Here is a 56,477-nt window from a genome sequence, read left to right on the forward strand (position 1 = left end):
ATGTCACCGAGCTCATCGGCCAGGGTGTCAACATGGTGACGGGCGAATATAGTCGCGGCGCCTCCGGCTTCTGGATTGAAAACGGCGAAATCCTCTATCCTGTTTCCGAGGTGACGATCGCCTCCAATCTCAAGCAGATGTTCATGGCGCTGACGCCGGCCGACGACATCGACAGGAAGTTCGGCATCGCCGCTCCGACGCTTGCGATCGAAGGCATGACGATCGCCGGAACTTGAATGTGGGCGGTGCGTTGCACTACAGCGCCGCGTGTAAGGATTTGCATGTCAGAAACAGCCCTTTCGATCCGCCCGGCCTGGGACGAGGACCTCGAACTCATTCTTACCGCTGCAGTCGCGGCGGGCGACACTGCGCTCGGCTATTTCCGCAAGACGCTGGACGTCCGCTGGAAAAATGAGGGCCGTTCCCCCGTAAGCGAGGCCGACCTCGCCGCCAACGACATCCTCAAGGGGCGGCTGCTCGCCGCACGGCCGGACTATGGCTGGCTTTCGGAGGAGACCGACGACGACGAAAGCCGTCTCGTCCGCGAGATCGTCTTTGTCGTCGATCCCATCGACGGCACCCGGGCCTTCATCGCCGGCAAGGATCTCTGGTGCGTCAGCGTCGCCGTCGTCCACCGTGGCCAGCCTGTGGCCGGCGTTCTCTATGCGCCCGCCCTCGACGAGATATTCCAGGCGACCCGCGATGGCGAAGCGCGGAAGAACGGCAAGGCGATTGCCGTGCGGGAGGCGGCATCCGGCGCGGTGCTGAAGGTGGCGGCGGCCGAGGATGTCATGGGCAGGCTGGCATTGCCCTATCGCAACAGGATGATGCGTGTGTCGCACGTGCCGTCGCTCGCCTATCGCCTTGCGATGATCGCGGATGGACGCATCGATGGAACGATAGTCAAGCGGAATTCGCACGATTGGGATTTGGCGGCCGCCGACCTCATCCTTTCGCGCGCCGGGGGGGCGCTTTGCAGTCTCGATGGCGAGCCCTTGTCCTACAACCGCCCGACTGTCACCCACGGCGTTCTGGGAGCGGCCTCGGGAACCGCGCTGCCGGCGTTGCTCGCCGCCTCCAGGCCGCTTGAGCCCCATTGACCTTTAGGGGCGAATGCCGCAAACCACCCCAACACCAATAAGAACACAGATGGAATTTCGATGGCTCACGACTCCGAGAAAAAACAACGGCTGCACCTCGTCTTCGGCGGCGAATTGGCAACGCTCACCGACGTGCAGTTTCGCGATCTGGAAAATCTGGATATCGTCGGCATCTTCCCGGACTACGAGAGCGCGCATGTCGCCTGGAAAGCCAAGGCTCAGATGACCGTCGACAATGCGCATATGCGCTATTTCATCGTCCACATGCATCGCCTGCTCGATCCGGAAGTGAAGTAATGCCGTCGGCGTCGGACGCGGCGGAGGGCAAGCGTTCATGAGCAGCCTGCGCGCAAGGCTGGCACTTTCCGGCTATCGCTGGCTCGGAACGGCCGTCTATCCCTTCTTCTGGTCCTATCTTGCGCTCCGCGCGGCGAAGGGCAAGGAGGACCCGGCACGCCGGCGCGAACGCTATGGCTATGCTAGTGCGCCGCGGCCCCAGGGCCCTCTCGTCTGGTTCCACGCCGCCAGTGTCGGAGAGACGAATGCAGTCACTCCGCTGATCAAGGAAATCCGCCGCCGGGGCATCGCCGTGGTGCTGACCACCGGTACGACGACCTCGGCGCGGGTCGCCGCGGAGCGATTGGGCTCGGCCGTCGTGCACCAGTATGTGCCGCTCGATTTCAAGCCGGCGGTGAGCCGTTTTCTGGAATATTGGCAGCCGGATCTGGCGATCATCGCCGAATCGGAGATCTGGCCGATGACGATCATGGAGCTCGGCAGGCGCCATATTCCGCAGGTTCTGGTCAATGGCCGTCTTTCCGACCGCACCTTCGCCCGATGGAGGCGCCGGCCGTCGCTTGCCGATGCTCTCTTTGAAAATCTCGCGCTCGTCATCGCTCAGTCCGATGTCGATGCGGAGCGTTTCCGCACGCTGGGTGCGCTCCCGGTTACGGTCTCCGGCAACCTCAAGGTGGACAACGACGCGCCGCCGCACGATCCCCGGGACCTGCGCGAATACCGCCAGCAGATCGGTGCACGAAAGACCTGGGCTGCGATCTCGACCTTCGAGGGGGAGGAGAATGCGGCCGGGACCGTTCACCAGGCGCTGAAGGAGAGAACCGGGCTTCTGACGATCATCGTTCCTCGCCATCCGGAGCGTTGCGACGCGATCGAGGCTGCCCTGGTCGCGAAGGGGTTGACCGTCGCGCGCCGCACGCGCGGCGATCCGGTCACACCGGAAGTCGACATTCTACTCGGCGATACGATCGGCGAAATGGGGCTCTATCTGAGGCTGACGGAAGTCGCTTTCGTCGGACGTTCGCTTTTCGCCGAGGGCGGTCAGAACCCGCTCGAGCCGGCCATGCTCGGCTGCGCTGTGCTCTCCGGCGGGAATGTGCAGAATTTCCGCGAGACCTACCAGATGCTCGCGAAGAACGGCAGCGCCAAGATCGTGCGCGATACGGAGATGCTCGCCAAGGGGGTCAACTACCTGCTCGCCAACGACGACATGCGTCGCTCGATGATCGATGCCGGACTCGAAACCGTGCAACAGATGCGGGGCGCGCTGACGGCGACGATGAAGGGCCTCGACCCCTACATCAACCCGCTTGTGGTGAAGGCGCGGCTGGAGCCGCGCCCTGAAGCCTGAAACGTGAAGCCTCGATTGGAAGGGACCATGCCCGCAACGAAACCGATCGCCGGCATATTGTTCGACAAGGACGGCACCCTTCTCGACTACGTGAAGAGCTGGGTGCCGGTGAATTACGAGCTGGCGCGGATCGCCGCCAAGGGCAATGAGAGCCTTGCGCGTGTCCTCCTTCAGGCGGGCGGGATGGATCCGGAGACCGGATATGTCGTTCCCGACAGCCTGCTTGCGGCCGGGAATACCGTGGAGATTGCCATCGGCATGGTCGGCGCCGGCGCGCCGTTTACCGTGGAAGAATTGACGGCGCTGTTCGACGGGCTCTTTGCACAATCCGCGCATTATGCCGTGCCGGTGACCGATCTCGCATCCTTTTTTGCCGGGCTGCACGCGAAAGGCTACCGGCTCGGCGTCGCCTCCAGCGACAACGAGCGATCGATCCGGGAAACCGCCAAACGCTTCGGTTTCGAGGACTACCTCCATTACGTCGCCGGCTACGATAGCGGCTATGGAACAAAGCCGGAGCCCGGCATGGTGCTCGGGTTTTGCGCCGCAACGGGGCTTGCACCCGACGAGGTGGCCGTAGTCGGCGACAACAATCACGACATGCATATGGGCCGCAGTGCCGGCGTCGGCATGACGGTTGCCGTTTTGACCGGCACCGGATCGCGCCAGTCGCTTGCCGCGTCTTGCGACCACTGCCTCGCCGATATTACCGAGCTGGAAGCGGTGCTCACGAACTGATCGGCTTGCCTTTTTCTCCGTTCTGACGTTCTTTGTCGCCGGTCACACCGCTCACGGCCGATGCCCGCGGCGGAAAGTTCTGGATTTGCCCTTCCTGCCCTCCAGGTGCAGGAGCGGCCGCACGGATATTTACGGGTAAAGATGGTTTCAGAAGCGCCCCCGTTCTGGTGGACCAAGGCCGACTGGCGCGCCTATGCTCTTTGGCCCTTTTCCTGGGTTTACGGTCGGATCGCCGGGATGCGCATGGACCGGGCGCGCCGGGCGACCTCCGCCGTGCCGCTGATCTGCATAGGCAACTTCACCGTCGGCGGAGCCGGAAAGACCCCGACGGCGATCGCGATTGCACGTGCCGCAAGGGCACGGGGCCTGAAGCCCGCTTTCCTGAGCCGCGGCTATGGCGGGTCGCTGGACGTCACGACGGTGGTCGACCCCGAGCACCATCGCGCGCGCGACGTCGGCGACGAGCCGCTGCTGCTTGCCCGCGAGGCCCTCACCGTGATCTGCCGACGCAGGGTGGATGGCGCACGCAAGCTTGCTGCGGAAGGCGCCGATATCATCATCATGGATGATGGCTTCCAGAGTGCCCGGCTCGTCTTCGATTTCGCCCTTCTGGTGGTCGATTCCGGCCGCGGTATCGGCAATGGCCATCTCGTGCCTTCCGGCCCGGTTCGGGCGCCGATCGGCAATCAGCTGCGCCATGCCAACGCTCTCCTGAAACTCGGCCACGGCTCCGCCGCCGATACTCTCGTCCGCCAGGCGGCACGGGCCGGCAAGCCCGTCTATGTGGCCGAAACGGTGCGCACGGATACAGGGCCGCTCGACGGCGTCAAGGTCCTTGCCTGGGCCGGGATCGCCGATCCGGAGAAGTTCTTCAAGACCGTTCGCGAGACTGGCGCGGTGATCGAAGAGACCCGGACCTTCCCGGATCACCACCATTTCTCCGAGGACGAGATTGCCGATCTGATCGACCGTGCCGCAAGCCGGGGCTATACGCTGGTGACCACGGCCAAGGACATGGTTCGCCTGGAGCCCGGACACGGACGGGCAGGGGAACTGGCGGCGAAAAGCCGCGTGATCGAGATCGAGGTGCGCTTCGACGATCCGGCGGCGCCGGGTGCAATCATCGACGCGACACTTGCCGCCGCCCGCGCCCGCCGATTGCGCGAGCGCAAGACAGGTTAGTCAAGCCTGACCCGCCAGGCCGCCGGCGCGTCGTTCCGCTTCGAGCGAGGCATCCGCGTCGGCGTAAGCCTCCTGGCGCGCGACGCTCCAGTACCTGAGTTCATCGACCGGAACGGGCTTGCCCGTAACGGCACAGATCACGTGCGAGCCGGCAAGTACGACTTGGAAGTCTCCGTCGAGATAGCGGATCTTCGCCTCCCGGGAGGAGCTTCCTTCAAAACGGTTCATCATGCCTGAACGGGCCTCGTCTAATCGTGGACGTCCTGATCTATCGCGGCGCTCTGCAAAAAACCAGTGGTTTCGGAAGATGGTTCCAGCAGGGTCTCAGCTCCGCCCGAAAAGCCGCTCGATGTCGGCCAGCTTCAGCTCGATATAGGTCGGCCGGCCGTGATTGCATTGCCCGGAGCCGGGCGTGGCCTCCATCTGGCGAAGCAGAGCGTTCATCTCTTCGGTGCGCAACCGGCGGCCCGAGCGAACCGAGCCGTGGCAGGCCATGGTGGCGGCGAGATATTCGAGCCGGCCGGCGAGCCCACCGGCCGTATCCCATTCCGCGAGCTCGTCGGCAAGCTGGCGAACCAGTCCGGCGGCGTCCATTTCGCCGAGCATCGCCGGCGTTTCGCGGACGGCGATCGCCGCGGGGCCGAAACGCTCGATGGCCAGTCCCAGGCGCGTGAACTCCTGCGCATGCGCAATCAGCCGGTCGCAATCGTCTTCCGGCAGGTCGACGATCTCGGGGATCAGCAGCGCCTGCGCCGGTACCGGGCGGGCGTGGAGCGCCGTCCGCATCGTCTCGAAGACGAGACGCTCATGGGCGGCGTGCTGGTCGACGATCACGAGCCCGTCATCGGTCTGGGCGACGATATAGTTTTCATGAAGCTGGGCGCGGGCGGCACCAAGCGGGAAGGAAACCGCCCGCCCATCGGCGGCCCGCGTCGCCTCGACGGCGGCGGCAGCGCTGCGCGCCGATGGCTGGGCGAAATCGGAGAAGGCCGCCTGGGGTGCTTCTGCAAAACCCCGCGCGGTCTCGTCGAAGCGCAGCGGCCGATAGGGCGAGACGGCGGCCGTCCAGGGTTCCTGCGGCCGGTCTGCCCGGTGGAACTCGGGACGGAAGGCGCGCATCAGCCCATGCGCCCCGGTCGTCGCTGCCCGGTCTCCCTCACGCGCCAGTGCCTCGCGGATGGCGCCGATGATCAAGCCGCGGATCAGTCCGGGATCGCGGAAGCGCACGTCCGATTTTGCCGGATGGACATTGACGTCGACGAGAGCCGGGTCGAGCGTGATCGACAGCACCGCGATCGGGTAGCGCCCCTGCGGAATGGTCTCGGCATAGGCGGCGCGGATCGCGGACATGATCAGCTTGTCCTGGACCGGCCGGCCGTTGACGAAGGCATATTGCTGAAGCGAATTGCCGCGGTTGAAGGTCGGCACGCCGGCAAAGCCAGTCAGCCGCGCATCCTCGCGCTCGGCGTCGATCTCGATGGCATTGTCGCGGAAATCGCGGCCGAGCACTTGCGCCATCCGCGCCAGCCGGTCGTCGCCTGTTGCGGAGAATTCGAGCGTCGTGCGATCGGAGCCGGAAAGCACGAAACGCACTCTCGGAAAGGCGATCGCCATACGCCGGACGACTTCCGAGATCGCCGCCGCCTCGGCCTTTTCCGACTTCATGAATTTCAGCCGCGCCGGGGTCGCGAAGAAGAGGTCGCGCACCTCGACCACGGTGCCTACGATAGCGGCCGACGGCCGGGCGGGCTCGCTCCTGCCGCCGGTGACCGTGATCGCCGCGCCTTCCCGGGCCTCCGCCGTCCTCGTGGTGATCGACAGGCGCGCCACCGATCCGATCGAGGGCAGGGCTTCGCCGCGGAAACCGAGCGTCCGGATATCGGCGAGGCTGTCGTCGAGCTTGGAGGTGCAATGGCGGCGGATCGCCAGTTCGAGATCGGCCGGCGACATGCCGATGCCGTTGTCGGTGACCCTGAGGAGCGTCTTGCCGCCACCGGCGGTCGCGATCTCGATCCTCGTCGCGCCCGCATCGAGCGCGTTCTCGATCAGTTCCTTCGCGGCGCTCGCCGGTCGTTCGATGACTTCGCCGGCGGCGATCTGATTGATGAGCGTTTCGGAAAGTTGTTTGATGGCCATGCCCTATTTTCCAGGATTCGGAGAGGGAGGGAAAGCCCCGCGCTCACACTTCTCCAAGGCTTCCGGCCGGACCTGCAAAAAGCGGTATTGCGACTTAATCGGGCTTTAACGTTCTGCTGCAATTTTCCACAGCAACCTGAATGATCGTCGGGTTTTTGCCTCTGGAGCACCGCGGCGTTGCTGGACGCCGCCCGCATCCCTTCGAAGGATGCCTCAAAGGCGGCCAGCATGTCCCGAAATGAAACCGCTGCTGATCGGTTGGCCGGACCGTAGCCGGGCCGGGAAGGCCGTTCAGCGGACAGAGTGCTACAGCACCCGTTATGCGTCCAAGGACGGCTGGCGCTGTAGCGGGAACGAGGGCAGCGCGATGAATGATGTGGCGTCGGGCGGCGCAGACATCAGCAGGATCATTCTGGAGGCAAGCGGCGAAACGCTTGGCGCCGCCTTGCTCGTTTTCGGCCGGGACGACACCATCACCTTCGCGAGCGCCTCGATACTGCAATTTTTCCCCGTGCCCGCCGGCATGCTGGTTCCCGGGACGCGGCTGCGCGATTTTCTGGGGGCGGTATACGATACCGGCGTGCGCCCCGGAACCTTGCCGGAGTCCAGCCGGCACAGGCCGAACCGCGAAGACTGGATCGCCGAGCAGATGGCGCTCCACTGGCGGGAACGCTACGAGAATGTCGAGAGGGCCGGCCGGACGCGCTGGCTCTCTCTGCGTCAGCGGCGGCTGTCGAGCGGTATCGGCCTTCTCGCCGTCAGCGACGTCTCCGAACAGAAGAAGCGCGACGAGCAGGCCCGGACCGATCTCCAGCGGATCGCCCTGACGGAAGAGATCCTCAACGCTCAGCCCAATCCCATCTGCGTCAAGGACAGCAATCTCCGCTACATCGCCGTAAACACGGCCTTCTGCGTCATCCACGATCTCGCGCCGGACGCCATGCTCGGACGTTCCGCCTCGGACCTCGTAGAAACGGAGCTTGCGGAGCACTTCGAACGGTCGGACCGCCACGTCCTGGAGACAGGCATGCCGCATTCGGAGGCGGAGCATATCGTTCGCGCCGACGGCAGCGACCTTTGGGTCGTGACGCGCAAATATTGTATCGGCCTGCCCGGCCGCCATTTCGTCGTCACCTGCATGACCGACGTCACCGATATCGCCGTCTGGTATGACGGCTCGGAAAAAGGCGGCGACACCGGTCTGCAGATCCGGGACTATAGCATCTTCACGCCTGCGCAGAATTTCTACGATCCCTTCCGGTCGCTCGACTTGCAGCAACTCGCCCACGCCGGATCGAAGATCGACATGCTGCCGGCGCGGGAATTGCGCGTGCTTCTGGCGACCGCCGACCGGGACATGGAAGAGCGATTCGTGGCGCGGCTGCGCGGCTTCGGGCTCGACGCCTGTGCGGTCCGCAATGGCGAGGAACTCGACGCCTTCGCGATGACCGCCGGGGCCCGCGGATTGGAGATCGACCTTCTTCTGCTCGACACCGCCTTTCCGGAGAAGCATCGCGTTCTCGCCTCCTGGCGCGCCTGTACATGGGTCGAGGTATCGGGCGATATGGATGCGACGATGCTGCTTGGGGAGATCTTCGCTGTCCGCGCCCGCGGCGCGCGTTCGCCCTTGCTGCAGCCCGAATGGGGGATTGCGCTCGACCGCGATCTCGCGCCCGCGACGCAGGCGCCGACGGTGGAAGTCCTCGTCGCGGAGGACAACCAGGTCAACCAGTTCGTCTTCGCGCAGATCCTGGAGGGGCTCGGGATTTCCCACCGGATCGCCGCGGATGGAAGAGAAGCGGTGGACCTCTGGCACGAACTCCAGCCCGCCCTGGTTCTGATGGACGTCTCCATGCCGGTGATGAACGGCTTTGAAGCCGCCATTGCCATTCGACAGGCCGAGAAGGGCACGGGCCGTCGCACGCCGATCGTGGCCGTGACCGCCCAGGCGCTCGATATCGACCTCGAGCGCTGCAGGACTTCGGGAATGGACGACCACATCATGAAGCCGGTCAGCCCGGACATGATCGAGATGCTGCTGCGGAAACACCTGCCGGCGGCCGAAAGGCACGTTTCGGGTTCTGGTCGGAGCGGATCGCAATGACATTGCAGGAGCTCGGTATCGATCGGGCGAAGCGGGACAGGCCGTATAGTGCCTCCTTCGTCGATCCATTGACCGAGCTCGGCAATGCACGCCACCTCAAGCAAACCGTCTGCGCCCTCGCGGCCGAACGGGCAAGCGATCCCGCACCCTTTACCATCGCCCTTGCAAATCTGGACGGGTTCAAGCCGATCAACGACCTCTTCGGCCCTGAGGCCGGCGATCAGATCCTGCGCCAGGTGGCGCACCGGCTGAAGGCCTGCGTTCCCGAGGGCGCGACGGTGACGCGTACCGCGGATGACGAATTCGCCATCGTCCTGCCGCTGGTCTTTGAACGAAGGAGTGCGGAGAAGCGCGGCCAGATGCTAAAGGAAGTGCTCTCTTCGCCCTTCGCACTCGGCGACCGGAACGTTCGGCTCTCGGCCTCGTTCGGCTTTGCTGTCTATCCCTTTGCCGGAGATACGTTCGACGACCTGCTGAAGAGCGCCGATACCGCGCTCTACCGCTCCAAACGGCGCGGCCGCGGACAGATCACCGTCTATTCGCAAGAGATCGCACAGGAGATGAAGCACGCGACGCAGCTTGAGCAGGCACTGCGCAATGCGATCATCGCCGGTGGGATCGATGTCCACTTTCAACCGATCGTCGATCTGCGCAGCGACCGTCCGGTGGGTTTCGAGGCGCTGGCGCGGTGGTGCGACGCCGACCTCGGCTATGTCTCGCCGGCCGTCTTCGTGCCTTTCGCGGAAGAGCGCGGATTCATCGACGCGCTTTCCGAAATGCTTCTGCGCAAGGCGGCGCGGGCTGCCCTGTCCTGGCCGGAGGACCTCTTCCTGTCCTTCAACCTGTCCTCGGTCCAGCTGATGGATCCGGCGACGAGCGCTCGGCTCCTGGCAATCACAGCTCAGGTGGGCCTCGACCCCCGGCGCCTCGAACTCGAGATCACCGAGACCGCTGCGATGGCCGACGCCGGTACTGCCCAGAGGATCGTCACCGAATTGAGAGCGGCCGGTGTGCGCGTGTCGCTGGACGATTTCGGAACGGGCCAGTCGAGCCTCGGGCGGCTCAGGGATTTTTCCCTCGACAAGGTGAAGATAGACCGGACCTTCGTTTCGGGGATTTCCACCGACCGGACTTCAGAACATATCGTCAAGGCGATCGTTTCGATGTGCGAGGGGCTGGAACTCGCCGTGGTCGCCGAAGGCATCGAGCATTCATCCGAGGCGCTGAAGCTCAAGGCGCTCGGCTGCGGCCTGGGACAGGGCTATTTCTACGGCAAGCCCGCCGATGCCGATGCCACCTTGCGTTACCTTTCCGAGCATTACCCGGATATGGCGGCGGTGCGCTGAAGCGCCTCATGCCCGCTTGCGGTTTCGGCCCCCGAACGATCGCGGAGGCCCTCCTCCAAAAGCCAGTCGCGGATGCGGCGCGCCTGACTGTTGAGTTCGCGTGACCGCGGCCAGACGACGTAGAAGGCCTGGCCCGTCCTCAGCACATGCCCCCCGACCGGCACCAGCGCGCCGGAGCGCACCTGTCGGGCGGTCAGATGCTCCCAGCCGAGCGCAATGCCCTCTCCCGCCAGCACGGCCTGGATCACGAGCACGTAATCGTTGATCGCGAGCCTTTTGCCTTGCGCCGGATAGGCAAGGCCCGCGCTCGCGAACCATTCGGTCCAGTCGCAGGCACGCCTTACGGGCTCTTCGAGGTGGATAAGATTGTGCCTGATGAGGTCCGCGGGCGTTGCCGGCAGCCCATGCGTCTCGATATAGGCGGGTGTCGCCACGGCCTGGATGACTTCATCGGCCAGCACCGCCGCGTGATAGCGCGGCCAATGGCTGGGGTCCCCGCCACGAATTCCGAGCGGGATCGGCTCCTCATCCAGATCGAGGTCGCGCACGCTTGTCTGGATGCGAAGGTCGATCTCCGGCAGGTCTTCGCGCAGCCGGGCTAGCCGCGGCAGCATCCACATGGAGGTGAAGGCCGTCGAGGCCGCCAGCGTCACATTGGTCTCGCGCCCTTTGGCGCGGATGCCTTCGGCCGACTTCTGGATCCGCGCGAGGCCGACCGAGACATCCGCGTGAAACTTTTCTCCCGCCTCCGTCAGTTCGACGGCCCGGTGCACACGGTGGAACAGCGGCACGCCCAGCTGGTTCTCGAGTCCTCGAATGGCGTAGGACACCGCTGCCTGAGTCATTCCGAGCTCACCGGCAGCGCGTGTGAAGTTCTGATGCCGGCCGGCTGCCTCGAAGACGATGAGGCTCGCGGCAGACGGTAGGAGACGGCGCAGGTTTTCCATAAGTACCACTTATATCAAGCGTCGAATTTTTCCTGCGTTACAATAGCCTTTCTCGTCAATACCATCATTGCAAATGATGGGAGATCGACCATGGAAGTGTTGGAAGCAACCGGCGAGGCGCCGAAACGGACCCGGAGCGGGCGACCGCAGCGACGCGAGGGCAGCAAGAATCTCGGCGTCCCCTACATCGCCCGCAATATACCGACCTATGACATCCTCGGCGAGGAGAACCTGGAGCGGATCGAAGGGGTAGCCGACCGCATTCTCGCCGAAGTCGGCATCGAGTTTCGCGACGACCCGGTGGCGCTCGACCACTGGCGGCGCGCCGGGGCGAAGATCGAGGGCCTTCGCGTCACCTTCGAGCCGGGGATGCTGAAAGAGATCGTCCGCTCGGCGCCGGCGCAATTCACGCAGCACGCCCGCAATCCCGCCCGCAGCGTCGAGATCGGCGGCCGCAACGTGGTGTTCTCTCCGGCATACGGTTCTCCCTTCGTCATGGATCTGGACAAGGGCAGGCGCTACGGCACCATCGAGGACTTCCGCAATCTGGTGAAGCTCGCCCAGTCGAGCCCCTGGCTGCACCACTCCGGCGGTACCATCTGCGAACCGTGCGACGTGCCGGTGAACAAACGTCATCTCGACATGGTCTACAGCCACATAAAATACTCCGATCGCGCCTTCATGGGATCGATTACCTCGGAGGAACGTGCCGAGGATTCGATCGAAATGGCCCGCATTCTTTTCGGTGCCGAATTCGTCGACGGCAACTGCGTCATTCTCGGCAATGTCAACGTCAACTCGCCGCTCGTCTGGGACGGCACGATGACGAAGTCGCTGCGGGCCTATGCGCGCGCCAACCAGGCCGCGGTGATCGTGCCGTTCATCCTCGGCGGCGCGATGGGGCCGGTCACCAATGCCGGGGCGATTGCGCAATCCTATGCCGAAACGCTTGCCGGCTGTGCGCTGACGCAGCTCGAACGCAAGGGCGCGCCCGTCATCTTCGGAAACTTCCTTTCCTCGATGTCGCTCCGCTCGGGCTCGCCGACCTTCGGCACGCCGGAGCCGGCGATCGGCAGCATGGTCATCGGCCAGCTCGCACGCCGGCTCGGCCTGCCGTTGCGCTGCGCCGGAAACTTCTCCAACTCGAAGCGCCCGGATGCACAGGCGATGCAGGAAGGCGTCATGTCGATGCTGTCGGCCGTACATTGCGGCGCCAATTTCGTCCTGCACTCGGCAGGCTTTGCCGACGGGCTGCTGGCCATGTCCTACGAAAAATTCATGATGGACATGGATTTCTGCGGGGCACTGCATTCCTATCTTGCCGGCGTCGTGGTCGACGACAATACGCTCGCCATGGACGCCTTCCTGGAGGTGGGTCCGGGCAGCCACTTCCTTGGCTCCGGCCACACGATGCGCAATTATCAGACCGCCTTCTGGGACAGCGCCCTTTCCGATAACGAGCCCTTCGAGAAATGGGTGGAACAGGGCGAAACCGACATGGCGCTGCGGGCGAACAGGAGCTGGAAAAAGGCTCTCGCCGAATATGAGGCGCCGCCCTTGGATGCGGCAATCGACGAAGCGCTGAACGACTATGTCGACAGACGCAAAAGCGGCATGGCCGACGCGTGGTACTGAGCATCTCCAACGCGTTGCCACCAGACGACGAAAAGCGGCGCCATGGGCGCCGCTTCTGTTGTTCGTTTTAGAGCCTGCGGCTTACTGCTGCGGGGCAGGTTCCGCAGGCGCCGGTGCCGGGGTCGTACCCGTTGCCGAAGTCGTCGACGTATCTACCGGCTGGTCGGCGTTGCGCTCGGCCATTACCTGCGATTTCGTCTTGAACTCCGGAGCACCCTTCAGCGAATCCGCCGTTTCGGTCGTGGTCAGCTTGATCTCGTCCGAATCGGGCTGGTCGGCAATCGCGATCTTGTCGAACGGAACCGCGACGTTCTTTTCCCCGATGCCGAGGAAGCCGCCAACTCCGACGATGGCAGCAGCGATACCGCCTTCCTTCTCGATGATCAGGTCGTTGATCTCGCCGATGCTTTCATCGCTGGCATTGTAGACGGACTGGCCGATATAAGTATTCGCGGACACTTGGTTTTCCGCTTGCTCTGTCAGGTAGCTGGCGTCACCAGCCGCCATATCGGTCGTCGTGTCTGCCGTATCCGGTGTCTGCGCCTGCTCGTCGGCGGCCGGCGGGGTAGCCGGAGCCGGGGCGGGTTCCATGGTCTGGGTTTCAGGTGCCGTAGCCGGAGGCGTCGTGGTTTGCTGTGCGAAGCTCATCGGGGCAACGGCAACGCCCACGAGAAGCGCGCCAGCGGCAACGGAAGATATAAGTCTCTCTTTCATGTCAGACTGCCTTTCGTTGACGTTGTCGGCTAGAGGGCACTACGTGCGCTTTTCGCCCGCATTCCCTTCCAGCCCTTTGGCATCGATCACGATGTCATCACCGTGATCCAGGCGCAGCCTCAAGTTGGGCCAGGGATGCTGCGCCGATGACACTCAAGCAACGCCCGGCAACGCAAACTGTTCCGGAAAAAGTGAACGCCGAGCTGGCTGGAACGAGGCTTCCATTGGTGTGCGCTCGATGCGGCTGCGCCGCATGCTCGGTGAACATGCGGCGCAGAAGCTCGCATTCCGGTTGTCTTTCGAAGGGGACGCCTTCATGGCTCCAGGGTCCGGGGCGAAGGCTCGATCAGTGACTTTCTCGGAGGACCTCGCTGCCGCTCTTGCCGACGAGGAAATCGAGGTCCGCGCCCCTGTCGGCCTGCAGCACCGTGTCGTGATAGAGTTTGTAGTAGCCGCGATGCCATTTCTGTTCGGGCGGCTGCCAGGCCGCCATCCGGGCCGCCAGTTCTTCCTCGCTGACGAGCAGGTTCAGCTCGCCTTTCAGGGCGTCCAGGCGGATCCGGTCGCCGGTCCTGACGATCGCCAGGGGCCCGCCGGCATTGGCTTCTGGGCTCACATGAAGAACGACGGTGCCGAAGGCGGTGCCGGACATGCGCGCATCGGAGATGCGCACCATATCGCGCACGCCCTTTTCGACGAGCCGGCGTGGAATCGGCATGTTGCCGACTTCCGCCATGCCGGGATAGCCCTTCGGTCCGCAACCCTTGAGCACGAGGATCGTGTCTTCGGTGACCGGCAGGTCGGGATCGTCGATCTTGGCCCTGAGGTCTTCGATCGTGTCGAAGACATAGGCCGGCCCCTCGTGGGCGAGCAGATGTTCGCTTGCCGCAGACGGCTTGATCACCGCACCGTTGGGCGCAAGATTACCCTTCAGCACGCGAATGCCCGCCGCCGCACGCAACGGGTTGTCTAGCGGGCGGATGACATCGTCGTTATAGACCTCCGCGCCCTCCCAATATTTGCTGATCGGAACGCCGAAGACCGTCGGTGCGTCGGCGTGCAGCAGGTGCTGGATTCGATTCATCACGGCCGGCAGGCCGCCCGCATAGGCGAGATCCTCGATCAGATACTTGCCCGACGGCATGCAGTTGACGATGCAGGGCACCTGACCGCCCACCCGATCGAAATCCTCGAGACAGAGGTCGATACCCGCGCGCCCGGCGATCGCCAGCATGTGGACCACGGCATTGGTCGACCCGCCGACAGCGGCGTTGGCGATGATGCCGTTCTCGAAGTTCTCCCTTGTCAGGATTTTCGACAGCCTGAGGTCCTCGTGGACCATCTCGACGATGCGCTTGCCGGTCATGTGCGAGAGCGCCATGCGGCGGGCGTCGACCGCGGGCAGGGCGGCGTTCGTCGGAAGCGACAGGCCCATGGCTTCCACGATCGACGCCATCGTCGTCGCCGTGCCCATGGTCATGCAGACGCCCGGCGAGCGCGACATGCCGCTTTCGGCGGCCATGAATTCCTGCAGGCTCATTTCGCCGGCGCGTACCGCCTCCGAAAACTTCCAGACGTCCGTGCCCGACCCGATATCCTTGCCCTTCCACTTGCCGTTCAGCATGGGGCCGGAGGAAACGACGATCGTCGGGAGGTCGACCGAGGCCGCTCCCATCAGCTGGCCCGGAGTGGTCTTGTCGCAGCCGCCGAGAAGCACGACGCCGTCGATGCCATAGGCGCGGATGGCCTCTTCGACATCCATTGCAAGCAGGTTGCGGAAGAGCATGGCGGTCGGACGCATCTGCGTCTCCCCGAGCGACGACACCGGAAATTCGACCGGAAAGCCCCCCGCTTCCCAGACGCCGCGCTTCACCCCTTCGGCGAGGATACGCAGATGGCTGTTGCAGGGCGTGAGCTCCGACCAGGTGTTGCATATGCCGATGATCGGCCGGCCGTCGAAAACATGGTCGGGAAACCCCTGATTCTTCATCCAGGACCGATGAATGAAGCCGTCCTTGTGCGTGCCGCCGTACCAGTGACGGCTTCTCAGTTCTTTTTTCTTGTCGCTCATCCGAGCACTCCTTCCACCGCGATTCAGCGCAATGGAGCAATTGTATGATTTTTCGCCGGCGCGACGCCAGTCTTTGTTGTTTGGGGGATTTAAAGTCGGAATGCGGGCTCGAAGCGCCCTTTGACCTCGATCCCGAGGTCGAAGGTTTTCCCGCCCTGCGGGTCGGCTGCCCGCGCGGCGTCGTCCATGCCCTGCCAGGCCGAGGTCACCAGCAGACGTTCGGCCCTGGCGCCGACGAAAGCCGGGCAGCTCGGCTGCGTCGCCGGCACGGCGTAACGGGCGACCTTCCGGCCGTCGGGTTTATAGACCTCCACGGCGCTTGCGCCCCAGCGGGCGTTCCAGATCAGCCCGTCGGCATCGCAGACGGCGCCGTCGACGCCGCCCGGGCTCGTGCTTTCGTCCGAAAGCAGCACCGGATCGCCGGTCGGGAGCGCCGTCGCCGGATCTATGTCGACGCGCATCAGCTGGTTGACGTCGGTGTCGGTGAAATAGGCGGTAGCCCCGTCCGGGGAAAAGCAGATCGCGTTGGGAATGGTGATGTTGCCATAGAGCCTCGTGACGCGGCTGCCGGCCACATGGTAGATCGCACCCGCATGTTTCTCGGCGCTGCGCCCCATGGTGCCGACCCAAAGCGCGCCGCAGGGATGGACGCGTCCGTCGTTGGAGCGGTTGCCCGGCTTTTCCTCGAGCGTCGCGAAATGGCGTAGCTTCGAGCTTTCGGTGTCGCGCACGAAAAGGCCCTGATCCGAGGCGATCAACTGCCGTAGCGGATCGATCGCCGCAAGCACGCTGCCGAGGAAGGGCAGGGGATGGATCGCCTTCCGTCCGCTTTCGAGATGAAGCTCATGCAACTCGCGGCCCGTTATATTGAACCACCAGGCCGTTCCGGTGTCGGGGTCGAAGGTGGGGCCTTCGCCGAGTTCGCACGCGGCTTCCGAAAGGGTTCGGCCGGAAAAGGGAACGAGATCGGTCACTGCTGGCCTCCATAGACGGCATCATAGGCTGCGAGCGTGGCAATGGCCCGCTGCCGCACTTCCCCGGCGCTCATCCCGGCCTTGTAAAGGCTCGAACCGAGCCCGAAGCTGCGGATCCCGATCGCTGCATAGTCGGCGAAATTGACCTCCGACACGCCGCCGACCGCCGCGATCTCGAGATCGCCCGGCAGCACCGCGCGGATCGCCGCGATGCCGGAGGGGCCGAGCACGCTTGCCGGAAAGAACTTGAGGCCGCTGGCTCCGGCGGCGGCCGCCGCCAATGCCTCCGTCGGCGTGAAAACGCCTGGCATCGTCACCATGTCTTTCGTCGCAGCAAGCCGGATGACTGCCGGCTCGACATTGGGGCTCACCATCAGCCGCCCGCCGACATCGGCGAGGCGTTCCACCTGGGCCGTCGTCAGCACCGTACCGGCGCCGATAAGGCACCCGGCCGGAGCCATTTTGACGGCCGTCTCGATGGAGCGAAACGGGTCGGGCGAATTCAGCGGGATTTCGATCGCCGTGAAGCCTGTTTCGATGAGGGCGCCGACCACGCCTTCCGCCTCCTCCGGCTTCAGGCCGCGCAGGATCGCGATCAGCGGGCGTTTCATCGGAGGCAGGGGGATTCTTTCCATGTTCTTTCTTTCTATCACAAAGGCCAAATCGCACGGGCGGCTGAGGAAAGACCGGCCCGCACCGCCTCATCGGCGTCGACGGCCCGGACGTTGAGGCCCTGGCTTTCGAGGGCAGTACGATAAAGCGTGCCGAGCCCACCGGAGCCGACGAGGCATACGCCGTCCACCGTGCCCGAGGCCGCGAGCGCTCCGGCGATCTCCAGGCCTATCAGGGTCCCGGACAATTGCGCTCTCGCATCGGCGGCGCCGGTGCCGTGCAGAAGCTGCCCGGCACGAACGGAGAAGAGCAGATTGGTTGCGAGCGCCGGGTTCTCCCTCGTGCGGCTTACTGCATCCGTAAAGGCTGCGCTCCCGGTCGCGAAGGTTTCCGCTTCTGCCACCGCGTGGCTGAGGATGGTGTGGCGCGCGATGGTGTCGAAGAGCTCGCCGGTCATGAAGGTGGAAAAGCCCTCGACCCTGTCGTCGGCAAGACGGACCCATTTGCTGTGCGTGCCGGGCATGCAGACGAGATGGCTGCCGGCGCCGAGATGCCCGGCAGCGCCGAGGAGCTGCGTCTCCTCGCCGCGCATGACGTCCGGATGCCGTTGGTCGCGCTGGGCGAGGCCGGGGAGAATGCGGATGTCGCGGTCGACATCGGGAATGGCCGTGGCACGGCCGGCAATCTCGGCGAGTGCTGCGGGAGTTTCGATATACCCGGCCTCCTTCCAGCCCTGACGGGCGCCAGCCATGCCGCAGATGATGATCGGCAGATGCGCAGGCGCGGCGACCGCGGCGAGATGGCCGTCGAGAATCGTGTGAAAACCGGTCTTTGCGGCCGTCGTCATGCCCTCGGCGCTGCGGCGTTCGGCCAGCACCGCACCGTCCTCGCCGATGATCCACAGTCGGAAGCTGGATGTTCCCCAATCCACTGCGGCATAATAGCCTGCCGTCGTCAAAACACGCCTCCATCGATGATCATGGTCTGTGCGGTCATCGCCGCCGAACCGTCCGACGCCAGAAAGAGGCATGGGCCGACGAGATCGTCGGCGACGAGCATGCGCTTGAGGCACTGCCTTTCCTGCATCCGCGCGATCGATTCTTCCGTGAGCCACAAGCGCCGCTGCCGCTCCGTAACGATCATGCCGGGCAGGATCGCGTTGACGCGGATGTTATCCGGTCCGAGCTTGCCGGCGAGCGATTTGGTGAGGCCTATGATCCCGGCTTTGGCTGCAGAGTAGGCGGGGATTTCCGGCATATTGAGCATGAAGGCGATCGAGGAGAAATTGATGATCGATCCGCCGCCTTGCTGCTGCATGTGGGGCGCGACCGCCTGGCACATGAAGAAGATATGCCTGAGGTTGACGGAAAGGCTTTCGTCCCAGCTCTGCTCAGTGACCGCTTCGAGCGCCTGCCGGTCGTCGCGCGCGGCGTTGTTGACGAGGACACGGACGGAGCCGAGTTTGGCGGCCGCCTCGTCGGCTGCGGCCCGCACGGCCCCGACATTGCGGAGGTCTGCCTGGATGAAATGCGGCGCCTGCCCGGTCTGGGCCGCGACCTTCTCGCAGAGCGCCAGGCTCGCTTCCGCTGCAATGTCCACGAAGGCGACGTGGGCGCCTTGCCGGGCGAACGCCTCCACCAGTGCGGCTCCTATGCCGGAGCCGCCGCCGGTGACCAGAACTCCGCGATCGCGCAGATCAGGAAACTGGCTGCTCGGCAAGGTCATGGCTTCTCCCTGATACCGCGGCTGCGGGATTGGTTGTTCCAATATCCGGAACTGTGTTTTATTATATGGAATTATCGCGCCAATGCTTTTACCCTGTCAAGATAGCGCAGCGGAAAGCGGATAAGAAATGAAGCGGAAGAAAGAAGACGACATGGAAGGTGACCTCGTCGGCACCGGCACGCTTGGCAAGGCAATGGCCGTGCTGGAGGCAGTAGCCATGGCCGACCGCCCTCAGCGCTTCACGGATATATTGCAGACCGTCCGTCAGCCCCGCGGAACCCTGCACCGGCTGCTTGGCCATCTCGTCGAAGAGGGCTTGCTGGTGCAGCGCCGGGACTTGTCCTATGAGCCCGGGCTTCGCCTGTTGAAATTCGCTTATCGCTCCTGGTCGGGGAACCGGTTTCGCGAGATCGCCGCCCCCTATCTCCTGCACCTGCACCAATTGACCGGCGAGACGGTGCATCTGGGCGTGCTGCGGGAGACCGAGATCATCTATGTCGACAAGGTGGAAAGCCGGCAGACCGTCCGTATGAGTTCGCAGATCGGCAAGGCGTCGCCGGCCTATTGTACGGGTATCGGCAAGGCGGCTCTGTCGGTTCTTCCCGCAGGCGAGTTGCAGCGGATATCGACCGGAATGGAGTTTCACCCGTTCACGGCGCAAACGCATCGTTCGATAGAATCGCTCCTTGCCGAGATCGAGGAAGTCCGGCACGACGGCCATGCCTTCGACCGGGAGGAGCACGAGGCGGAGATCTGCTGCGTGGCTGCCCCGATCAGCGTTCCGGAACACGACCTGGTCGGAGGGATCTCCGTGACCGGTCCATCCTATCGGGTCAGCCTGCAGCAGCTGACCGCCTGGGCGCAGGACGTGCGCGAGGTGGCGGCAGAGATCGAGGAAGAGGTCCGGATCCGGCTTGGCCCCGGGCGGGAAACGGGGGCTGCGGCGCCGCGTGTCCTGCCGGACGAGCAAAGGTCTCCGTAACGGTTAAGGATTACAGCATGTTTTCCACGAAAAAGTGCGCGGGACCGCTTTACGGTAAATTAGAAGTTTCGACTGGACGAAAAGGTTCAAGATAAGTAGCTTCAATGCCGGTCTGCTGCCACGGCTGGTTGCATCGGGCGGAATTCTGGTGGAAGCGATAGCGTGGGTATGACAGCGCGAGCGTCATGCTCCAGCTGGAACGCGGATGTGAGAGGCGGGCGGAAGATGATCGATTTCAGCGTGGATATATCCTCATTGGTCCTCCCTGACGGTCACGCTATCAGCGGGTCGATCGACAGCGAGGATGATGTGCGGAGCGCGCTCGGCCGAGTGTCGGAAGGTTTCGGTTTTCGAGGCTTCATGGTCCTCGCCATTCCCGAGTCGGGGTCCCACAGTCTCACTGCGCAGGCGCTCATGACGACCTGGCCGATGGATTTCCTGAGGCGCTACGACAGTGCCCGCCTGATCGACGGCAGTCCCGTGATCCAGCGGTTGCGGCGCAGCACAATTCCCTTCACCTATGATGCTCATCTGCTCGCGCGCGGGCGCGTGGACGGAAAGGGCGAAGCTGCCATATGCGTTTTCGAACAGGCGAACATGCCGCGCGGGGTGTATCTGCCGGTCCATGATGCCGCGGGTCACCGCGCCGCCATCGCCTTCGGCGGTGACAGGTCCGCCGTGTCCGACGACGAGATGCAGGCTCTGAACCTCTGGGCCGGCCTTCTATACAGCCGGCTGAGCGAAGTCCGAACGCGCGACCGACGCGGCCCGGGCAGCCTTTCCCGGCGCGAGATCGAGTGTTTGCGCTGGGCCGCGGCTGGCAAGACGACGGTGGAGATGGCCCGCATAATGGCACTGTCGGAATATACGGTGAACCACTATCTCAACCGTGCGACGCGCAAGCTCGATTCGGTCAATCGCGTCCAAACTGTCGCCAAGGCGATACGCGCGGGCTTGATCAATTGATCGACGCAGGCGGGACATGAATAGAGCCCTTTACTCTCTCATCCCTGTGACAAGCACGGGAAATGGAGGCACGCGAACGCGACGCGGCCGTCTTTCGGCGCGAGCGGCTGAAGGCGGAGTCGGCGCTCATCGGCACGGTCGAAATGCACAGGGTTTTGCGCATCAGAGGTGATGATCGTCAATCACCTGTTGGCATTGCTCGGCCGCTCGGGCTATTTGATAGTCGATGACTGCGATGGAACCGCACCGATGCAAGAGATGATCACGAGGGGGACGACTGATATCGATCTGCCCCGGGGCGGCGATTTCGCGCCTGAGATAGCAAGGCTCGAGACCCAGTTCGACATTATTCGCTACATGCGGCGGATTACGCCGATTTTCGGCTTCAAGACGTTTCTCATCTGTTCGATCCCTGCAGTCGAGGTAGAGCGGCTCTCCGCCACCACGGTGATCTCGAACATGCCGGCCGAGCTCCTCAACAAATATGACAGCCTTTCGATGCTGCGCTTCAGCACCGGGGTGCGACGGTTGAGAGAGACGACGACGCCGTTTCAGATCAAGCTTGAAGACTGGGAGAGGGAGGGAGGCAAGCCCGACTCTGCCGCGGATTACATCGCCATGTTGCGCGATAACGGCATATTCCAAGCCAATTACTTCCCGGTCCACGATGCCGAAGGTGGCCGCGGCGCGGTCATCCTCATGGGCCCGGAAGCGGAATTACCGATGACGGCGGCGATGGAACTGCAGATGATCGCAATTCACGTCTATAACCGGCTTGCCGAGATCGGCTCTGTCTGGAAGAACACCAATACGGTTCTTTCCGAACGGGAGATCCAGTGCCTGAGCTGGACGGCCGCCGGCAAGACCAGCTCGGAAATCGCCGGTATCCTCGGCCTGTCGGAACACACGGTGAATCATTACCTCAACCACGTCACGAAGAAGCTCGACGCGGTGAACCGCACGCAGGCGGTCGTGAAGGCGATGAAAAAAGGCTATATCAGCTAGGGCCTGTTGAGAGTCATCCTCCGCCCCCATCTCTGTGCTTGTCACAGGAATGAGGGCAGCGCCGCGTCTGCGGCGCGGGAAGCGTTCTTTCAGCCCAAGGACTTGGTCTGGCTGGATTCCTGTGACAAGCACAGGAATGAGGAAATCAAACAAGCCGCAGCGGTTATTCGATCTCAACAGCTTTAGCCGGCAGCCCCATCGGCCGGAGCAAGTGGCCGGCGCATCTGCGAGCATTTCGTGTCCAAATGGCGCGCCTGCTCAGGAAATGAGCAGCGCAGTCTCTTGCGTATCCTCGATAGATGAAGAGCAATTTATTGGAAACTCTGGTTTTTTCCGGAAAGCTCCAACTGGCACGCATTGTGCATATTCAATTCCGTGTCCAGAGGGGACCATAATAAGACAGCGCCCAGGAAGGTCGCGACAAGGGCCGCCGCCGATCGCCCGTGATCCCGGATGTACGGACACGATGATCGGTTGGCGGCCCTCTCATTTTCCCACCTGTCGCATTGGCGAAGTGCCCCGGCTCGACTATCTAATACCCAGTTCCTTAAATCGGGTGCGATTTGGGCTAGCGATAGAGCAGTCGAAAGCGTTGCGCGCCAACGAAAGAGCAAGAGGCCGACATGCCGGATGTCACCCGGGAAATGGTTTTGGAGAAGCTACGGACCGTCCGCGGTCCGGATATGGAAGGAAACATCGTCGACCTCGGCCTTGTGTCCGATGTGTTCATTTCCGACGGCAAGGCCTACTTCTCGATCACCGTGCCGGCGGATCGGGCGAAGGAGCTCGAACCGATGCGGGCGGCCGCCGAACGGGTCGTGCGCGAGATTCCCGGCGTGAAGGCCGCCATGGTGGCATTGACTGCCGACCGCAAGGCCGCTCCGCAGAAGGGCCCGGTGGAGCGGCCCCGGCCGGCTCCGACGGGCCATGCGCCGGCGCAGCGGGCGGGCGGCGGGGCTGCACCAAAGGCCGGCATCCCCGGCGTCGGTGCCATTATCGCCGTCGCCTCGGGCAAAGGCGGAGTCGGCAAGTCCACCACCTCCGTCAATCTGGCGTTGGCGCTTCAGGCAAACGGGCTGAAGGTCGGGCTCCTCGATGCGGATATCTACGGCCCTTCGATGCCGCGGCTTTTGAAGATTTCCGGCCGCCCGCAACAGATCGAGGGGCGGCTTATCCGCCCGATGGAAAACTACGGCCTGAAAGTCATGTCGATGGGCTTCCTCGTGGACGAGGAGGTCGCGATGATCTGGCGCGGCCCGATGATCCAGTCGGCGCTCCTGCAGATGTTGCGCGAGGTGGCGTGGGGGGACCTCGACGTCCTGGTCGTGGACATGCCGCCGGGCACCGGTGACGCACAGCTGACGATGGCTCAGCAGGTGCCGCTCGCAGGCGCCGTCATCGTGTCGACGCCGCAGGACCTGGCGCTCGTGGATGCCCGCAAGGGTCTCGCCATGTTCCGCAAGGTCGAGGTTCCGGTTCTCGGGATCGTCGAAAACATGAGCTATTTCGTGGCGCCCGATACGGGCAGGCGCTACGACATCTTCGGTCATGGCGGCGCGCGCAAGGAAGCCGAGCGCATCGGCGTACCGTTCCTTGGAGAGGTGCCTTTGACCATGGGCATCCGGGAGACCTCCGATGCGGGAACCCCTCTCGTGGCGTCCGAGCCCGATGGCGAGGTCGCGCGCGTCTATCGCGACATCGCGGCGCGGGTCTGGGGAGAGGTCACCGCTGCCCGGCAGGACAACAGCCGTGCGATGCCGAACATCGTCTTCGAATAGCGCTTCGCCGCGGTCATGCCCAAGCGACCTGCCGGGGGATTCAGTGCGGCGCGACCGAGACATCCGACAGGGAAGCACCGGATCCCCGATGGCCATTGATTTTGCGTCGGGGTTGAGTCATATCCCCTTGGCTCGCATAGGCAAGTCAAAGCGAGCCACTGCCATCGCCGGAGACTTTGGTCGCCCGACTGCCGTCAACCGGCGTCGAAACGGCTGAAAGCCTTCATCGGATGAATCTGCTTTGTGGAAAATCGTGTGGCGGCTGATCCTGCGAAATCATCAAGGTTCATCGTCGTCGGCTGCATGAAAAAGGCGGCCGCATGATCACAGGCTATTGTATCAACGGTGAAGCGGTCGCTCTCTCCACGGCCGAGCCGCCGTCGGCCCTGCGTCCCGATCTCGTCTGGATTGACCTTGTCGAGCCAACCAAGGCGGAAGACCTGATGATCGAGGGACTGCTCGGAATTCCCATTCCGACGCGGGACGATCTGAGGGACATCGAACCTTCGAGCAGGCTTTATACGGACGACGGTGCCGTCTTCATGACCGCTTCGCTCGTCTATCGAAGCGACACGGAAATGCCGGGGTTGACGGATGTCGGCTTCATTCTGGCAGGCAAGCGCCTTGTCACCGTCCGCTATGCCGAGCCGAGGGCCTTCGGCCTGTTCAAGGCCGGCATGCATCGTATCCCCGGCGGCTGCCGCAACGGCGCGGTGATTCTGACGCGCCTGCTCGAGACGATTGTGGACAGGACGGCGGAAATTCTCGAGCAGGCTGTCGACAGGATCGACGACCTGGCGCTCCAGGTCTTCGGCGACAAGGCGTCTGGCCGGCGGCACCGGCCACCGCACTTTCTCGAAGCACGCCTGCGCGACGTCGCGGGCCATCATCGGCTTGTTGCGAAAACGCGCGACAGCCTCGCTTCGCTCTCCAGGCTGCTGACCTTCGTCTATACGGTTCCCGACGTTCAAGCAGACAAGGAAAGCCGGGAACTTTGCCGTACGGTATCGCGGGACATCCAGTCGCTCTCGGAACACACGGCTTTCATCTCTGGAAATATCACCTTCCTGCTCGATGCCTCGCTCGGCCTGATCAATGTCGAGCAGAATGCGATCATCAAGATCTTCTCGATCGCTTCGGTCGTTCTGTTGCCGCCGACGCTGGTCGCTTCTGTCTACGGCATGAACTTTCGCATCATGCCTGAGCTTGAATGGCAGTTCGGCTATCCGTGGGCGCTTGCGGCCATGGTACTTTCGGCCGTGATCCCCTTTTTCTTCTTCCGCTGGAAAGGCTGGCTCTAAGGGCCTGTTGAGCAACATGTCTCAATTGTCTGCTCCCGCGACACCCGGCGTGGAGAATATCCGTCGCCTGCTGGTTCTGGCGCTTGGCTCCGTGGGCGTCGTGTATGGCGATATCGGCACCAGCCCCCTCTATGCCTTCCGCGAGGCGTTGCGCCCCGTCGCGCACGACGGTGTGACGGACGTCGAGATCATCGGTCTGATCTCGCTGATGATCTGGGCGCTGACGATCATTGTCACGATAAAATACGTGCTTTTCCTGCTGCGGGCGGACAACCAGGGCGAGGGCGGCACGCTCTCCCTGCTTGCGCTGCTCATGAAGACCGCCAATGGTCACACGGCGATACTGTTCTTCATGGGCATTGCCGGCGCCGCACTCTTCATCGGCGACGCTATGATAACACCGGCACTGTCGGTGCTCTCGGCCGTCGAGGGTTTGAAGTTGGTGACCCCGGCCCTTTCGGACTACGTCGTTCCGATCGCCGTGGTCATCCTCCTGCTCCTCTTCGCCGTTCAGTCCAAAGGTACTGCCGCGGTTTCCAATTTCTTCGGCCCGATAACGCTCATCTGGTTCGTCGTCATGGGCGCGATCGGCTTCGTGCATATTTCCGACGACCTGTCGATCTTCAGAGCCTTCAACCCGTATTATTCCGTCACCTTTCTTTTCAACGAAGGCTATGTCGGTATCGTCGTACTCGGCGCCGTCTTCCTGACGGTCACGGGTGCCGAGGCGCTTTACGCCGATCTCGGCCATTTCGGCAGGCGGCCGATCCAATGGGCCTGGTTCACCGTGGTCTTCCCGGCGCTCACGCTGAACTATCTGGGGCAGGGCGCCTTCGTGCTGAAGAACCCGGAGGCGATGTCCGATCCGTTCTTCCTGATGTTTCCGAAATGGGCGCTGCTGCCCGCCGTCATTCTTGCGACCGCGGCCACCATCATCGCCAGTCAGGCGGTCATAACCGGCGCCTTTTCGCTGACGCGCCAGGCCATCCACCTTGGTTTCCTGCCGCGCATGGCGATCTTCCATACGTCCGAGACCCATACGGGCCAGATTTACCTGCCGAACGTCAACACGCTTTTGATGTTCGGCGTCATGGCGCTCGTCTTCCTCTTCGGCTCCTCGGAGGCGCTCGCGACCGCCTATGGCATCTCCGTCACCGGTGCGATGGTGGTCACCACGGTGCTTTCCTTCGAATTCCTGCGTATGCGGTGGAACTGGCCGAGCTGGTGGGCGGCGGGTGCGCTGCTGCCGTTGTTCGCGCTGGAATTCGTCTTCCTGGGCGCCAACATGCTGAAGATCCACGACGGGGGCTACGTGCCGATCCTGATTGCGGCGACCTTCATCGTCATCATGTGGACCTGGAAGCGCGGCACAGCAATCCTGCACGCCAAGACCCGCCATATCGACATTCCGCTGGCAAGCTTCATCAAATCGGTCGAGCGCCAGAGCGAGCACGCGCCGGTGTCGGTGACCGGCACGGCGATATTCCTGACCAGCGATCCGGAATCGACTCCTGCCGCCCTGTTGCACAACATCAAACACAACCACGTTCTGCATCAGCAGAACTTCATTCTGACGATCCGGACGGCAAACACGCCGAAGGTGCCGAGGGAAGAGCGGGTCAGCGCGCGGCGGTTGTCGGAGCGTTTCACTCTGCTGGAAATGAAGTTCGGCTTCATGGAGACGCAGAATGTCTCCCAGGCGCTGGGCCTCTTCAGAAAATCGGGCCTGAAATTCGACATCATGTCCACCTCTTTCTATCTCGGCCGCCGCAAACTCGTGCCCGACGCCCAGTCCGGCATGCCGCATTGGCAGGACCGTCTGTTCATCGCACTCGCCAATGCTGCGATCGATCCCTCCGATTATTTCCGCCTGCCGACGAACCGGGTGGTCGAACTCGGCTCTCACGTAATCATCTGATCCGTTTCACTGCGTCCGCATTAACCAAACATCAAGGTTAATGCCGCATTTTCAAGGCTCACGCGAAGCGGTCCCGGCGAGCCGGCCGGCCGCTTCCAAACCCTAGCGTCCTGCATGGAATCTTGTCGCTGGCTCATCGCCGGCTTGCGAGAGCGCGTGCTTGAGAAAGAGTTCCTGGAGCCGACCGGTGCGTAAGAGTTGGAAGTTGCGTGACAAGTTTCGGTTTTCGTTCTCGGCCTGGCGGGCCCCGGCGATCCTAGGCCTTGCCGTATTCCTCGGCTTCCCCTCGGCGGTCGCCTATTCGGACATTGCGACTTTTCTGTCCGGCATCAACCGCGGCGGCGAGCGTTGGCGCACCTATCTCACTCCGTCGCCGGCCGGCTCTCTCCACGAAGTCGAGATGGTCTTCACGGACCCGATCACCACCGGTGCGCTCGATGGCGGCGCCGGCATGACCCTGCCGGAAGGCGGCCGCGTGGCGCTGACCGCCGAATCCAAACACCAGGGGACGCCGGACGAGGATCGCGTGACGCGGAAGCTGAAGAAGGGGCGAATCGTCGCGGTAACGCCGGTGACCCCGCCCAAGGACTTCAGCGCCGGGTCCATCCTTCAGCGCACGAGCTCGCTTATCGGTCCGGCCGTCGACGGCCCCGAAAAGATGGTCTTTGCCAAGCCGAAGATCAAAGGCAAGGAAATAGAGATCGCCACGGTCTTTTACCGCAAGTCGCCGCCGAAGCCGGAACCGGGCCTCTCGCCGATGCTGGCCAAGCTCGTCACCAACGACAAGCCCGACATTCTTGCGACTGCCTATATCCGGCCCGAGCCGGACTATGCGCGTGAATCACCCTTCGATTCGATCCTGCGGAACGACGAAAATGCAGGGCGCTTCATTCCGGATATCGCGCCCGACGATCATGCCTGGGCGGCAACGCCGCTGCCGCCAACCGTCTTCAGCAAGGAAGAGCAGACCTGTCTGGCCGAGGGAATCTATTTCGAGGCACGCAGCGAGTCCGTCAAGGGCCAGGCCGCGGTGGCGCAGGTCATTCTCAATCGCGTCCGCAATCCGACCTACCCGAAGACGATCTGCGGCGTCGTCTACCAGAACAAGGCCTGGCGCAACCGCTGCCAGTTCTCTTTCGCCTGCGACATGATCCGCGACCTTATCTATTCGCGATCGCACTGGAAGACGGCCAAGGAAGTCGCGCTGGCGGTCACCTCCGGAAGGATATGGCTGTCGGAAGTCGGCTCGGCGACCCATTATCACGCCACCTATGTGAATCCCGCCTGGGCCAAGACGATGAAGCGGGTCGGCAAGATCGGGCTGCACATCTTCTACAGAACCTATGGCGGCGGCTGGAGCTGACGGCGTAGCCGCCTCAGCGTCCCTGTCGGCCGCCGGAGCCGCGGGTGTGACCCCGCCGCTGGCTGCGATTCCCTCTGCACCTTTGTCGCAGCTTGCCGGATTTATTGCTAAGCCTCTGAATTAAAATAAGAATATTGTCCACGTCGAAGGTGCCCGCATGCCTTGACTATGCGGGTGCCTAAAACTATGTTGCGCGCGACTTCAAATGGGGCCGAAGCGTGGCTTGAACAGCGGCCGTTTGTATGACCGAGATCGCGTTCGACCGCGTGGGGGTGCAAAGGGGAGCCATGTGACGGAGAAGCCGGAAGAAAGTCTGGAAGCGCGGCTCAAGCGCCTCGGCGACGACATCAAGTCCAAGAAGCGGGCGGATGTCTCGGAAGGGGCGGATGGGCGCGCCGATGAAAGCCGCAAGGGGTACGCGGCGGCGATGAAGCTTTCGAGCGAATTCATCGCCGGCATCCTGGTCGGGGCGTTTCTGGGCTATCTTTTGGACCACTTTGCGGGTACAGGGCCGTGGGGCATGATCGTCCTCCTGCTACTCGGCTTCTGTGCCGGCGTGTTGAACGTGCTGCGTTCCGCCGGTGTGGTGGCGAAGCCCGACGAGCGGAAGGGTGAGCCGGGCACGGACAAAGAGGACGGCGGCGTCTGATACGTCGCCGGGAAGAACAGGATTTCCGCTCGCGGGCGGGCAAAACGAAAGAGAAGCGCGGTGTCAAACGATCCGACCCACCAGTTCCTGGTCAACAAGATTGTCCCGATCGAGATTGGCGGAATTGACTTTTCCTTCACCAATGCGTCGCTGTTCATGGTCGCGACAGTGGGTGCGGCCGCGGGCTTCCTCTATCTGACGACGTCGCAGCGTGGGCTGATCCCGACGCGCATGCAGTCGGTTTCGGAAATGTCCTACGAATTCATCGCCTCGATGCTTCGCGAGGGCGCCGGCAGTCACGGGATGAAGTTCTTCCCGATGGTCTTCTCGCTGTTCATGTTCATTCTGACGGCGAACCTGCTCGGCATGGTCCCCTATTTCTTCACCGTCACCAGCCAGATCATCGTCACCTTCGCGCTTGCGGTCTTCGTGATCGGCACCGTCCTTCTCTACGGCTTCTACAAGCACGGTTTCGGCTTCCTCAAGCTGTTCGTGCCGCAAGGCGTGCCGGGCGCGCTTCTGCCGCTTGTCGTCTCGATCGAAATCATCTCGTTCCTTTCCCGTCCGATCAGCCTCTCGGTCCGTCTTTTCGCCAACATGCTGGCGGGCCACATCACGCTGAAGGTCTTCGCAGGCTTCGTCGCATCGCTCAGCGCTTTTGGGGCGCTCGGCATCGGCGGCGCGATCCTGCCGCTCATCATGACCGTCGCCCTTACCGGTCTTGAATTCCTTGTCGCCTTCCTCCAGGCCTATGTCTTTGCGGTGCTGACCTGCATGTACCTCAACGATGCGGTCCACCCCGGAGGCCACTAAGGAATAAACAGTCGCTGGTTTCCGGTCGGCTTGCCGCCGGAAGCGCAAATCCTAAGCCGCAACACCATTTCGAAGGAGTCAATCATGGAAGCGGAAGCAGCAAAGTACATCGGTGCAGGTCTTGCATGCCTTGGTATGGCCGGCACGGCTCTCGGCCTCGGCAACATCTTCGGCAGCTACCTGTCCGGCGCTCTGCGCAATCCGTCGGCAGCTGACGGCCAGTTCGGCCGCCTCGTCTTCGGCTTCGCCGTTACGGAAGCTCTGGGCATCTTCTCGCTGCTCATTGCACTCCTCCTCCTCTTCGCCGTCTGATATCGGCAGAAGTTTTGGCCGCGGCCGAAAGGCCGCGGCCGCGCATATTCTTGAGTGCACCTGGAGGTGAGCATGTTTGTGACCGCGGCATACGCCCAGTCATCCACCACCGAAGGCGCCGAAGCACACGATGCCGCTGCGGCCGGTGAGGTGCACACCGAAACGGGTGTGGCCCACGAAGGCGAGCATGGCTCCGGCGTGTTCCCGCCCTTCGATTCGACCCATTTCGCTTCGCAGCTTCTTTGGCTTGCGATTACGTTCGGGCTTTTCTATCTCCTGATGTCGAAAGTCATCATCCCCCGCATTGGCGGTATCCTCGAGACGCGCCATGACCGGATCGCTCAGGACCTCGACGAGGCATCTCGTCTGAAGGGCGAGGCCGATGCGGCCATCGCCGCCTACGAGCAGGAACTGGCAGGCGCAAGGGCAAAAGGCCATTCGATTGCGGACACCGCACGCGAAGCTGCCAAGACGAAGGCCAAGGCCGATCGCGACGGTGTCGAAGCCGAGCTCGCGAAGAAGATTGCCGCCGCAGAGGCGCGCATCGGCGACATCAAGTCAAAAGCGCTTGCCGATGTCGGCGCCATCGCCGAGGAAACTGCTACGGCCGTGGTCAAGCAATTGATCGGCGGAACCGTCACCAAGTCCGAGATCGCTGCGGCGTTCAAGGCTTCGGCCGGCAACTGAGGATAAGAGAACAATGGCTCTTGATGCGACTTTCTATGCCCTCGTAGGCCTTATTCTCTTCTTTGCCCTCATCGCCTATCTCAAGGTTCCGGGCATGGTCGGCAAGGCACTCGACGCCCGCGCCGACAAGATCAGCAACGAACTGGCGGAAGCGAAGCGTCTGCGCGAGGAAGCGCAGAGCCTCGTTGCCGAATATCAGCGCAAGCGCAAGGATGCCGAGGCGGAAGCCGCGAGCATCGTCGCCGCTGCCCAGCGCGAAGCAGAGATGCTGACGGCGGAAGCAAGGCAGAAAACCGAAGAATATGTCGCGCGCCGCACGGCACTTTCCGAACAGAAGATCAAGCAGGCCGAAAGCGATGCGATCAATGCGGTTCGTGCTGCTGCCGTAGACCTGGCAATCAGCGCAGCCGAGAAAGTGATCGCGAGCAAGGCCGACGCAGGCGCTCAGGAGTCGCTCTTCAAGAAGGCGCTCGGCGAGGTCAAGTCACGCCTGAACTGAGAGTCGGTTCGACCGAGATTCAAGGCCCCGCTTCGGCGGGGTTTTTTCGTTGGGCGCATGGGAGGTTGTCTCCGACAGTCCCCGGGTTTCGGCTTCAGCGGTTTTGATCGTGTCGACCAAGCCCTTGCCGGGACGGACGCTCATGCCTACAGCCTGGATGAAGGCCGCGGAGCCGCTTTGCGCGGCGCGGAAGAAAGCTTCCGGTTTACGCCCCCGATCAAAGCCAGGGCCGGGGTCGACTACAGTTGTCGGAACGGGCGGAAGCTCATGCGGTGCAGGGAGCAGGGGCCGTGGCTTTCGATCGCGCTGCGATGCTTCACCGTCGCATAGCCCGCGTGATGGGCAAAGCCGTAGAGGGGAAAGGTTGCATCGGCCCGGGCCATCATCCGGTCGCGGGTGACTTTGGCAACGATCGATGCGGCGGCGATCGACACCGAGCGGCTGTCGCCTTTGACGATGGCCTTGGCGTGACAGGTAAGCCCGGGAGGGACGTCGCGGCCGTCGACGAGAACGATGCGGGCCGCCAGCTCCAGGCCATGAACGGCGCGGCGCATCGCATCGAGGCTGGCTTTCAGTATGTCGGTCGTGTCGATGCGGGCCGACGAGGACGAGGCGATCGAGACCGTCGCCGTCGCCAGAATCTCCTCGAACAATGCCTCGCGCTGCTCCGCGCTCAAGAGCTTGCTATCGTTGAGGCCCGCCGGGATCGCCTCCGGATTGAGGATGACAGCCGCAGCGACGACAGGGCCCGCGAGCGGGCCACGTCCGGCCTCGTCGGCGCCCGCCACCGGCCAGAGACCGTCGCGCTGCGCCGCGCGTTCGAACGTGAAATCCGGAACGGCCGGCGGAAGAGGGAAAAGAGGGGAATCGGGCTGTTTGCTGCGTGTCATGCGGGCGACATTGGCATACTCGCCCGATTCCCTTCAAGTCCCCGGCTCGGTTTGCGGCGGTTGCCGGGGAAGACCAGCACCGCCCCCGAGGCAAGGGGCGGACACTGGAAGTTTTAAGGCACATCGGCGGTCGAGATCGCGACGTTTGTTCAATCTCCGGTGCGATAGCCTGTCGAAACGGTCTGCATCAAAGCAGCGACAGTTGAACCCCCATCCCGAGGGGCGGCACGAAGAGATCGCTGCGCAATTGCCGGCGCGTCAGATTGAGGCCGAGCCGCTTGGCCGCCAGCTCGAATCGACGGCCGATCTGCCAGGCGTAAGGTCCACTGCCCTTCATTCGTTTACCGAACTCGGCATCGTAATCCTTGCCGCCGCGCATGGAACGGATGAGCGACATGACGTGCCGGTAGCGGTCCGGATAGTTTCTGAGAAGCCAATCACGGAACAGGGGGCTCACCTCCAGCGGAAGCCGGAGGAGGACGTAGCTCGCATCCGAGGCGCCGGCCGTCTTCGCCGAATCGAGCACGCGCTCGATCTCGTGGTCGTTCAGCGCCGGAATGATCGGCGCGACCAGAACGCCAGCGGGAATGCCGGCCTCGGAAATTGCGCGTAGCGCCTCCAGCCGCTTGGTGGGCGTCGACGCCCGCGGCTCCATGCTGCGCGCCAGTTTCCGGTCGAGCGTGGTCACGGAAATCCCGACCCGGGCAAGCCCCTTTTCCGCCATCGGTGCCAGCAGGTCGATGTCGCGCGTCACCATGGCCGATTTGGTAACGATCATGACCGGATGATTGGCGTCCTTGAGCACCTCCAGGATCTGGCGCATGATCCGCCATTCCTTTTCGATCGGCTGATAGGGATCGGTATTTGTGCCGATCGCGATCGGACGGAGCTTATAGTCCGGCTTCGCCAGTTCGCGCTCGAGAAGACGTGGCGCGTCCGGCTTGGCGAAGAGCTTGGCTTCGAAATCGAGCCCTGCCGAGAGCCCCATATAGGCGTGCGTAGGGCGCGCGAAGCAGTAGATGCAGCCGTGCTCGCAGCCACGATAGGGGTTGATCGATCGGTCGAAAGATATATCGGGAGAATCGTTGCGCGTGATCGCGGTCTTCGGCTTTTCTATCTGGACCTCGGTCTTGAACGGCGGCAGCTCCTCGAGCGTTTGCCACCCGTCATCGAAGACTTCGCGCGTCATCGGCTCGAAGCGTCCGGAGATGTTGAGGGCGGCACCGCGGCCGCGCCGACGATCGACGTCGATTCTAATGCCGGTTCCGGCGACGAGGGCCTCCGCCACATCCGCGCTGTTGCCGGGCGCATAGACGCCCTGCTTGAGTTGAGACAGATCGCTCATCGAAATCTCCCGGAACCATGCTCGGTTCGCTTGGTGCTGATTATTTTCCTAGCGCAGAAAAGGGAACAAAGCAAGAACAAATATTCAGCGCAGGTCCGGGGAAGCTCCGTGATCATCCCGCACCCTGCGCGGAACGGCGCTTGTAGCAATCTGCGCTGCGATGCGGTAGGAACGCCTATGCTGACGGTCATCATGGAAACGAAGGACAACGAAGCGGAGCTCGCGCAGACGCTCTCGGCGCTCGTTGCCGGTGCGGTGGAAGGGCTCGTCAGCGATGTCATAATCCTGGACCACGGATCGACCGACGGCTGTCCCAGGATCGCGGATGCTGCTGGCTGCCGCTTCTGCCTCGACTGGGATCTCGGCGATGTCCTTCGTTCGGCCCGCGGCGAGTGGCTGATGCTGCTGGAGCCTGGTGCCCGCCCCATCGGTCGCTGGGTGGATGAATTGGCCGAATACGTCTCTCTGAACAGGAGCCCGGCGCAGTTTTCTCCCTCGCGAATGCATAAGCGCCCGCTTCTCAAGCGCCTGGCGCACAGGTCGCCGCCGCTGGAGTCCGGATTTCTGATGCCGAAGGGTGATGCGGTCGCGGCTGCGCGCGGCAAGATGCCGCTCAGCCGCCTTACGAGCGGACGAGCTGCCCGCAAACTTGCGACCGAGCTCGTCCCAGCCTGGGTCGCAATGGAGAACCGGGCGACCGGTGAACGGCATCGGACGCCTGATTCCAAGATGTGAGCTTGCGATAGGTTGTCCATTCGGGCCCGACCGAGGTGTCGGGGGACCCAAATGGCATCGTTGTTGTCAGAGCGAGCGGACTGCAAGCGAGTTCAATTGCCAGGCCGAGTCGATCGAAATGTCGATGCTGACGTCATTGAGGAGTGCCCAGATGCGATCGGCCACGCCGACATAGATCCAGAGCTCGCGGCCAGCGGGGAAGGCCATCTCGGTGAAGAGGTTGATGATTCTTCGTTCCCCAGGAACGGCCTGGATTGAGGTGCCGGGGAAGCTCTCGCCATCGCCGCTGCAGTCGAGGCCCGAGGCGAACCACTGGTCGCTCACCTCGTTCGCCGGTTCGACATCCTCCCAGTTCCAGAACACAGCCAACACGAGGCGGCCGCGCGTCGTCGCGTGAAAGTCGGACCACCCGAACTCGTCGTAGGTCGAGATGTGATGGCGGCAGATGAGGGCCGACAGGTCGGCCTTGACTTGCAGTATCCCGGTGCGAAGCGTCTTGAACGGCACGAGATAGCCGTTCTCCCGATAGGCACAGAGAAGATCCACGTCGGAGGCATCGCTGTTGCGGGCGATCAGTTTCGATCCAAACCGGCCGGCACAGTCCAGATAGGAACTGTTCTCCACGATTGCCCCGTCGCCGGTTGCCTGATTCTGATCGAGTCTGTCCCAGCAGCCTCCAAAGGGCGGGAGAAACAGCTTTTCCTTGTCCGGGTCGGGCGCGACATACACGATCGGTGGCTGTTTGAAGATGTCGGTCACGCTGCCGACCACCGTTTCGTGGCGGTGGAAGGCTTCAGGGCTCTTCACCAACGCGCCGACTTCGCCATAGGCGCGCTTATGAAGCCGTTTGAGCGCGTTCAGATCAAGGTCGGCATTCCTGGCCTCCACGAACGACCTGTATCGAAGACCGGGGCCGCGCGGATCGTCCCGCAAGCCCGACCTTGCAACATTCTTGATCCTGTCGCGCAGTTCAGGTGCAATGATATGCCGTCGCTGCTCCGCGAAGGACTGGCGCAATGCGTCCAGCTTGTCCACCGTTGCCTGCCATTCTTCTTTGCGCCGACTTTCGTAGAGCGCCCGCAGCCCCAGCGGAATCTCGGCCGCAGGCCAATCCGTTTTCGAATATGTATGCTCTGCCGTTCCCATGACCTCCTCCTTACCCTCGCGGGGTCGCGGCGCGGAGCCTCGAGCGGCGCGCCTGCGTCGTTAATGAAAACCGGGAAAAGGGGCTCCGAGTCGGTAAACAGGAATGGGCTTTCTCCGGCGATGAGAAGCCATCATATGCCGGTGGTAGCCCCGAGCTGAGCCTCTTCTCCGAAGCAAGAATGGGGCGTACCTTGCGGTACCCCCCAAAGTGGCTCTCAAATGACCTTGTTTATGCAAATATTCGTCTGTGAAAATGTCTTGCCATGCAGGCCCACCGTTGCGAACGGGCAGCACGTCGTAGCATTCTCTCTTTTCCCGATATTGCCCCGGAAAAGAGGCCGGACATTCGCTCGAAGCAATTAAACGGTGCTTGCCTTGCCCGCTCCGAGCCAAGCCGACGGAGGCAAATTAACGGGATTCTGGGCGCTGGGCTGTTCCAAACGGAACATGAATTTCGTCAGCCGCGCTTCAGGTGCTCGTCGAGTCTCGGCATGATCTCGACGAAATTGCACGGCATGTGCCGGTAATCGAGTTGCTGCTTCAGGATTTCGTCCCAGGCATCCTTGCAGGCACCGGGGGATCCGGGCAGGACGAAGATGAACGTCGCGTTGGCGACCCCGCCCGTGGCTCGCGACTGGATCGTCGACGTGCCGATCTTCTCGTAGGAGATCCGGTGGAACACCTCCGAAAAGCCATCCATGCGCTTCTCGAAGAGCGGCTCCAGCGCTTCCGGCGTCACGTCGCGGCCCGTGAAGCCGGTGCCCCCGGTGGTGATGACGACGTCGATCGCGGCATCGAGCGTCCAGGCCTTTACCTGTCCGTAGATCTTCTCGCGCTCGTCGGGAACGATTGTCCGCGCCTCGAGCCGGTGGCCGGCCTCCCGTATTCTCGCTTCGAGCACATCGCCGGACTTGTCGTCCGCGCGTGTGCGCGTGTCCGAGACCGTGAGCACGGCGATGCCGATGGGAATGAAGGGACGTCTTTCATCGAGGCCGGGCATCTGGCGTTATCCTGATTTTCCCGCGGTTCGCGTCGCCTGAACGTACCATCGCGGGTGGTCGGCGGAAATGGTCTCAGCGGCACGCTCGGCGCTTTTCGTCCCCGTGAACAGTCCGAAGCAGGTGGCGCCTGAGCCGGACATCCGCACGAGCGCGGCGCCTGCATCGTGCAGTGCCTTCGAGACGGTTTCGATCATCGGCTCGTGCGCACGTGCCGGCGGCTCCAGATCGTTCCGCATGGCCGCCATGGCCGTCAGCCATTCGGCAGTCGAGCGGGCATCTTCAGGCAAGACCAGCGCAGGATTGGTCTTCCTGACGAGCGATCGGAAGATAACCGGCGTGGAGACCGCGACGAGGGGGTTGACGAGGACGACGTCGAAGGGCGGCAGCTCGGGAAAAGGCGTGATCTCTTCGCCGATGCCTCTCGCGACGAGGGGGCCTCGGTCGAGACACATCGGAACGTCCGCGCCGAGCTGCAGCGCAAGGCTGTCGAGCCTTGCCGCTTCGACGGTCGCGCCCCAGAGCGACAGCAGCCCGCGCAGAGTCGCGGCGGCATCGGCCGAGCCGCCGCCGATCCCCGATGCTATCGGCAGGTTCTTCTCGAGATGCAGATGAACCGGGCCGGCCATTCCACCCTGCGCCGAAAGCTCGCGCCGCAACAGGTCCCGGGCGCGGAGCACGAGATTACCACCATTGCCCTCGGCTGAGAGGTCGGTGGCGAAGCGGCCCGACACCGTGAAACGGTCCCTTTCCGCCGCGGTCAGCCCGACCCGATCGCCACATTCGGCGAAGGTCACGAGGCTTTCCAGCAGATGGTGGCCGTCGGCGCGCTGCCCGACGACGTGCAGCGCGAGATTGATCTTGGCGGGCGCCGCAAAGGTCAGTGCGAAGCCCGGAATGCCGTCTGCCTGCATGTTACGGTCAGGACTTCTTGTCCGGCGCTGCCTCGGTCTTTTTCGGCAGTATTTCCTTGGCATCCGCCGCGGCCGGGACCGGTTCCTTAAGCGGCGGCAGACCGTTTTCGATCTTCGCCTTGATCTTCGGAATTTCCGCTTCCTCGGGCTTCAGTTCCAGCGCCTGATTCCACTGGAACACGGCTTCGAGCTTGCGGCCGACGCGCCAGTAGGCATCGCCGAGGTGGTCGTTGATCGTCGCGTCGCCGGCCATCAGTTCGGCAGCGCGCTCGAGCTCGGTCACCGCCTCGTCGAACCGGTTCATGCGGAAATAGGCCCAGCCGAGCGAGTCGACGATATAGCCGTCGTCGGGCTTGAGCTCGACCGCCTTGCGGATCATCTCAAGCCCGTCCTCGAGGTTGATGTTCATGTCGACCCAGGAATAGCCGAGATAGTTCAGAACCTGCGGCTGATTCGGGTTGAGCTCCAGTGCCTTGCGAAAGTTCGGCTCGGCCTTTTCCCAGAGCTTCTGGCGTTCGTAGGCAATGCCGCGCTGGAAGAAGACGGTCCAGTCGCTCCGCTTCGGCACGGGGCCGATCGCGGCGACCGCACGGTCGTAGAGCTCGCCCATCTCCTTGTAGTCCTTGGCGTCGGAAAGCACGCTGCCATAGGCGAGATAGTTGCGGATGTTCTTGGGATCGACGTCGATCAGCCCTTTGAGATGCTTTTTCGCCTCGTCTACCTTGCCGATGCCGGCGAGGCTGAGACCAAGCTGAAGTTCGGAGAGGCGGCGCATCGGCGAGCTCTCCGGCACGCTCTTGTAAAGCGCTATCGCCTCTTCCGGCTTTTTGAGGTTTTCGGCGATCCCGCCGAGCATCACGAGAATATCGGCGCTGTCCGGGTCGAGCCGACGCGCCGTCTGAAGGTAGAGCGAAACGATGTCTTCCGCGCCCTCGCGGTTGAGCGCGCCGCCGATCGAAAAGAGAACGGCGGCCGCACCCTGCACGGCGTTGCGTACCTGCTGCTCCTGCGGCTTCCCTTCCTCGACACTCTTCCTCAGCGCCTCGAGCGGAGTGTAGTTGTTGACGAGGCTTTCGCCGACGGCGATCGTATCCAACGCCTTCTGCTTGTTGCCTTCGCGCGCTTCGAATCGCGCCAGCGCCTCGACGGCCCGCATGAAAGTGTCCGGCGCAGCGCCGCCGCCTTCTCGGTCAAGAATGGCGTCGTTGAGCCGGGCGCGCGCCGTCGTCTTGTCGCCGGCCGCAAGCGCAATCGCCCCGGCATGATAGTTCCTGAAGATCCGGAACCATTCCGGGCCATCCAAATTCTTGATCTGCGCCAGCGCTTCCTTCGGTCGCCCCTGGCCGAACTTGGCCCAGGCGGAAAGCAGCGAGCTCATCAGCCGGTCGAGATCGTTCGGACCGTCGTAGTTCAAGAGCTTTTGCGCGTTGCGGTATTCTCGCTTGCGGATGGCTTCGATCGCGCGGACCACCGTGGTGATCCTTTCGACGGCGGGATCCGATTTCAGCTCTTCGGCGATCTTGGCGCCTTCATCGAACTTGCCGCTCATCAGCAGCGTGATCATCAGCCGCTGCTTGACATCCTTATTGCCGGGCTCGAACCTGAGTGCGGTGCGATAGAGTTCGGTTGCCGCCGCAAAGTCGCGATCGACGTCTGCCGTGCGCGCCGCAAGGAATGCGCCGGCAAAGGTGTTGACGCTCCTGATGTCGAAAGGCTCGGCGTCTTCGACCGGCGCCTTCTCCTCGGCAAAGGCCTGCTGGTTGCCGGTCACCGTTGCAAGAACCAGCATTGCCGCGCCGCTGAGAAGGCGAAGGAATGTATTCTGCCGCATATCAAACCTTTCATTGCCGGTGGTACGATTCGAGACGCCACCGCTGGTTGGCCCGGAGCCGATTGGAAATCGGGCGCAAGTCTTCAAGAATAGAATGGCTTTTTTGGCGCAGCGCGGCAAGAAAATCCTCCGGAGAGGTCTTCGTCCGCCGCTGCTGCGGCGCCGGGTCCCGTGCCGGAAGCGTAAGCCTCGCGGCAACACTTTGAATTGCTGCATGTTTCTGCCCTTGGATCGGCCGCGATGCAAGGAAACATGAAGTGGCTCAGCTTACCCGATCGATGCAGAAATCGATCACCTCGACGAGCGCCGATTTCCATGGGGAAGCCGGTAGCGGCGCGAGCGCGTCGCGGGCGATCGTACCGTAGTGTTTGGCACGGGCGATCGTATCCGTAAGGCCGCCGTAGCGACGGATGAGACCCAGCGCCTTTTCGAGATTTGCCGCGTCGCTTGCGCCGCCCTCGATCGCCTCGCGCCAGAAGGCCCGGTCTTGCGGCGTGCCGCGGCGATAGGAGAGAATGACCGGCAGCGTGATCTTGCCTTCGCGAAAATCGTCTCCGACATTCTTGCCGAGATCGCTCGACGTTCCGCCATAATCGAGAACGTCGTCGACCAGCTGGAAGGCGAGGCCGAGATTGGTGCCGTAGGACTTCAGCGCGTTGCGGTCGGCTTTGCTTCCGCCTGCGACGATCGGCCCGACCTCGGAGGCGGCGGCGAAGAGGGCCGCGGTCTTGGCGCGGATAACCTGCAGATAGTCGTCCTCGGTCGTCTCCATGTTCTTGGCGACCGAAAGCTGCAGGACCTCGCCCTCCGCGATTACCGATGCGGCGGTCGAAAGGACGTCGAGCGCATCGATCGAACCGACGTCGACCATCATCCGGAAAGCCTGCCCGAGCAGGAAATCGCCCACGAGCACGCTTGCCTGGTTGCCCCAGATCGTCCGCGCCGTCGATTTGCCGCGCCTCAGATCGCTCTCGTCGACCACGTCGTCGTGCAAAAGGGTCGCCGTGTGCATGAACTCGACGCTGGTCGCGAGCTTGATGTGACCATCGCCCTCGTAGCCGAACATCGAAGCGGCTGCGAGCGTCAGCATCGGCCGGAGCCGTTTGCCGCCCGAGGAAATCAGGTGGTTGGCGACTTCCGGGATCATCTGGACGTCGGAACCCGCCTTGGAAAGAATGAGCTGGTTGACCCGCTCCATGTCGGACAGCGTCAGGTCGACAAGCGGCTTCACAGATGCCTGTTTGTTTTTATTGTCTTCCAGCGGTATCACTACGCCCAACGCCCGGACTCCTGTTTCGTTGCGGGTTCGACAATAGAAAGAGGGGCTTCGGGCGGCAAGAGGCGAATTGTCCCGCCCGCAGCTTTAAGACAGGAAAATAGAGCCGGATGAAAGAGCTGATCCGCACCAATGATGCCGTCCTTCTTTCCTTTGCGGAAAGCCTGATGAAGGATGCCGGGATCGGATGCTTCATCGCCGATCAGGACATGAGCATACTCGAAGGATCGCTCGGCCTACTGCCGCGGCGCTTCCTGGTCGCCGAGGACGATGCCAACCGGGCGCGGCGCATTCTGATCGATGCGGGCCTCGAATTGGAATTGCGGCAATGATCGGCTGTGGCCCTTCCGCGAGGCGGAAAGCGGCATGACGGGAATTCCGGAGACGGTGGATGCTTTCCACCGCGGCAGGTTCCACCTGATCCAGCCTCTGGGTCAGGGGCACCGTTCGGGAATGGATGCGATGCTGGTCGCATCCCTCGTTTCCTGCCGCAGGGCGTGCCGCGTCGCCGATCTCGGCGCCGGCGCCGGTGCGGCCGGCATGGCCGTCGCGTCGCGGATCGAGGAGGCCGAAGTGCTGCTGGTCGAGCGTTCGCCGGTCATGGCGGATTTTGCGCGCCGCAGCCTCGCATTGCCTGAGAACGCGCACCTTGCCGGCCGTGTCTCGGTGCTCGAGGCCGATGTCGCGCTGAGCGGCAAGGCGCGCGCGGGCGCGGGTCTTCCGGACGACACATTCGACCACGTGATCATGAACCCACCCTTCAACGACGCCGCGGATCGCAGGACGCCCGACCGGCTGAAGGCGGAGGCCCATGCGATGAGCGGCGACGTGTTCGAAGCGTGGATCAAAACGGCCGGAGCAATCATGAAGCCGGGCGGGCAGCTTTCCCTGATCGCCCGGCCCGAATCGATCGCCGGGATCATCGAGGCCTGCGGCCGCCGCTTCGGCGGCATAGAGATCACCCCGCTTCTGCCGCGGGCAGGCGAAAATGCCGTGCGCATCCTCGTATCCGCGATCAAGCAGAGCCGCAAGCGGCTGGCGCTGCGCGCGCCGCTCGTGATGCACGGGGAGGGACACCGCTTCTCGCCCGAAGTCGACGATCTCAACAATGGTCGCGCGGCCTATCATCGCCGATGATTAACCGTAAGCAGGGCATTGCGTTTGCGACGCCAATGCATACATGCACGACGACGATTTGGATTGTTGCATGTCTTTGTTCTTAAATCGGCTAGGATTTAAGAGGATATGCAGAGATTGCAGCGGGCAGGAGTTGAAATGGCCGGATTCTTCAGAAAGCTGATGCCGAAGCGCTTCCGCAGGGATGGTGTGACGATTCCGGCGATCAGGCTGCATGGCGCAATCATGGCCGGCGGCAGCCCGCTCCGCCCGGCTCTCAATCTTGCGACGGTTGCGCCGCTGCTCGAAAAGGCCTTCTCCGTCAAGGAGGCACCCGCCGTTGCCATCTCCATCAACTCTCCGGGCGGTTCGCCGGTGCAGTCCCGTCTTATCTATCAGCGCATCCGCGATCTCGCGCAGGAGAAGAGGAAGCGCGTGCTGATCTTCGTCGAGGACGTGGCGGCGTCCGGTGGTTACATGATCGCACTGGCCGGCGATGAGATCATCGCCGATCCGACCTCGATCGTCGGCTCGATCGGCGTCGTTTCGGGCGGCTTCGGCTTCCCTGATCTCCTGAAGAAGATCGGCGTCGAGAGACGGGTCTACACGGCGGGCGAAAACAAGGTCGTTCTCGATCCTTTCCAGCCGGAGAAGGAGCGTGACATCGAATTTCTCAAAGGCCTGCAGCTCGAGATCCACGACATCTTCATCCAGATGGTCAAGAGCAGGCGCGGTTCGCTCCTGGCCGACCATCCCGATCTTTTCTCGGGGCTGTTCTGGACGGGGCAACGTGGCCAGGAACTCGGCCTGGTCGACGCTCTCGGCGACATGCGGGGCGAGGTGAAGAAGCGCTATGGAGAAAAAGCGCGGCTCGAGCTGATCCAGCCGGCCCGAAGCCTCTTCGGGCGACGTCAGCCCGGAGCAGCCGTAGCCGGAGCAATCGCGGGGCCGCTCGTCGCAACCGCGGCTGCAGGTCTTGTCGACGCCGTCGAGGAACGGGCGCTTTGGGCGCGTTTCGGTCTTTGAACCGGCCCCGTTTCTTGCGTGAGCGTGTGTTTTTGAAGAACGGTCTCGCGGCAGCATCTGGCCAGTACCGCATGAGCGCGCTAACACTGCGATTTGCTGCATCCCCTCGCGCCATCGTTCCATCGGAGGGATATGCAGAGGAGGAACCATGCCGCAGATCATCCTGCTTCTGATTATCGCCGTCATCGCCTGGATCGGCTATCGCAAGTTCGTCGCAGACGCCGAGAAGCTGACGCGTCAGCGTGAGCGCCTGCGCCGGCAGCGCGAGACTGGCGCAAACGGCACGCTCGTCAAGGACGCCGAGACCGGCGAGTACCGCCTGAAGCGCGACGACGAATGAGGCTGCCTGACGGAATACCGGCGGGTGAAGGCGCTTGACCCTCGCCCTGCGGCATGGCACCTGTCCCCGCAAATCTTGACGAATTCGGACCCGGATCCCATGACGATTGCACCCCTCCCGGACCACATGAACCCGAAGCGCTCCTTTCAGGCTCTGATCCTGACGCTGCACAACTATTGGGCCGACAAGGGTTGCGCCGTGCTTCAGCCCTACGACATGGAGGTCGGCGCAGGCACGTTCCATCCGGCGACGACCCTCAGGGCGCTCGGGCCGAAGCCATGGCGCGCCGCCTATGTGCAGCCGTCGAGGCGCCCGACCGACGGTCGCTACGGCGAAAATCCCAACCGGCTGCAGCACTATTACCAGTATCAGGTGATCTTGAAGCCCAACCCTTCCAATCTGCAGGAGCTTTATCTCGGCTCGCTCGAGGCCATCGGCCTCGATCCGCTGCTGCACGATATCCGTTTTGTCGAGGATGACTGGGAGAGCCCGACGCTCGGCGCCTGGGGCCTCGGCTGGGAATGCTGGTGCGATGGCATGGAAGTGTCGCAGTTCACCTATTTCCAGCAGGTTTGCGGCATCGAATGTTCTCCGGTTTCCGGCGAACTGACCTACGGCCTCGAGCGCCTGGCGATGTATGTCCAGGGCGTCGACAATGTCTACGACCTCAACTTCAACGGCCGCGAGGGCGCCGAGAAGATCAGCTATGGCGATGTCTTTCTGCAGGCGGAGCAGGAATATTCGCGGCACAACTTCGAATACGCCAACACGGCGATGCTGCATCAGCATTTCATCGATGCGGAAAAGGAATGCCTGGCATTGCTGGCCGCCGGTGCGCCTGATGACTCCAGCAACAACCGCCTGCACAAATGCGTCTTCCCCGCCTATGACCAGTGCATCAAGGCGAGCCACGTCTTCAACCTTCTGGATGCCCGGGGCGTGATTTCGGTGACGGAGCGCCAGAGCTACATCCTGCGCGTGCGTACGCTCGCGAAAGCCTGCGGCGAAGCCTTCCTGCTGACCGAGGCCGGCGGCGCCAACTGGAACAGGGAAGCGGCCTGATCAGGAGGTCGCGGAGGTCCTCCGGCATCGGGGGGCAAGCGGGTCCGATTGCTGCGAGCAGAAGTGCTCGCTCCCGTCGAGCCGCCACTTCGGCGCCGGCGCTCTGACGCTCGACAACTCGCCGGCATAGATTTGCAGCGCGCGGCGCACACCGCTCGGCCTTTCGATGGGACCCGCGCTTGCATGGGTCGCGAAAAGGGCGGCAAAGGCGATCACGTTGATGAAGCTCACGGGCGTGTTCATGGCGGCACTAAGCGTTGTGGTTGTTCGATGGATAGACTATCGAGCATCCGCCGACGCGTTGCCGTTACCGGTGGAACAGCCTGAGGCTGCAGGCGTCGGCACCACCCGTTCGGCAGGGGCTGGGGTCGGTCTTGTGATCGGCCGCTGTAGAACTTTGAATTGCTGACCGGTTTGTTCTTGAATCGAATAGAATTTAAGAAAACATGCAGTAGGATCGCCGTGATCCAAAGGAGGGTTTGATGATCGGGCTGGCAATTGGCGTCGCCGTTATTCTTTATCTCGTCTTCGTCTATAACGGTCTCGTCAAGGCGCGGCAGATGGCCGAGGAGGCCTGGTCCGGCATCGACGTGCAGTTGAAGCGGCGCGCCGATCTCATCCCGAATCTGATCGAGACGGTGAAGGGTTACGCCGCTCACGAGAAGTCGACGCTCGAGGAGGTCGTTACGCTGCGCAACCGGGCTCAGGCGGTGCCGGAAGGCGATGTCGCGGCGCGGGCTGCGGCCGAAGGCGCGCTTTCGCAGGCGCTTGGCCGCGTCTTCGCGCTCGCCGAATCCTATCCGGACCTGAAGGCCAACGAGAATTTCGCAGAACTCCAGCGTTCGTTGGAAACGATCGAGGGCGAGATCCAAATGTCCCGGCGCTACTACAACGGCGCAGCGCGCGATCTCAACGTCAAGGTCGAGAGCTTCCCGTCGAACCTGATCGCCAACGCCTTTCGCTTCGTCAAGGCCAGTTATTTCGAGATCACCAACGAGGCGGACCGCGCGGTTCCGTCGGTCAAGTTCTAGATCAATTTCACTGAATCAATAAAACGATCTATCGGTTCGAAACCGCGCACTTCCGGACGGAAAACCGTTAAATACTTATCTGGAAGTGCTCCGGTGGGCCTGAAAAAGGGAATCCCGATGAGGCGGCTTTTCGCGGCGCTTGCGCTCGTCACCTTCGTTCTTGCCGCGCCGCTCGTCGCGGCGGCGGAAGAGTTCATCTCCGCCTACCATTCGGTCATCGAGGTCGCGAAAGACGGCACGCTCACGGTCACCGAGACGATCACGGCGAATGTCGAAGGCAACCGTATCCGGCGCGGCATCTACCGCGACTTTCCGCTGACCTTCGTCGACGAGCGCGGTGGCCGCAGCAAGGTCGACTTCAACCTTCTCTCCGTCGAGCGGGACGGCGACGAAGAGGAATACCGCACGGAGTCGATCAGCGGCGGCATCCGCATCTATACGGGAAGCGCCGACGTGCTCCTGCCGCATGGCGAACACACCTTTCAGATCACCTACGAGACGAGCCGGCAGATCCGCTTCTTCGACGACCACGACGAGCTCTACTGGAACGTGACCGGAACCGAATGGGCATTCCCGATCGAGGAGGCGACCGCCACCGTCACCTTGCCGAAGGGCGTGAAGGCGGAGGCGCTCGACGTCTTTACCGGCGGCTACGGCGCGACCGAAAAGGATGCGCGCGCGGTGGAGGAGGGCGACGAGATCTTCTTCGCGACCACGCGCCGGCTGCGCCCGCAGGAGGGATTGACCGTCGCGATCAAGCTGCCCAAGGGCAGCATCGAACGGCCAACCGCCTCCCAGGAAAATATCTGGTGGCTGCGCGATCACATGACCCTCGTCATCGCCGGGTCCGGCCTCCTCCTCGTCCTGCTCTATTACGGGCGCGCCTGGGTGCGTGTCGGCCGCGACCCAGCCCGCGGCGTCATGGTCCCGCGCTGGGACCCTCCGCACGGCGTCTCGCCCGCGCTCGTCAACTATATCGATAACAAGGGCTTTTCCGGCGAAGGATGGACAGCGCTTTCCGCGGCGGCGCTCAACCTTGCGGTCAAGGGGCATGTCATCCTCGAAGACCTGAAGAAGGCGGTCGTCATCACCGCCACGGGCAAAAGCGGCGAGAAGCTGCCGACCGGCGAAGCGGCCTTGATGAAAGCGGTGGACGCGGCCGGCGGCAAGCTCACCATCGACAGGGCGAACGGCAAGAAGATCCAGGCGGCGGGCTCCGGCTTCCGCAGCGCGATGGAGCGCGAGCATCGCGGCAAGTATTACCGCGCCAATACCGGATACGTGGTTGGCGGCATCGTGCTTTCGGTCGTCACTCTCGCGGCGCTGTTCGTCTTCGGCGACCTGAGCGAGGACAGCGTTCCTTTCGTCATCGTCCCGGTCTTCCTCGCCGTCTTCATTTCCGCCTTCGCCGTTTCGGTCGGTAAATCGCTCCGGCGCGGCTCGAGCCTCGCACGCCGCATTCTGTCGATCGTCGTGCTTGCCTTCATCGGCTTCGTGCTGTTCACGGTTTTCTCGAGCATTCTCGCCGCGCTCGTCTTTTCGGCCAGCGATCCGGGCGACCTGCCGCTGTTCTTCGCCATCGGTGGCATCGTCCTCGTCAACGGGCTTTTCTATTACCTCATGGGCGCGCCGACGCCGCTCGGCACGCGCATGATGGATGGCATCGACGGGCTCAGGCAATATCTTACGCTCGCCGAGAAAGACCGTCTGAACATGCAGGGCGCGCCGGAAATGTCGCCGCGGCATTTCGAGACCCTGCTCCCCTATGCCGTCGCACTCGGTGTGGAAAAGCCCTGGAGCGAGACCTTCGAGCGTTGGCTGCTTGCGGCTTCCGCGGGCGCGGCGGCAGCCGCCTATCAGCCGAGCTGGTATCACGGCGACAGCTTCGGGCCCGGATCCTTCACCGACACGATCGGCGGTTTTGCCGGTTCGATGGCGGATACGATGACGTCTTCCTTGCCGCCACCTGCGAAGAGTTCGTCCTCGGGCTTTTCTTCCGGCGGCGGATTTTCCGGCGGTGGCGGTGGCGGCGGTGGCGGTGGCGGCTGGTGACAGCGGATTTCCTCGCCGGCCGTGATGACATTTTCGCCAGAGCTTGCTAAGTCCGCCGCAACCTTCCGGAACAGAACGAAGTCTCGAATCCATGCCCGATCTCCTTATTGAATTGCGATCCGAAGAAATCCCCGCCCGCATGCAGCGCAAGGCGGCCGGCGATCTGAAGAAGCTCGTGACGGACGCTCTGGTTGAGGCGGGGCTCACCTATGAAGGCGCGCGCGAATACTGGACGCCGAGGCGGCTGGCGCTCGACATCCGCGGACTGACCGCGCGCTCCGCCGACCTGCGCGAGGAGCGCAAGGGTCCGCGCATCGACGCGAACGAGAAGGCGATCGAAGGCTTTCTCCGCGCCGCGGGCCTCTCCTCCATCAGCGAGGCTCATGTCCATAACGACCCGAAGAAGGGCGATTTCTATGTGGCGCACATCGTAAAGCCCGGCCGGGAGGCGGAAGAGATCATCGCCGATGTGATGCCGGCGATCATCCGCGACTTTCCCTGGCCGAAATCCATGCGCTCCGGTGCCGCTTCGGCCAAACCTGGCAGTCTTCGCTGGGTCCGGCCGCTGCAGTCGATCGTCTGCACGTTCGGCGCGGAACACGACGAGACGAAGGTGATCCCCTTCGAAATCGACGGCATCGTCGCCTCGAACGTCACCTACGGCCACCGGTTCCACGCGCCGGAGGCGATCACGGTCCGCCGCTTCGCCGACTACGCCGAGAAGCTTGAAAAGGCGAAGGTCGTGATCGATGCGGAGCGCCGCAAGGAGATCATCTCGGCCGACGCCCACAACATCGCTTTCGCCAACGGCCTCGAGCTCGTTGAAGACGAGGGCCTCCTGGAGGAAGTCGCCGGTCTCGTCGAATGGCCGAGGGTGCTGATGGGCAGCTTCGAGGAAAGCTATCTCGAAATCCCGTCCGAAATCATCCGACTGACGATCAAGACCAACCAGAAATGCTTCGTCACGCGCAAGCCCGGCGCCGAAACGCTGTCCAACCGGTTCATTCTCGTTTCGAACATCGAGGCGAAGGACGGCGGCAGGGAGATCGCCCACGGCAACGGCAAGGTCGTGCGTGCGCGGCTCTCCGACGCGGCGCATTTCTGGAAGCGCGACCAGGGCGATTTGCCGGATCTCGAAACGCTGACGGCGTCTGCCGAGAAGTTCGGCCTCGATCTGAAAAAGCCTCTCGACCAGCGCATGGCGAAGCTCGACGCCCTGAACGTGACTTTCCATGCCAAGCTCGGCACGCAGGGCGATCGTGTCGTCCGAATCCGCTCGCTCGCCGCAGCGCTCGTCAAGCTCACCGGTGCCGATCCCGCCTCCGTCGATCGCGCGGTCGTGCTCGCCAAGGCGGACCTTCGCACCGAGGCAGTCGGCGAATTCCCGGAGCTGCAGGGCATCATGGGCCACAAATATGCCGTTCTGCAGGGTGAAAGCGCGGCCGTCGCCAATGCGATCGAGGATCACTACAAGCCGCAGGGACCATCCGACCGTGTGCCGACCGATCCCGTCTCGGTAACGGTGGCGCTTGCCGACAAGCTCGATACCCTCGTCGGCTTCTGGGCAATCGACGAAAAGCCGACCGGTTCCAAGGACCCCTATGCGCTGCGCCGTGCGGCACTCGGCGTGATCCGGCTCATTCTGGAGGGAAGTGCGCGGCTGCCGCTTCTGCCTTGTTTCGATGTGGCGCTCGCCGCCCTGAAGGCGCAGCGTCCGGATATCGCAGCCGAGATTTCCGCCGATCTGCTCGCCTTCTTCCATGATCGCCTGAAGGTTTACCTGCGCGATCTCGGCGCGCGATACGATCTGATCGATGCGGTGCTCGCGCCGGATGCGGACGATCTGTTGATGATAGCCCGCCGCGTCGAGGCGCTGACCGCCTTCATCACGGCCGAGGAGGGCAGGAACCTGCTCACCGGCACGAAACGTGCGACGCAGATCCTCGCTGCCGAAGAGAAGAAGGGTACGGAAGTCGCCGAGAGCGTCGACGAAGCATTGTTCCGGCTCGATGCCGAGCGGACGCTGCATGCTTCGATCAAGGTCGCGTCGGACGATGCGCGCGACGCGATCGTCAAGGAGGATTTCCGCTCGGCCATGGAGGCGCTCTCGAAACTGCGCGAGCCGGTCGACGATTTCTTCAACGATGTTCTCGTCAATGACGAGGATAAGGCGATCCGTGCCAACCGCCTCGCGCTCCTGGGCCTCATCCGCTCGGCGACGGGTGAGGTGGCGGACTTCTCGAAGATATCGGGGTAACTCGAAGCGCTCTGCACCGCACAGGTTGCCGCGTTGACGACCGGCCGATATGAAAGCCCATGACCGCCAGGATTCTCGTCAGTGCCTGCCTCATGGGACATGCCGTTCGTTACGACGGCGCATCGAAGCCGCTCATTCACCCGGCGATCGATCGCTGGAGGAAGGAAGGGCGGCTCGTCACCATCTGTCCGGAAATGTCGGCCGGCATGCCGGTGCCGCGTCCGCCGGCCGAGATCGAAGGGGGCAGGACGGGCGCCGACGTGCTCGCCGGCAGGACGCGCGTCCTCGAAAAGACGGGCGGCGATGTGACGTCGGAGTTTCGTCGCGCAGCGGAGAATGCGCTTGCGCTGGCACGCGAGACGAATTGCCGGTTTGCCCTGCTGATCGACGGCAGTCCATCCTGCGGCTCCCGCTTCATCCATGACGGCCGGTTCAGCGGCGAGCGTATTGCGGGTGAGGGCGTGACGGCCGCGCTGCTGCGGGCCAACGGCATCGAAATCTATTCCGATCGTGAGATAGAGACCTTGGTCGCAAGGGTCGGCGATGCCGGCAACGAAGTTGGGGTATCGCTCTAAAGATTACGCCCCTGCTTCTCTCAGGGGCGCAACCTCTCGCTTTTGCAGCGAATTTGCCCGTCAGCCTTGAACGTCGACTGACTGGGGCAGGGAACGTTAATAATATGGTATCAATCTAGGCGAAGATCGAAAATAGCCGGATCAATTTTCCGTGAACCGCCGCTGGCCATGGAGGCAGCAACCGCGGCGGTTTTTGCGGTATGGTCGATGGAGATTTCCGCGATTTCGCCGCGGTGGGTGCTTGCCGAGACGTCGGCCACTGCCGGTTCGCCGGTCTGCATTCCCGCGGCCCGGATCGCGACATCCGATGCATCGTTGACGAAAATGACCGGCGAGCCGCCCAGCCACGCTTCCGTGCGGACCGACTTCACCTCTCCATGGATTTCCTTGAGCTCCACGCGATCCGTGCCCGGCGCAAGATCCGGGACGACGTAGGAAGGCTTCCTCTTTGGCTGCAAGGGCGGGCAGGCCGCGCAGGAAACCGTCGCGACGCTCGAATTGACAGCCTCGCCGGAGGTGATGTTGTCGATCGAAGAGGCTGCCGCAGGACCGGCGGTATAGACGAGAGCGGCTGTGATCAGCAGGGAACGCATTGATCTCTCCTCGATTGGTCAAGGTGAGAATAGCGGTCTCCCCTTACCTTCCGGTCAGGAGAAATCATAAAATTTGAACGATACGGCCTTTCCTGCAGCGCCGCTCGCTGAAGCCGTCAGGCAGTCTCGCGCGCGACCGCCCGCCAGCCGATGTCGCTGCGATAGAAGCCGTTCTCCCAGCGAACGCCGCGAACCGCCGCATAGGCTGCGTCCTTCGCCTCACCGACGGTCTTTCCCGTGGCGGTGACGTTCAGCACCCGGCCGCCGGTTGCGACCAGCCCGCCTTCCTTCATTGAGGTTCCGGCATGAAATACCTTGGTCGCGGAGGACGCGTCGGGCAGGGCCTCGATCGGTGTATTTTTTTCGTAGGCGCCCGGATAGCCGCGCGAGGCCATCACCACGGTCAGAGCAACGTCGTCGCGCCACTCCGCTTTCGTCCCCTCGAGCGTTCCGGTGGCCGCCGCGTAGAGCAGCGGCAGGAGGTCGCTCTCGAGCCGCATCATCAGCACCTGGCATTCGGGATCGCCGAAGCGGACATTGTATTCGATGAGTTCCGGGCCCTTTTCCGTGATCATCAGGCCGGCAAAGAACACGCCGGCGAAGGGATGACCGCTTTCGGCCATGCCGCGGACGGTCGGTTCGATTATCTCTTTCATCGTCCGTTCCACCATCTCGGCGGTCATGACCGGCGCGGGCGAATAGGCGCCCATGCCGCCGGTGTTCGGCCCGGTGTCGCCGTCGCCGACACGTTTGTGATCCTGCGCGGAGGCGAGCGGCAGCACGCTCTTGCCGTCGCAAAGGCAGAAGAAGCTGGCTTCCTCGCCGTCGAGATAGGCCTCGACGACCACCTCGGCGCCGGCCGCGCCGAAGGCGCCCGCGAAGCATTCGTCGACTGCGGCAAGGGACTCGTCGAGGCTCATCGCCACCGTCACGCCCTTGCCGGCGGCAAGCCCGTCGGCCTTGATGACAATCGGTGCGCCCTCTTGGCGGACATAGGCCTTGGCGGACGCGGCATCGGTAAAGCGTCTATAGGCCCCGGTCGGGATCCCGTATCTCGCGCAGAGGTCCTTGGTGAAACCCTTGGAGCCTTCAAGCTGGGCCGCTGCGGCCGAAGGGCCGAAGGTGGGAATATCGGCCGCGCGAAGCACGTCGCCAAGACCGGCGACCAGGGGCGCTTCGGGACCGACGACCACGAAATCGATCGCATGGGTCCTGCAGAAATCGACGACGGCCTGGTGGTCTTCCGTGTCGAGGTCTGCGATCGTGGCCTCCTCGGCGATGCCCGGATTACCGGGGGCGGCATAAAGCTTGGTCAGCCTCGGCGACTGCGCGATCTTCCATGCAAGCGCATGTTCGCGGCCGCCCGATCCGATCAGAAGAACCTTCATCGCCATCCTCGCCGTCAGGAATTGTTGCGCTGCGGTTAAGACGGCAGGCGGGACGAGGTCAAGGAAAAAGCGGCCCGCGCTGCAAATTTCCTGGTGCCAGCCAGCGTGCTTCTGTCGGGAGTAACGTCAGCGCCGGCTTGCAGCCACCGGCCAGCCGTCGTCGTCAGCCGGCGTGTCTGCGGCGAGCGCGACCCGGGAGAGCGCCCAGATCGCCAGCTCGGTGAGCGGGAGCGGCTTGCTGATCAGATAGCCCTGAAAGCGGTCGCAGCCCGCCGCCGTCAGCATGGCGAGCTTTTCCGGCGTATCGACGCCTTCGCCGACCACGGTCATCTCCTTCGCGTGGCAGAGCGCGACGACCGCTTTGAGTACCGCCAGCGATCGCGAAGCGGCCAGGTTGGAGACGAGCGCCCGGTCGAGCTTGATGGTATCCGCGGCATAATCGATGATCTGCTGAACCGATGTGTAGCCGGCGCCGAAGTCGTCTATCGAGAGCCGGAAGCCTTTGCTCCTGAGTTCTTCCATGTTCAGGCGCAATTGATCGCTGATCTGGACGGCGAACGTTTCGGTAAGCTCGATGTCGATCGATCGCGCCTCCAGACCGTGGCGCGTGAGGCAGTCCGAAAAATGGTCGTTGATCGACTTCGAGTGCAGTTCGGCCGAGGAGATGTTGATCGCCAGAACCGTATCGGGGCCGAACAGAGCCTTCAGCTGGTGGCAATCCGACATCGCCTTGTCGATGACCCACCAGTCGATTTTCGTGAACAGACCGGAGCTCTCGGCTATCGGAACGAATTCGTCGGGCGTCACATGCCCCAGGACAGGCGAGTGCCAGCGCAACAGAGCCTCGCAGCCGGTGACTTTTCCGCCGGCGTCGACGATCGGCATGTAGACCAGGTGAAACTGCTCGTCGGGATCGAGCGAGCGCAGCTCATCCTGGATCTGCCGCTGACGGGTGCGCTTGTCATTGAGCGCGCGGGAGAAGCGGGCGGACCGGTTCTTGCCGGCACTCTTCGCCTGGTACATGGCAGCGTCGGCATTCGAGATCAGCTCCGCGACCGAGTTCGCATCATCAGGACATGCGGCAACGCCGATGCTTGCCGTGACCGGATAACGCTTGCCGGAAAGCTCGAACCCGTCTGAAAACAGAGCGAGGATCGCGCCGCAAACCTCCCGCACCGCGCCGTCGCCGAGCTGCGAACGCAACAGAACCGCGAATTCGTCGCCGGAGAGCCGCGCGAGGATGGCCGGCTCCTGTCCGCGCCTGCGCGTGATCGCTCCGACATCGCGTGCGATCCGGGCGGCGAGCGTTTTCAAGAGCTCGTCGCCGACATCGTGGCCGTGCTTGTCGTTGACGAACTTGAAGTTGTCGATGTCGATGAAAAGCAGGCTGCATTTCTCGCCGGATGCGACAGCCTCCTGGACGGCCTGCGCGGCAAGCATGTTGAAGCGTCCCCGGTTGCTGATGCCCGTCAACGTGTCGGTCCAGGAACTCCGCTGCACGAGTTGGAGCGACTGGACGGATTGTCGATGCATCTCCCGGATGTTTCGGGTCAGGCGGCCGATTTCGCCGGCCTCGTCCACCTCGGCGATTTCCGCGCGCGCGCCGGCCATCACCGCCATGACATTGGTATCGAGGGTTGCGATCGGGCCCGTGATGAAGCGGCGGATGAGCACGATAATCAGCCAGATCGAAAAGAGGCTCATGGCCAAAGCGCCGAGGGCGAGGAGCACTTTCTGACGCATCATCTGGGCTTCGAAATGCGCATCAGAAACCGTCAGCGTCGCATGCAAGGCGGGCCCGAGAGGAACGCTCGCCGACAGATCGTCGGTCACGGCAAGCGGCCACGGCTGGAGGACGATATCGGCGCCATATTCCCTTTTCAGCGGGGCCAGCAGCCTGAGAAAGCGGTCGGGCTGTACCGCAACCTGCATCAGCAGCGCATTTGCCCTGTTGCTGGGAGCCGGCCGGCCAAAGGTTACCGGATCGACGAACAGCGAATAGACGATCCGCGGCCGGTCGCCGGCGGAGTCGACATAGCTCCAGTCGCCGAGTTTTGATCCGTTGAGCAACTGGCGCGCGAGATCGAGCTGTGCCGGATCGATTTCCGCAAAGGGATCCCAACTGTTCTCGAAGTAGTACTCCGCTTCCAGCTTGCTGTTGAGAACAGCCAGGGAGATAAACCCCGCAGGATCGTCGGACAGCGAGGTCAGGCTCTCCTGCAGCCGCACACCGAGCGCGTTGGCGCGATATTTCTTGTCGGTTTCGGCCACGTATTGCCGCAGCGCGTTGCCGCTCAAAAGCGCGTTGAGGGCACCGCGGCTGCGCCGAACCTCGTTCTGGAAGACGGAGGCGGCATGTTCGAGCCGTTGTGAAAGCTTGGCGTGCTCGAGTGCGCGGATGGAACGGCTCTGGGCGACGTGTACGGAGAGAGCCGCGAGAAGATAACCCGCCAGCACGACCGGAAAGATGAGGATGAGCGCACGCTTGCCGAGGGTCACTGGAAGTTCGCCAACGTGTTGATGATTCGCCGGCGCGCTTCGATCGACCTGACGGACAATTCCTGGTGGTGCTGGTTTTTCGCCGTGATTTCGGACGGCGGGTAGATTTCCGGATCGGAGCGCATGGTCTCCGGAAGGAGCTTGAGCGCCGCGCTGCTTGCGGTCGGCATGTTGAGCGCGATCGCGTTGGCAGCGGCGGCCTCCGGCGATCCGATGAAGTTCAGGAATTCAAGAGCCCTTTGCTTGCGAGGGGATGCGGCCGTGACGGAAAAACAGTCGACCCACGACAACGTGCCCTCTTTCGGGACGGCGTAGCGCCATAGCCCCGCCTTGCCGGCTTTACTGTTGAGCACATGCTGATCGCCGCTATAACCCAGCGCCAGATAAATATTTCCGGCCAAGGCCGGATCCTGGATCGAGGTGACGACGTAGTCGTAGGTCAGCACGGATGGGGCCTGCGTCTTCAGGAGCGCGAATGCGGCCTTCAGCGTTGCCGTGTCGTCGGCATTGACGGAGGCGCCGAGCAGTATCAGCGGTGGCACGAAAATCTCGCTGTGGTCGGCGAACATGGCGATGTGCTTCTGCAGCGCCGGTGCCGGACGCATCATGTCACGCCAGGATGTCGGTGGCGGCGTAACCACATCGGAGCGATAGAGGATGCCGACCGTGCCCCAGAAGTAGGGAAGGCCGTAACCGGCGCAGGATTTGCGCCATTGCGGCGCATAGTCCGCGAGCGCGGGCAGATTGGTCTCGGAGAGCGGCTCGATGATGCCCTTCCGTCCGAAAAGCGTCGCGCCGTTCTCATCGACGATGACCAGATCGATGTTACGGCCCGGATCAGCAAGAATCTCGTCGCGGGCATCGTCGCTGTCGAAATTGATCTGGCGGATGGAAACGCCCGTCTTTTCGGTCCAGCGGTCGATGAGACTCTCGGCGATATAGTCTTCCCAGATAAGCAGGTTGAGCGTTTCGGCGCGGCTCGCGGAAGCGCAAAGCAGTGTCGCCAGAAAGACGGAAATAGCTCTGCGTGCGTTCATTCTCTGCCCCTGCACACCCCCATCGCCGGACGCTATCCGGCAATGATTGAGGAATGCTTACGTCCGGAGCAAGATCGTGCGGGCGCGAGGCGCCCGCACGCCTGTTCATCGCGCCGGCAGCTTCGGCAGAAATACGGTGAGCAGCCCGAGGAGCGGCAGATAGGAGCAGATCTTATAGACGAACTCGATGCCCTGCCGATCGGCGAAGACGCCGAGGACCGCGGCGCCCATGCCGCCGGCGCCGAAGGCGAAACCGAAGAAAACGCCGGCGATGAGCCCCACCCGGCCGGGAACGAGTTCCTGCGCGAAGACGACGATCGCCGAGAAAGCGGACGAGAAGATGAGGCCGATGATGACGCTCAGCACGCCCGTCCAGAACAGGTTCGCATAAGGCAAGAGAAGGGTGAACGGAACGACGCCGAGGATCGAGAACCAGATGACGAAGCGGGCGCCGTATCGATCGCCGATCGGGCCGCCGAGGAAGGTTCCTGCGGCCGCCGAACCGAGGAAGAGGAACAGCATCAGCTGCGCCTGCTGTACGCTGGTGCCGAACCTTTCAATGACGAAGAAGGTGAAATAGCTCGAGATGCTGGTGAGATAGACGTTCTTCGTAGCCGTCAGCAGGACGAGGATCGCGATCGTCCACAGGACCCGCGCCTTCGGCAGGGGCAGCGCGCGGCTGGGGACGGGACGGCTCATGGTCGCGCGGCGGTGGCGGACGTACCACATGCTCACCCAGGAAAGCACGAAGAAACCGGTGATGGCGACGATGGAGAACCAGCCGAGGCTGCCCTGGCCGAAAGGGAGCACGATGAATGCGGCCAGCAGCGGGCCAAGCGCGCTTCCGGCATTGCCGCCGACCTGGAACAGCGACTGGGCCAGCCCGTGGCGGCCGCCCGACGCAAGCCGGGCCACGCGGGAGGATTCGGGGTGGAAGATCGCCGACCCGATGCCGATCAGGCTCGCTGCCAGGAGAAGCATCCAGAAGTGGTCGGCATTGGCGAGAAGCAGGAGGCCCATGCAGGTCGAGAGCATGGCGAACGGCAGCGAATAGGGTAGCGCCCAGCGATCCGTCACGATGCCGATGGCCGGCTGCAGCATCGACGCCGTCACCTGAAACGTGAACGTCAGAAGGCCGATCTGGACGAAATCGAGCGCGTA

At 63.1% G+C, this 56,477-nt stretch carries 53 protein-coding genes (2 of these 53 cut by a window edge); 31 read left to right on the forward strand and 22 right to left on the reverse strand.

Features of this window, described 5'->3' with window-relative positions; all coding sequences use genetic code 11:
* The 6 genes from CN933_RS07275 to lpxK form a co-directional block, all read left to right on the forward strand.
* Positions 1-236 carry the end of a TldD/PmbA family protein gene (locus CN933_RS07275; RefSeq protein WP_018094354.1) on the forward strand. Its footprint begins 1,111 nt before the window's first position, so only the last 236 of its 1,347 coding nucleotides appear in the window; its start codon lies off the left edge, out of view; it ends in the stop codon at positions 234-236.
* A 45-nt stretch (positions 237-281) separates the two neighbouring features.
* The gene (locus CN933_RS07280; RefSeq protein WP_018094355.1) at positions 282-1,100 is read left to right on the forward strand and encodes a 3'(2'),5'-bisphosphate nucleotidase CysQ; all 819 of its coding nucleotides are present in this window, start codon (positions 282-284) and stop codon (positions 1,098-1,100) included.
* A gap of 60 nt (positions 1,101-1,160) precedes the next feature.
* Positions 1,161-1,397: a DUF4170 domain-containing protein gene (locus tag CN933_RS07285; RefSeq protein WP_018094356.1), complete on the forward strand. Its 237-nt coding sequence runs from the start codon at positions 1,161-1,163 to the stop codon at positions 1,395-1,397.
* A 37-nt stretch (positions 1,398-1,434) separates the two neighbouring features.
* Positions 1,435-2,748 carry a lipid IV(A) 3-deoxy-D-manno-octulosonic acid transferase gene (waaA, locus tag CN933_RS07290; RefSeq protein WP_018094357.1) on the forward strand — a complete coding sequence of 438 codons (1,314 nt, stop codon included), beginning with the start codon at positions 1,435-1,437 and terminating at the stop codon, positions 2,746-2,748.
* Positions 2,749-2,775: 27 nt separating this feature from the next.
* A complete protein-coding gene (locus tag CN933_RS07295; RefSeq protein ID WP_102761387.1) occupies positions 2,776-3,486 on the forward strand; it encodes an HAD family hydrolase in 711 nt (236 codons plus the stop codon).
* Positions 3,487-3,627: 141 nt separating this feature from the next.
* On the forward strand, positions 3,628-4,668 hold the full coding sequence (gene lpxK, locus CN933_RS07300) for a tetraacyldisaccharide 4'-kinase (protein ID WP_018094359.1): 1,041 nt from the start codon (positions 3,628-3,630) through the stop codon (positions 4,666-4,668).
* Here the strand turns inward: lpxK and CN933_RS07305 are convergent, their stop codons facing one another.
* The gene (locus tag CN933_RS07305; RefSeq protein ID WP_018094360.1) at positions 4,669-4,899 is read right to left on the reverse strand and encodes a DUF2093 domain-containing protein; all 231 of its coding nucleotides are present in this window, start codon (positions 4,897-4,899) and stop codon (positions 4,669-4,671) included.
* 93 nt (positions 4,900-4,992) lie between these two features.
* The gene (mutL, locus tag CN933_RS07310; RefSeq protein WP_018094361.1) at positions 4,993-6,804 is read right to left on the reverse strand and encodes a DNA mismatch repair endonuclease MutL; all 1,812 of its coding nucleotides are present in this window, start codon (positions 6,802-6,804) and stop codon (positions 4,993-4,995) included.
* A 238-nt stretch (positions 6,805-7,042) separates the two neighbouring features.
* Here mutL and CN933_RS07315 point away from each other — a divergent pair, with 238 nt between their 5' ends.
* Together CN933_RS07315 and CN933_RS07320 are read left to right on the forward strand one after the other, a co-directional pair.
* Positions 7,043-8,908: a response regulator gene (locus CN933_RS07315; protein WP_180980699.1), complete on the forward strand. Its 1,866-nt coding sequence runs from the start codon at positions 7,043-7,045 to the stop codon at positions 8,906-8,908.
* Positions 8,905-10,254, forward strand: a complete 1,350-nt coding sequence (locus CN933_RS07320; RefSeq protein WP_018094363.1) for a putative bifunctional diguanylate cyclase/phosphodiesterase — start codon at positions 8,905-8,907, stop codon at positions 10,252-10,254. Before CN933_RS07315 ends, CN933_RS07320 begins: the two co-directional genes overlap by 4 nt.
* Here the strand turns inward: CN933_RS07320 and CN933_RS07325 are convergent.
* The gene (locus CN933_RS07325; RefSeq protein ID WP_018094364.1) at positions 10,227-11,201 is read right to left on the reverse strand and encodes a LysR substrate-binding domain-containing protein; all 975 of its coding nucleotides are present in this window, start codon (positions 11,199-11,201) and stop codon (positions 10,227-10,229) included. The genes CN933_RS07320 and CN933_RS07325 overlap by 28 nt on opposite strands.
* Before the next feature lie 90 nt (positions 11,202-11,291).
* Between CN933_RS07325 and CN933_RS07330 the strand changes: the two genes are divergently transcribed.
* Entirely contained in the window at positions 11,292-12,836 is a 1,545-nt protein-coding gene (locus CN933_RS07330; protein WP_102761388.1) for a trimethylamine methyltransferase family protein, read from the forward strand.
* Positions 12,837-12,917: 81 nt separating this feature from the next.
* Here the strand turns inward: CN933_RS07330 and CN933_RS07335 are convergent, their stop codons facing one another.
* The 6 genes from CN933_RS07335 to CN933_RS07360 form a co-directional block, all read right to left on the reverse strand.
* Complete coding sequence (locus tag CN933_RS07335) at positions 12,918-13,550, reverse strand: PRC-barrel domain-containing protein (protein ID WP_018094366.1); 633 nt, start codon at positions 13,548-13,550, stop codon at positions 12,918-12,920.
* 346 nt (positions 13,551-13,896) lie between these two features.
* Complete coding sequence (locus CN933_RS07340) at positions 13,897-15,621, reverse strand: IlvD/Edd family dehydratase (RefSeq protein ID WP_018094368.1); 1,725 nt, start codon at positions 15,619-15,621, stop codon at positions 13,897-13,899.
* Between the two features lie 89 nt (positions 15,622-15,710).
* Positions 15,711-16,595, reverse strand: a complete 885-nt coding sequence (locus tag CN933_RS07345) for an SMP-30/gluconolactonase/LRE family protein (RefSeq protein WP_018094369.1) — start codon at positions 16,593-16,595, stop codon at positions 15,711-15,713.
* Positions 16,592-17,230 carry a 2-dehydro-3-deoxy-6-phosphogalactonate aldolase gene (locus tag CN933_RS07350; RefSeq protein WP_018094370.1) on the reverse strand — a complete coding sequence of 213 codons (639 nt, stop codon included), beginning with the start codon at positions 17,228-17,230 and terminating at the stop codon, positions 16,592-16,594. The genes CN933_RS07345 and CN933_RS07350 overlap by 4 nt, the downstream gene beginning before the upstream one ends.
* A 14-nt stretch (positions 17,231-17,244) precedes the next feature.
* Complete coding sequence (locus tag CN933_RS07355; RefSeq protein ID WP_018094371.1) at positions 17,245-18,165, reverse strand: 2-dehydro-3-deoxygalactonokinase; 921 nt, start codon at positions 18,163-18,165, stop codon at positions 17,245-17,247.
* Positions 18,162-18,932: an SDR family NAD(P)-dependent oxidoreductase gene (locus tag CN933_RS07360; protein WP_018094372.1), complete on the reverse strand. Its 771-nt coding sequence runs from the start codon at positions 18,930-18,932 to the stop codon at positions 18,162-18,164. Before CN933_RS07360 ends, CN933_RS07355 begins: the two co-directional genes overlap by 4 nt.
* A gap of 127 nt (positions 18,933-19,059) precedes the next feature.
* On the opposite strand from CN933_RS07360, the gene CN933_RS07365 reads away from it, so the two are divergent.
* From CN933_RS07365 to CN933_RS07420, 12 genes are all read left to right on the forward strand, one after another.
* Positions 19,060-19,914 carry an IclR family transcriptional regulator gene (locus CN933_RS07365; RefSeq protein WP_018094373.1) on the forward strand — a complete coding sequence of 285 codons (855 nt, stop codon included), beginning with the start codon at positions 19,060-19,062 and terminating at the stop codon, positions 19,912-19,914.
* Between the two features lie 225 nt (positions 19,915-20,139).
* Positions 20,140-20,880 (forward strand): helix-turn-helix transcriptional regulator, encoded by a 741-nt coding sequence (locus CN933_RS07370; RefSeq protein ID WP_018094374.1) that lies wholly within the window; start codon positions 20,140-20,142, stop codon positions 20,878-20,880.
* Between the two features lie 171 nt (positions 20,881-21,051).
* Entirely contained in the window at positions 21,052-21,885 is an 834-nt protein-coding gene (gene nurR / locus CN933_RS07375; RefSeq protein WP_018094375.1) for a LuxR family transcriptional regulator NurR, read from the forward strand.
* 623 nt (positions 21,886-22,508) lie between these two features.
* On the forward strand, positions 22,509-23,663 hold the full coding sequence (locus tag CN933_RS07380; RefSeq protein ID WP_018094376.1) for an Mrp/NBP35 family ATP-binding protein: 1,155 nt from the start codon (positions 22,509-22,511) through the stop codon (positions 23,661-23,663).
* A gap of 320 nt (positions 23,664-23,983) precedes the next feature.
* The gene (locus tag CN933_RS07385) at positions 23,984-24,964 is read left to right on the forward strand and encodes a magnesium transporter CorA family protein (protein ID WP_018094378.1); all 981 of its coding nucleotides are present in this window, start codon (positions 23,984-23,986) and stop codon (positions 24,962-24,964) included.
* Positions 24,965-24,980: 16 nt separating this feature from the next.
* Positions 24,981-26,882 carry a potassium transporter Kup gene (locus tag CN933_RS07390; RefSeq protein ID WP_033047212.1) on the forward strand — a complete coding sequence of 634 codons (1,902 nt, stop codon included), beginning with the start codon at positions 24,981-24,983 and terminating at the stop codon, positions 26,880-26,882.
* 205 nt (positions 26,883-27,087) lie between these two features.
* Positions 27,088-28,245: a cell wall hydrolase gene (locus CN933_RS07395; protein WP_080636397.1), complete on the forward strand. Its 1,158-nt coding sequence runs from the start codon at positions 27,088-27,090 to the stop codon at positions 28,243-28,245.
* Between the two features lie 289 nt (positions 28,246-28,534).
* Positions 28,535-28,894, forward strand: a complete 360-nt coding sequence (locus CN933_RS07400; RefSeq protein WP_018094381.1) for an AtpZ/AtpI family protein — start codon at positions 28,535-28,537, stop codon at positions 28,892-28,894.
* 60 nt (positions 28,895-28,954) lie between these two features.
* Positions 28,955-29,707 carry a F0F1 ATP synthase subunit A gene (locus tag CN933_RS07405; RefSeq protein WP_018094382.1) on the forward strand — a complete coding sequence of 251 codons (753 nt, stop codon included), beginning with the start codon at positions 28,955-28,957 and terminating at the stop codon, positions 29,705-29,707.
* An 84-nt stretch (positions 29,708-29,791) separates the two neighbouring features.
* Positions 29,792-30,019, forward strand: coding sequence for a F0F1 ATP synthase subunit C (locus CN933_RS07410; protein ID WP_003533642.1), 228 nt, complete (start codon positions 29,792-29,794; stop codon positions 30,017-30,019).
* A gap of 72 nt (positions 30,020-30,091) precedes the next feature.
* Entirely contained in the window at positions 30,092-30,706 is a 615-nt protein-coding gene (locus tag CN933_RS07415) for a F0F1 ATP synthase subunit B (RefSeq protein WP_018094383.1), read from the forward strand.
* 13 nt (positions 30,707-30,719) lie between these two features.
* Positions 30,720-31,205 carry a F0F1 ATP synthase subunit B gene (locus CN933_RS07420; RefSeq protein WP_018094384.1) on the forward strand — a complete coding sequence of 162 codons (486 nt, stop codon included), beginning with the start codon at positions 30,720-30,722 and terminating at the stop codon, positions 31,203-31,205.
* Positions 31,206-31,444: 239 nt separating this feature from the next.
* On the opposite strand, the gene rnhB is transcribed toward CN933_RS07420, so the two are convergent.
* A complete protein-coding gene (rnhB, locus tag CN933_RS07425) occupies positions 31,445-32,095 on the reverse strand; it encodes a ribonuclease HII (protein ID WP_018094385.1) in 651 nt (216 codons plus the stop codon).
* Positions 32,096-32,282: 187 nt separating this feature from the next.
* Positions 32,283-33,440, reverse strand: coding sequence for a PA0069 family radical SAM protein (locus CN933_RS07430; RefSeq protein WP_018094386.1), 1,158 nt, complete (start codon positions 33,438-33,440; stop codon positions 32,283-32,285).
* 177 nt (positions 33,441-33,617) lie between these two features.
* On the opposite strand from CN933_RS07430, the gene CN933_RS07435 reads away from it, so the two are divergent.
* On the forward strand, positions 33,618-34,175 hold the full coding sequence (locus CN933_RS07435) for a glycosyltransferase family protein (RefSeq protein ID WP_018094387.1): 558 nt from the start codon (positions 33,618-33,620) through the stop codon (positions 34,173-34,175).
* Positions 34,176-34,241: 66 nt separating this feature from the next.
* On the opposite strand, the gene CN933_RS07440 is transcribed toward CN933_RS07435, so the two are convergent.
* The 5 genes from CN933_RS07440 to CN933_RS07460 all read right to left on the reverse strand — a co-directional run bounded on the left by CN933_RS07440 (position 34,242) and on the right by CN933_RS07460 (position 40,343).
* On the reverse strand, positions 34,242-35,321 hold the full coding sequence (locus tag CN933_RS07440; protein WP_102761389.1) for a hypothetical protein: 1,080 nt from the start codon (positions 35,319-35,321) through the stop codon (positions 34,242-34,244).
* Between the two features lie 457 nt (positions 35,322-35,778).
* Positions 35,779-36,321 (reverse strand): molybdenum cofactor biosynthesis protein B, encoded by a 543-nt coding sequence (moaB, locus tag CN933_RS07445; protein ID WP_018094389.1) that lies wholly within the window; start codon positions 36,319-36,321, stop codon positions 35,779-35,781.
* 6 nt (positions 36,322-36,327) lie between these two features.
* On the reverse strand, positions 36,328-37,233 hold the full coding sequence (locus tag CN933_RS07450; RefSeq protein ID WP_102761390.1) for a 4-(cytidine 5'-diphospho)-2-C-methyl-D-erythritol kinase: 906 nt from the start codon (positions 37,231-37,233) through the stop codon (positions 36,328-36,330).
* Positions 37,234-37,240: 7 nt separating this feature from the next.
* Positions 37,241-39,064 carry a tetratricopeptide repeat protein gene (locus tag CN933_RS07455; RefSeq protein WP_018094391.1) on the reverse strand — a complete coding sequence of 608 codons (1,824 nt, stop codon included), beginning with the start codon at positions 39,062-39,064 and terminating at the stop codon, positions 37,241-37,243.
* A gap of 262 nt (positions 39,065-39,326) precedes the next feature.
* Positions 39,327-40,343, reverse strand: a complete 1,017-nt coding sequence (locus tag CN933_RS07460) for a polyprenyl synthetase family protein (protein ID WP_010968861.1) — start codon at positions 40,341-40,343, stop codon at positions 39,327-39,329.
* Positions 40,344-40,450: 107 nt separating this feature from the next.
* On the opposite strand from CN933_RS07460, the gene CN933_RS07465 reads away from it, so the two are divergent.
* From CN933_RS07465 to CN933_RS07485, 5 genes are all read left to right on the forward strand, one after another.
* On the forward strand, positions 40,451-40,672 hold the full coding sequence (locus CN933_RS07465; RefSeq protein WP_018094392.1) for a putative signal transducing protein: 222 nt from the start codon (positions 40,451-40,453) through the stop codon (positions 40,670-40,672).
* Positions 40,673-40,706: 34 nt separating this feature from the next.
* Entirely contained in the window at positions 40,707-41,477 is a 771-nt protein-coding gene (locus tag CN933_RS07470) for a tRNA1(Val) (adenine(37)-N6)-methyltransferase (protein ID WP_018094393.1), read from the forward strand.
* 138 nt (positions 41,478-41,615) lie between these two features.
* On the forward strand, positions 41,616-42,482 hold the full coding sequence (locus CN933_RS07475; RefSeq protein ID WP_102761391.1) for a S49 family peptidase: 867 nt from the start codon (positions 41,616-41,618) through the stop codon (positions 42,480-42,482).
* A 148-nt stretch (positions 42,483-42,630) separates the two neighbouring features.
* Positions 42,631-42,822 carry a hypothetical protein gene (locus tag CN933_RS07480; RefSeq protein ID WP_018094395.1) on the forward strand — a complete coding sequence of 64 codons (192 nt, stop codon included), beginning with the start codon at positions 42,631-42,633 and terminating at the stop codon, positions 42,820-42,822.
* A 99-nt stretch (positions 42,823-42,921) separates the two neighbouring features.
* Positions 42,922-43,884: a glycine--tRNA ligase subunit alpha gene (locus CN933_RS07485; protein ID WP_018094396.1), complete on the forward strand. Its 963-nt coding sequence runs from the start codon at positions 42,922-42,924 to the stop codon at positions 43,882-43,884.
* On the opposite strand, the gene CN933_RS07490 is transcribed toward CN933_RS07485, so the two are convergent.
* Positions 43,885-44,127 (reverse strand): hypothetical protein, encoded by a 243-nt coding sequence (locus tag CN933_RS07490; protein ID WP_018094397.1) that lies wholly within the window; start codon positions 44,125-44,127, stop codon positions 43,885-43,887. It abuts the gene before it with no gap.
* A gap of 239 nt (positions 44,128-44,366) precedes the next feature.
* Between CN933_RS07490 and CN933_RS07495 the strand changes: the two genes are divergently transcribed.
* The 4 genes from CN933_RS07495 (at position 44,367) to CN933_RS07510 (ending at position 49,799) form a co-directional block, all read left to right on the forward strand.
* Positions 44,367-44,915, forward strand: coding sequence for a LemA family protein (locus CN933_RS07495; protein WP_018094398.1), 549 nt, complete (start codon positions 44,367-44,369; stop codon positions 44,913-44,915).
* Positions 44,916-45,032: 117 nt separating this feature from the next.
* Entirely contained in the window at positions 45,033-46,967 is a 1,935-nt protein-coding gene (locus CN933_RS07500; RefSeq protein ID WP_026168544.1) for a DUF2207 domain-containing protein, read from the forward strand.
* Between the two features lie 91 nt (positions 46,968-47,058).
* A complete protein-coding gene (glyS, locus tag CN933_RS07505) occupies positions 47,059-49,224 on the forward strand; it encodes a glycine--tRNA ligase subunit beta (protein WP_018094400.1) in 2,166 nt (721 codons plus the stop codon).
* 59 nt (positions 49,225-49,283) lie between these two features.
* A complete protein-coding gene (locus CN933_RS07510; protein ID WP_018094401.1) occupies positions 49,284-49,799 on the forward strand; it encodes a 2-thiouracil desulfurase family protein in 516 nt (171 codons plus the stop codon).
* A gap of 110 nt (positions 49,800-49,909) precedes the next feature.
* On the opposite strand, the gene CN933_RS07515 is transcribed toward CN933_RS07510, so the two are convergent.
* From CN933_RS07515 to CN933_RS07535, 5 genes are all read right to left on the reverse strand, one after another.
* A complete protein-coding gene (locus tag CN933_RS07515; protein ID WP_018094402.1) occupies positions 49,910-50,392 on the reverse strand; it encodes a plant virulence effector HPE1-like domain-containing protein in 483 nt (160 codons plus the stop codon).
* A 116-nt stretch (positions 50,393-50,508) separates the two neighbouring features.
* Complete coding sequence (purD, locus tag CN933_RS07520; RefSeq protein WP_018094403.1) at positions 50,509-51,780, reverse strand: phosphoribosylamine--glycine ligase; 1,272 nt, start codon at positions 51,778-51,780, stop codon at positions 50,509-50,511.
* A 126-nt stretch (positions 51,781-51,906) separates the two neighbouring features.
* Positions 51,907-54,279 carry a putative bifunctional diguanylate cyclase/phosphodiesterase gene (locus CN933_RS07525; protein WP_018094404.1) on the reverse strand — a complete coding sequence of 791 codons (2,373 nt, stop codon included), beginning with the start codon at positions 54,277-54,279 and terminating at the stop codon, positions 51,907-51,909.
* Complete coding sequence (locus CN933_RS07530) at positions 54,276-55,316, reverse strand: polyamine ABC transporter substrate-binding protein (protein WP_018094405.1); 1,041 nt, start codon at positions 55,314-55,316, stop codon at positions 54,276-54,278. Before CN933_RS07530 ends, CN933_RS07525 begins: the two co-directional genes overlap by 4 nt.
* 105 nt (positions 55,317-55,421) lie before the next feature.
* On the reverse strand, positions 55,422-56,477 hold the 3' portion of the coding sequence (locus CN933_RS07535) for an MFS transporter (RefSeq protein ID WP_018094406.1). It continues 141 nt past the right edge of the window; the window shows 1,056 of its 1,197 coding nt (coding positions 142-1,197); its start codon lies beyond the right edge, outside the window — the gene reads right to left on this strand; the stop codon is at positions 55,422-55,424.

Origin of the sequence: Sinorhizobium sp. M4_45, from assembly GCF_002885915.1 — a bacterium.
GTDB lineage: Bacteria > Pseudomonadota > Alphaproteobacteria > Rhizobiales > Rhizobiaceae > Sinorhizobium > Sinorhizobium meliloti_A.

What these genes read in the sequence shown, in the direction of transcription:
- waaA (WP_018094357.1), top strand. Translation starts at nt 1,435, where the DNA reads ATGAGCAGCCTGCGCGCAAGGCTGGCACTTTCCGGCTATCGCTGGCTC.
- CN933_RS07475 (WP_102761391.1), top strand. Translation starts at nt 41,616, where the DNA reads ATGGCCGGATTCTTCAGAAAGCTGATGCCGAAGCGCTTCCGCAGGGAT.
- CN933_RS07315 (WP_180980699.1), top strand. Translation starts at nt 7,043, where the DNA reads ATGAAACCGCTGCTGATCGGTTGGCCGGACCGTAGCCGGGCCGGGAAG.
- CN933_RS07530 (WP_018094405.1), bottom strand. Translation starts at nt 55,316, where the DNA reads ATGAACGCACGCAGAGCTATTTCCGTCTTTCTGGCGACACTGCTTTGC.
- CN933_RS07500 (WP_026168544.1), top strand. Translation starts at nt 45,033, where the DNA reads ATGAGGCGGCTTTTCGCGGCGCTTGCGCTCGTCACCTTCGTTCTTGCC.
- CN933_RS07385 (WP_018094378.1), top strand. Translation starts at nt 23,984, where the DNA reads ATGATCACAGGCTATTGTATCAACGGTGAAGCGGTCGCTCTCTCCACG.
- mutL (WP_018094361.1), bottom strand. Translation starts at nt 6,804, where the DNA reads ATGGCCATCAAACAACTTTCCGAAACGCTCATCAATCAGATCGCCGCC.
- CN933_RS07410 (WP_003533642.1), top strand. Translation starts at nt 29,792, where the DNA reads ATGGAAGCGGAAGCAGCAAAGTACATCGGTGCAGGTCTTGCATGCCTT.
- CN933_RS07465 (WP_018094392.1), top strand. Translation starts at nt 40,451, where the DNA reads ATGAAAGAGCTGATCCGCACCAATGATGCCGTCCTTCTTTCCTTTGCG.
- CN933_RS07495 (WP_018094398.1), top strand. Translation starts at nt 44,367, where the DNA reads ATGATCGGGCTGGCAATTGGCGTCGCCGTTATTCTTTATCTCGTCTTC.
- CN933_RS07510 (WP_018094401.1), top strand. Translation starts at nt 49,284, where the DNA reads ATGACCGCCAGGATTCTCGTCAGTGCCTGCCTCATGGGACATGCCGTT.
- CN933_RS07325 (WP_018094364.1), bottom strand. Translation starts at nt 11,201, where the DNA reads ATGGAAAACCTGCGCCGTCTCCTACCGTCTGCCGCGAGCCTCATCGTC.
- CN933_RS07305 (WP_018094360.1), bottom strand. Translation starts at nt 4,899, where the DNA reads ATGATGAACCGTTTTGAAGGAAGCTCCTCCCGGGAGGCGAAGATCCGC.
- CN933_RS07480 (WP_018094395.1), top strand. Translation starts at nt 42,631, where the DNA reads ATGCCGCAGATCATCCTGCTTCTGATTATCGCCGTCATCGCCTGGATC.
- CN933_RS07365 (WP_018094373.1), top strand. Translation starts at nt 19,060, where the DNA reads ATGAAGCGGAAGAAAGAAGACGACATGGAAGGTGACCTCGTCGGCACC.
- CN933_RS07280 (WP_018094355.1), top strand. Translation starts at nt 282, where the DNA reads ATGTCAGAAACAGCCCTTTCGATCCGCCCGGCCTGGGACGAGGACCTC.
- purD (WP_018094403.1), bottom strand. Translation starts at nt 51,780, where the DNA reads ATGAAGGTTCTTCTGATCGGATCGGGCGGCCGCGAACATGCGCTTGCA.
- lpxK (WP_018094359.1), top strand. Translation starts at nt 3,628, where the DNA reads ATGGTTTCAGAAGCGCCCCCGTTCTGGTGGACCAAGGCCGACTGGCGC.
- CN933_RS07335 (WP_018094366.1), bottom strand. Translation starts at nt 13,550, where the DNA reads ATGAAAGAGAGACTTATATCTTCCGTTGCCGCTGGCGCGCTTCTCGTG.
- CN933_RS07420 (WP_018094384.1), top strand. Translation starts at nt 30,720, where the DNA reads ATGGCTCTTGATGCGACTTTCTATGCCCTCGTAGGCCTTATTCTCTTC.
- CN933_RS07285 (WP_018094356.1), top strand. Translation starts at nt 1,161, where the DNA reads ATGGCTCACGACTCCGAGAAAAAACAACGGCTGCACCTCGTCTTCGGC.
- CN933_RS07320 (WP_018094363.1), top strand. Translation starts at nt 8,905, where the DNA reads ATGACATTGCAGGAGCTCGGTATCGATCGGGCGAAGCGGGACAGGCCG.
- CN933_RS07370 (WP_018094374.1), top strand. Translation starts at nt 20,140, where the DNA reads ATGATCGATTTCAGCGTGGATATATCCTCATTGGTCCTCCCTGACGGT.
- CN933_RS07415 (WP_018094383.1), top strand. Translation starts at nt 30,092, where the DNA reads ATGTTTGTGACCGCGGCATACGCCCAGTCATCCACCACCGAAGGCGCC.
- nurR (WP_018094375.1), top strand. Translation starts at nt 21,052, where the DNA reads ATGATCGTCAATCACCTGTTGGCATTGCTCGGCCGCTCGGGCTATTTG.
- CN933_RS07440 (WP_102761389.1), bottom strand. Translation starts at nt 35,321, where the DNA reads ATGGGAACGGCAGAGCATACATATTCGAAAACGGATTGGCCTGCGGCC.
- CN933_RS07390 (WP_033047212.1), top strand. Translation starts at nt 24,981, where the DNA reads ATGTCTCAATTGTCTGCTCCCGCGACACCCGGCGTGGAGAATATCCGT.
- CN933_RS07340 (WP_018094368.1), bottom strand. Translation starts at nt 15,621, where the DNA reads ATGAGCGACAAGAAAAAAGAACTGAGAAGCCGTCACTGGTACGGCGGC.
- rnhB (WP_018094385.1), bottom strand. Translation starts at nt 32,095, where the DNA reads ATGACACGCAGCAAACAGCCCGATTCCCCTCTTTTCCCTCTTCCGCCG.
- glyS (WP_018094400.1), top strand. Translation starts at nt 47,059, where the DNA reads ATGCCCGATCTCCTTATTGAATTGCGATCCGAAGAAATCCCCGCCCGC.
- CN933_RS07470 (WP_018094393.1), top strand. Translation starts at nt 40,707, where the DNA reads ATGACGGGAATTCCGGAGACGGTGGATGCTTTCCACCGCGGCAGGTTC.
- CN933_RS07350 (WP_018094370.1), bottom strand. Translation starts at nt 17,230, where the DNA reads ATGGAAAGAATCCCCCTGCCTCCGATGAAACGCCCGCTGATCGCGATC.
- CN933_RS07295 (WP_102761387.1), top strand. Translation starts at nt 2,776, where the DNA reads ATGCCCGCAACGAAACCGATCGCCGGCATATTGTTCGACAAGGACGGC.
- CN933_RS07455 (WP_018094391.1), bottom strand. Translation starts at nt 39,064, where the DNA reads ATGCGGCAGAATACATTCCTTCGCCTTCTCAGCGGCGCGGCAATGCTG.
- CN933_RS07490 (WP_018094397.1), bottom strand. Translation starts at nt 44,127, where the DNA reads ATGAACACGCCCGTGAGCTTCATCAACGTGATCGCCTTTGCCGCCCTT.
- CN933_RS07515 (WP_018094402.1), bottom strand. Translation starts at nt 50,392, where the DNA reads ATGCGTTCCCTGCTGATCACAGCCGCTCTCGTCTATACCGCCGGTCCT.
- CN933_RS07380 (WP_018094376.1), top strand. Translation starts at nt 22,509, where the DNA reads ATGCCGGATGTCACCCGGGAAATGGTTTTGGAGAAGCTACGGACCGTC.
- CN933_RS07430 (WP_018094386.1), bottom strand. Translation starts at nt 33,440, where the DNA reads ATGAGCGATCTGTCTCAACTCAAGCAGGGCGTCTATGCGCCCGGCAAC.
- CN933_RS07450 (WP_102761390.1), bottom strand. Translation starts at nt 37,233, where the DNA reads ATGCAGGCAGACGGCATTCCGGGCTTCGCACTGACCTTTGCGGCGCCC.
- CN933_RS07330 (WP_102761388.1), top strand. Translation starts at nt 11,292, where the DNA reads ATGGAAGTGTTGGAAGCAACCGGCGAGGCGCCGAAACGGACCCGGAGC.
- CN933_RS07360 (WP_018094372.1), bottom strand. Translation starts at nt 18,932, where the DNA reads ATGACCTTGCCGAGCAGCCAGTTTCCTGATCTGCGCGATCGCGGAGTT.
- CN933_RS07485 (WP_018094396.1), top strand. Translation starts at nt 42,922, where the DNA reads ATGACGATTGCACCCCTCCCGGACCACATGAACCCGAAGCGCTCCTTT.
- CN933_RS07435 (WP_018094387.1), top strand. Translation starts at nt 33,618, where the DNA reads ATGCTGACGGTCATCATGGAAACGAAGGACAACGAAGCGGAGCTCGCG.
- moaB (WP_018094389.1), bottom strand. Translation starts at nt 36,321, where the DNA reads ATGCCCGGCCTCGATGAAAGACGTCCCTTCATTCCCATCGGCATCGCC.